Source organism: Kitasatospora sp. NPDC002227 (assembly GCF_040296285.1).
Lineage (GTDB): Bacteria > Actinomycetota > Actinomycetes > Streptomycetales > Streptomycetaceae > Kitasatospora.
Genome location: NZ_JBEOWY010000014.1, coordinates 56354 through 111846, shown reverse-complemented (window position 1 = coordinate 111846; position 55493 = coordinate 56354). Strand labels below are relative to the sequence as shown.

At 70.3% G+C, this 55493-nt stretch carries 61 protein-coding genes (2 of these 61 running past the window's edge); 40 read left to right on the top strand and 21 right to left on the bottom strand.

Annotated features, from left to right (window positions below; all coding sequences use genetic code 11):
* The 16 genes from ABT095_RS15825 to ABT095_RS15750 form a co-directional block, all read left to right on the top strand.
* Window positions 1-77, top strand: the end of a protein-coding gene (locus ABT095_RS15825; protein ID WP_350529971.1) for a peptidoglycan-binding domain-containing protein. Its footprint begins 613 nt before the window's first position; the window shows 77 of its 690 coding nt (coding positions 614-690); the start codon falls outside the window, past its left edge; it ends in the stop codon at window positions 75-77.
* A 111-nt stretch (window positions 78-188) separates the two neighbouring features.
* Entirely contained in the window at window positions 189-437 is a 249-nt protein-coding gene (locus ABT095_RS15820) for a hypothetical protein (RefSeq protein ID WP_350529970.1), read from the top strand.
* Window positions 434-997, top strand: coding sequence for a deoxynucleotide monophosphate kinase family protein (locus ABT095_RS15815; RefSeq protein WP_350529969.1), 564 nt, complete (start codon window positions 434-436; stop codon window positions 995-997). The genes ABT095_RS15820 and ABT095_RS15815 overlap by 4 nt, the downstream gene beginning before the upstream one ends.
* A 78-nt stretch (window positions 998-1075) precedes the next feature.
* Complete coding sequence (locus ABT095_RS15810; RefSeq protein ID WP_350529968.1) at window positions 1076-1288, top strand: hypothetical protein; 213 nt, start codon at window positions 1076-1078, stop codon at window positions 1286-1288.
* 335 nt (window positions 1289-1623) lie between these two features.
* On the top strand, window positions 1624-2364 hold the full coding sequence (locus tag ABT095_RS15805) for a hypothetical protein (protein ID WP_350529967.1): 741 nt from the start codon (window positions 1624-1626) through the stop codon (window positions 2362-2364).
* 119 nt (window positions 2365-2483) lie between these two features.
* A complete protein-coding gene (locus ABT095_RS15800; RefSeq protein WP_350529966.1) occupies window positions 2484-3179 on the top strand; it encodes a recombination directionality factor in 696 nt (231 codons plus the stop codon).
* Complete coding sequence (locus ABT095_RS15795; protein ID WP_350529965.1) at window positions 3160-3738, top strand: DNA cytosine methyltransferase; 579 nt, start codon at window positions 3160-3162, stop codon at window positions 3736-3738. The genes ABT095_RS15800 and ABT095_RS15795 overlap by 20 nt, the downstream gene beginning before the upstream one ends.
* 34 nt (window positions 3739-3772) lie before the next feature.
* Complete coding sequence (locus tag ABT095_RS15790) at window positions 3773-4255, top strand: DNA (cytosine-5-)-methyltransferase (RefSeq protein WP_350529964.1); 483 nt, start codon at window positions 3773-3775, stop codon at window positions 4253-4255.
* Between the two features lie 92 nt (window positions 4256-4347).
* Entirely contained in the window at window positions 4348-4530 is a 183-nt protein-coding gene (locus ABT095_RS15785) for a hypothetical protein (RefSeq protein WP_350529963.1), read from the top strand.
* Between the two features lie 72 nt (window positions 4531-4602).
* The gene (locus tag ABT095_RS15780) at window positions 4603-4731 is read left to right on the top strand and encodes a hypothetical protein (protein WP_350529962.1); all 129 of its coding nucleotides are present in this window, start codon (window positions 4603-4605) and stop codon (window positions 4729-4731) included.
* Window positions 4724-5272, top strand: coding sequence for a hypothetical protein (locus ABT095_RS15775; RefSeq protein ID WP_350529961.1), 549 nt, complete (start codon window positions 4724-4726; stop codon window positions 5270-5272). Before ABT095_RS15780 ends, ABT095_RS15775 begins: the two co-directional genes overlap by 8 nt.
* Before the next feature lie 6 nt (window positions 5273-5278).
* Window positions 5279-7708 carry a phage/plasmid primase, P4 family gene (locus ABT095_RS15770; protein WP_350529960.1) on the top strand — a complete coding sequence of 810 codons (2430 nt, stop codon included), beginning with the start codon at window positions 5279-5281 and terminating at the stop codon, window positions 7706-7708.
* Window positions 7709-7776: 68 nt separating this feature from the next.
* Window positions 7777-9603, top strand: coding sequence for a DNA polymerase (locus ABT095_RS15765; protein WP_350529959.1), 1827 nt, complete (start codon window positions 7777-7779; stop codon window positions 9601-9603).
* Window positions 9604-9863: 260 nt separating this feature from the next.
* Window positions 9864-10685, top strand: a complete 822-nt coding sequence (locus ABT095_RS15760; RefSeq protein WP_350529958.1) for a sigma factor — start codon at window positions 9864-9866, stop codon at window positions 10683-10685.
* A 2-nt stretch (window positions 10686-10687) separates the two neighbouring features.
* Entirely contained in the window at window positions 10688-10852 is a 165-nt protein-coding gene (locus ABT095_RS15755; protein ID WP_350529957.1) for a hypothetical protein, read from the top strand.
* A 457-nt stretch (window positions 10853-11309) separates the two neighbouring features.
* Window positions 11310-11498, top strand: a complete 189-nt coding sequence (locus ABT095_RS15750) for a hypothetical protein (RefSeq protein WP_350529956.1) — start codon at window positions 11310-11312, stop codon at window positions 11496-11498.
* A gap of 58 nt (window positions 11499-11556) precedes the next feature.
* On the opposite strand, the gene ABT095_RS15745 is transcribed toward ABT095_RS15750, so the two are convergent.
* Together ABT095_RS15745 and ABT095_RS15740 are read right to left on the bottom strand one after the other, a co-directional pair.
* The gene (locus ABT095_RS15745) at window positions 11557-11760 is read right to left on the bottom strand and encodes a DUF397 domain-containing protein (RefSeq protein ID WP_350529955.1); all 204 of its coding nucleotides are present in this window, start codon (window positions 11758-11760) and stop codon (window positions 11557-11559) included.
* Window positions 11753-12586: a helix-turn-helix domain-containing protein gene (locus ABT095_RS15740; RefSeq protein WP_350529954.1), complete on the bottom strand. Its 834-nt coding sequence runs from the start codon at window positions 12584-12586 to the stop codon at window positions 11753-11755. The genes ABT095_RS15745 and ABT095_RS15740 overlap by 8 nt, the downstream gene beginning before the upstream one ends.
* A gap of 108 nt (window positions 12587-12694) precedes the next feature.
* Here ABT095_RS15740 and ABT095_RS15735 point away from each other — a divergent pair, with 108 nt between their 5' ends.
* The 7 genes from ABT095_RS15735 (at window position 12695) to ABT095_RS15705 (ending at window position 16994) form a co-directional block, all read left to right on the top strand.
* Entirely contained in the window at window positions 12695-12946 is a 252-nt protein-coding gene (locus ABT095_RS15735) for a hypothetical protein (RefSeq protein WP_350529953.1), read from the top strand.
* A complete protein-coding gene (locus ABT095_RS15730; protein ID WP_350529952.1) occupies window positions 12943-13158 on the top strand; it encodes a hypothetical protein in 216 nt (71 codons plus the stop codon). Before ABT095_RS15735 ends, ABT095_RS15730 begins: the two co-directional genes overlap by 4 nt.
* Window positions 13155-13373, top strand: coding sequence for a hypothetical protein (locus ABT095_RS15725; RefSeq protein WP_350529951.1), 219 nt, complete (start codon window positions 13155-13157; stop codon window positions 13371-13373). Before ABT095_RS15730 ends, ABT095_RS15725 begins: the two co-directional genes overlap by 4 nt.
* A 186-nt stretch (window positions 13374-13559) precedes the next feature.
* The gene (locus ABT095_RS15720; protein ID WP_350529950.1) at window positions 13560-14081 is read left to right on the top strand and encodes an NUDIX hydrolase; all 522 of its coding nucleotides are present in this window, start codon (window positions 13560-13562) and stop codon (window positions 14079-14081) included.
* Window positions 14082-14168: 87 nt separating this feature from the next.
* Window positions 14169-15242, top strand: a complete 1074-nt coding sequence (locus ABT095_RS15715) for a radical SAM protein (RefSeq protein WP_350529949.1) — start codon at window positions 14169-14171, stop codon at window positions 15240-15242.
* A gap of 12 nt (window positions 15243-15254) precedes the next feature.
* Entirely contained in the window at window positions 15255-16385 is a 1131-nt protein-coding gene (locus ABT095_RS15710) for a methyltransferase domain-containing protein (protein ID WP_350529948.1), read from the top strand.
* A 171-nt stretch (window positions 16386-16556) separates the two neighbouring features.
* Window positions 16557-16994: a hypothetical protein gene (locus ABT095_RS15705; protein WP_350529947.1), complete on the top strand. Its 438-nt coding sequence runs from the start codon at window positions 16557-16559 to the stop codon at window positions 16992-16994.
* A 50-nt stretch (window positions 16995-17044) separates the two neighbouring features.
* On the opposite strand, the gene ABT095_RS15700 is transcribed toward ABT095_RS15705, so the two are convergent.
* From ABT095_RS15700 to ABT095_RS15685, 4 genes are all read right to left on the bottom strand, one after another.
* A complete protein-coding gene (locus ABT095_RS15700) occupies window positions 17045-17398 on the bottom strand; it encodes a hypothetical protein (RefSeq protein ID WP_350529946.1) in 354 nt (117 codons plus the stop codon).
* A gap of 75 nt (window positions 17399-17473) precedes the next feature.
* Window positions 17474-17893, bottom strand: a complete 420-nt coding sequence (locus ABT095_RS15695; RefSeq protein ID WP_350529945.1) for a hypothetical protein — start codon at window positions 17891-17893, stop codon at window positions 17474-17476.
* A gap of 106 nt (window positions 17894-17999) precedes the next feature.
* Complete coding sequence (locus ABT095_RS15690; RefSeq protein ID WP_350529944.1) at window positions 18000-18557, bottom strand: hypothetical protein; 558 nt, start codon at window positions 18555-18557, stop codon at window positions 18000-18002.
* Window positions 18558-18679: 122 nt separating this feature from the next.
* Window positions 18680-19117, bottom strand: coding sequence for a DUF3574 domain-containing protein (locus ABT095_RS15685; protein ID WP_350529943.1), 438 nt, complete (start codon window positions 19115-19117; stop codon window positions 18680-18682).
* A 249-nt stretch (window positions 19118-19366) separates the two neighbouring features.
* On the opposite strand from ABT095_RS15685, the gene ABT095_RS15680 reads away from it, so the two are divergent.
* The 3 genes from ABT095_RS15680 to ABT095_RS15670 all read left to right on the top strand — a co-directional run bounded on the left by ABT095_RS15680 (window position 19367) and on the right by ABT095_RS15670 (window position 24669).
* On the top strand, window positions 19367-23107 hold the full coding sequence (locus ABT095_RS15680) for an RHS repeat-associated core domain-containing protein (protein WP_350529942.1): 3741 nt from the start codon (window positions 19367-19369) through the stop codon (window positions 23105-23107).
* A 254-nt stretch (window positions 23108-23361) separates the two neighbouring features.
* Complete coding sequence (locus ABT095_RS15675; protein WP_350529941.1) at window positions 23362-23922, top strand: barstar family protein; 561 nt, start codon at window positions 23362-23364, stop codon at window positions 23920-23922.
* A gap of 504 nt (window positions 23923-24426) precedes the next feature.
* A complete protein-coding gene (locus ABT095_RS15670; protein ID WP_350529940.1) occupies window positions 24427-24669 on the top strand; it encodes a hypothetical protein in 243 nt (80 codons plus the stop codon).
* Window positions 24670-24738: 69 nt separating this feature from the next.
* Here ABT095_RS15670 and ABT095_RS15665 read toward each other — a convergent pair whose 3' ends face one another.
* Together ABT095_RS15665 and ABT095_RS15660 are read right to left on the bottom strand one after the other, a co-directional pair.
* Window positions 24739-25131 carry a type II toxin-antitoxin system VapC family toxin gene (locus ABT095_RS15665; protein WP_350529939.1) on the bottom strand — a complete coding sequence of 131 codons (393 nt, stop codon included), beginning with the start codon at window positions 25129-25131 and terminating at the stop codon, window positions 24739-24741.
* Complete coding sequence (locus ABT095_RS15660) at window positions 25128-25430, bottom strand: hypothetical protein (RefSeq protein WP_350529938.1); 303 nt, start codon at window positions 25428-25430, stop codon at window positions 25128-25130. Before ABT095_RS15660 ends, ABT095_RS15665 begins: the two co-directional genes overlap by 4 nt.
* A 247-nt stretch (window positions 25431-25677) precedes the next feature.
* Between ABT095_RS15660 and ABT095_RS15655 the strand changes: the two genes are divergently transcribed.
* The 3 genes from ABT095_RS15655 (at window position 25678) to ABT095_RS15645 (ending at window position 27741) form a co-directional block, all read left to right on the top strand.
* On the top strand, window positions 25678-26244 hold the full coding sequence (locus ABT095_RS15655) for a hypothetical protein (RefSeq protein WP_350529937.1): 567 nt from the start codon (window positions 25678-25680) through the stop codon (window positions 26242-26244).
* 230 nt (window positions 26245-26474) lie between these two features.
* On the top strand, window positions 26475-27362 hold the full coding sequence (locus ABT095_RS15650; RefSeq protein WP_350529936.1) for an LLM class flavin-dependent oxidoreductase: 888 nt from the start codon (window positions 26475-26477) through the stop codon (window positions 27360-27362).
* Window positions 27363-27384: 22 nt separating this feature from the next.
* Complete coding sequence (locus tag ABT095_RS15645) at window positions 27385-27741, top strand: VOC family protein (RefSeq protein ID WP_350529935.1); 357 nt, start codon at window positions 27385-27387, stop codon at window positions 27739-27741.
* A gap of 19 nt (window positions 27742-27760) precedes the next feature.
* Here ABT095_RS15645 and ABT095_RS15640 read toward each other — a convergent pair whose 3' ends face one another.
* Together ABT095_RS15640 and ABT095_RS15635 are read right to left on the bottom strand one after the other, a co-directional pair.
* Window positions 27761-28690: a LamG domain-containing protein gene (locus ABT095_RS15640; RefSeq protein WP_350529934.1), complete on the bottom strand. Its 930-nt coding sequence runs from the start codon at window positions 28688-28690 to the stop codon at window positions 27761-27763.
* Window positions 28691-28723: 33 nt separating this feature from the next.
* A complete protein-coding gene (locus ABT095_RS15635; RefSeq protein ID WP_350529933.1) occupies window positions 28724-29959 on the bottom strand; it encodes an FAD-dependent oxidoreductase in 1236 nt (411 codons plus the stop codon).
* Between the two features lie 64 nt (window positions 29960-30023).
* Here ABT095_RS15635 and ABT095_RS15630 point away from each other — a divergent pair, with 64 nt between their 5' ends.
* The gene (locus tag ABT095_RS15630) at window positions 30024-30656 is read left to right on the top strand and encodes a PadR family transcriptional regulator (protein ID WP_350529932.1); all 633 of its coding nucleotides are present in this window, start codon (window positions 30024-30026) and stop codon (window positions 30654-30656) included.
* 58 nt (window positions 30657-30714) lie between these two features.
* Here the strand turns inward: ABT095_RS15630 and ABT095_RS15625 are convergent, their stop codons facing one another.
* On the bottom strand, window positions 30715-32181 hold the full coding sequence (locus ABT095_RS15625) for an MFS transporter (protein ID WP_350529931.1): 1467 nt from the start codon (window positions 32179-32181) through the stop codon (window positions 30715-30717).
* A 141-nt stretch (window positions 32182-32322) separates the two neighbouring features.
* Here ABT095_RS15625 and ABT095_RS15620 point away from each other — a divergent pair, with 141 nt between their 5' ends.
* The gene (locus ABT095_RS15620; protein WP_350529930.1) at window positions 32323-33039 is read left to right on the top strand and encodes a TetR/AcrR family transcriptional regulator; all 717 of its coding nucleotides are present in this window, start codon (window positions 32323-32325) and stop codon (window positions 33037-33039) included.
* An 11-nt stretch (window positions 33040-33050) separates the two neighbouring features.
* On the opposite strand, the gene ABT095_RS15615 is transcribed toward ABT095_RS15620, so the two are convergent.
* Both ABT095_RS15615 and ABT095_RS15610 read right to left on the bottom strand, forming a co-directional pair.
* Window positions 33051-33518, bottom strand: coding sequence for a hypothetical protein (locus tag ABT095_RS15615; RefSeq protein WP_350529929.1), 468 nt, complete (start codon window positions 33516-33518; stop codon window positions 33051-33053).
* A 139-nt stretch (window positions 33519-33657) separates the two neighbouring features.
* Entirely contained in the window at window positions 33658-35568 is a 1911-nt protein-coding gene (locus ABT095_RS15610) for a putative Ig domain-containing protein (protein WP_350529928.1), read from the bottom strand.
* Window positions 35569-36228: 660 nt separating this feature from the next.
* Between ABT095_RS15610 and ABT095_RS15605 the strand changes: the two genes are divergently transcribed.
* From ABT095_RS15605 to ABT095_RS15570, 8 genes are all read left to right on the top strand, one after another.
* The gene (locus ABT095_RS15605) at window positions 36229-37035 is read left to right on the top strand and encodes a hypothetical protein (protein ID WP_350529927.1); all 807 of its coding nucleotides are present in this window, start codon (window positions 36229-36231) and stop codon (window positions 37033-37035) included.
* Window positions 37036-37039: 4 nt separating this feature from the next.
* Entirely contained in the window at window positions 37040-37813 is a 774-nt protein-coding gene (locus ABT095_RS15600) for a hypothetical protein (RefSeq protein ID WP_350529926.1), read from the top strand.
* Window positions 37810-38646: a hypothetical protein gene (locus ABT095_RS15595; protein ID WP_350529925.1), complete on the top strand. Its 837-nt coding sequence runs from the start codon at window positions 37810-37812 to the stop codon at window positions 38644-38646. The genes ABT095_RS15600 and ABT095_RS15595 overlap by 4 nt, the downstream gene beginning before the upstream one ends.
* Window positions 38643-39527 carry a hypothetical protein gene (locus tag ABT095_RS15590; protein ID WP_350529924.1) on the top strand — a complete coding sequence of 295 codons (885 nt, stop codon included), beginning with the start codon at window positions 38643-38645 and terminating at the stop codon, window positions 39525-39527. Before ABT095_RS15595 ends, ABT095_RS15590 begins: the two co-directional genes overlap by 4 nt.
* Window positions 39528-39646: 119 nt before the next feature.
* Entirely contained in the window at window positions 39647-40615 is a 969-nt protein-coding gene (locus tag ABT095_RS15585) for an ABC transporter ATP-binding protein (protein WP_502884885.1), read from the top strand.
* Window positions 40599-41507 (top strand): ABC transporter permease subunit, encoded by a 909-nt coding sequence (locus tag ABT095_RS15580; protein WP_350529923.1) that lies wholly within the window; start codon window positions 40599-40601, stop codon window positions 41505-41507. Before ABT095_RS15585 ends, ABT095_RS15580 begins: the two co-directional genes overlap by 17 nt.
* Before the next feature lie 9 nt (window positions 41508-41516).
* On the top strand, window positions 41517-42434 hold the full coding sequence (locus ABT095_RS15575; protein WP_350529922.1) for an ABC transporter ATP-binding protein: 918 nt from the start codon (window positions 41517-41519) through the stop codon (window positions 42432-42434).
* 39 nt (window positions 42435-42473) lie between these two features.
* Window positions 42474-43190: an ABC transporter permease gene (locus ABT095_RS15570; protein WP_350529921.1), complete on the top strand. Its 717-nt coding sequence runs from the start codon at window positions 42474-42476 to the stop codon at window positions 43188-43190.
* Here the strand turns inward: ABT095_RS15570 and ABT095_RS15565 are convergent.
* The 3 genes from ABT095_RS15565 to ABT095_RS15555 all read right to left on the bottom strand — a co-directional run bounded on the left by ABT095_RS15565 (window position 43187) and on the right by ABT095_RS15555 (window position 46459).
* Entirely contained in the window at window positions 43187-44179 is a 993-nt protein-coding gene (locus ABT095_RS15565) for an NAD-dependent epimerase/dehydratase family protein (RefSeq protein ID WP_350529920.1), read from the bottom strand. The genes ABT095_RS15570 and ABT095_RS15565 overlap by 4 nt on opposite strands.
* A gap of 265 nt (window positions 44180-44444) precedes the next feature.
* Window positions 44445-45674, bottom strand: coding sequence for a CynX/NimT family MFS transporter (locus ABT095_RS15560; RefSeq protein WP_350529919.1), 1230 nt, complete (start codon window positions 45672-45674; stop codon window positions 44445-44447).
* Between the two features lie 56 nt (window positions 45675-45730).
* A complete protein-coding gene (locus ABT095_RS15555) occupies window positions 45731-46459 on the bottom strand; it encodes a FadR/GntR family transcriptional regulator (protein WP_350529918.1) in 729 nt (242 codons plus the stop codon).
* 438 nt (window positions 46460-46897) lie between these two features.
* Here ABT095_RS15555 and ABT095_RS15550 point away from each other — a divergent pair, with 438 nt between their 5' ends.
* The gene (locus tag ABT095_RS15550) at window positions 46898-48721 is read left to right on the top strand and encodes an LCP family protein (protein ID WP_350529917.1); all 1824 of its coding nucleotides are present in this window, start codon (window positions 46898-46900) and stop codon (window positions 48719-48721) included.
* 81 nt (window positions 48722-48802) lie between these two features.
* Here ABT095_RS15550 and ABT095_RS15545 read toward each other — a convergent pair whose 3' ends face one another.
* The 5 genes from ABT095_RS15545 to ABT095_RS15525 form a co-directional block, all read right to left on the bottom strand.
* Window positions 48803-49642, bottom strand: coding sequence for an HAD family hydrolase (locus tag ABT095_RS15545; protein WP_350529916.1), 840 nt, complete (start codon window positions 49640-49642; stop codon window positions 48803-48805).
* A 50-nt stretch (window positions 49643-49692) separates the two neighbouring features.
* Window positions 49693-50967 (bottom strand): serine--tRNA ligase, encoded by a 1275-nt coding sequence (gene serS / locus ABT095_RS15540; RefSeq protein ID WP_350529915.1) that lies wholly within the window; start codon window positions 50965-50967, stop codon window positions 49693-49695.
* 434 nt (window positions 50968-51401) lie between these two features.
* Window positions 51402-52337 carry a prephenate dehydratase gene (pheA, locus tag ABT095_RS15535; RefSeq protein ID WP_350529914.1) on the bottom strand — a complete coding sequence of 312 codons (936 nt, stop codon included), beginning with the start codon at window positions 52335-52337 and terminating at the stop codon, window positions 51402-51404.
* Window positions 52338-52419: 82 nt separating this feature from the next.
* Window positions 52420-53631 (bottom strand): iron uptake transporter deferrochelatase/peroxidase subunit, encoded by a 1212-nt coding sequence (efeB, locus tag ABT095_RS15530; protein ID WP_350529913.1) that lies wholly within the window; start codon window positions 53629-53631, stop codon window positions 52420-52422.
* Window positions 53628-55493, bottom strand: the 3' portion of a protein-coding gene (locus tag ABT095_RS15525; RefSeq protein ID WP_350529912.1) for a copper resistance CopC/CopD family protein. The gene runs 186 nt beyond the window's last position; only the last 1866 of its 2052 coding nucleotides appear in the window; the start codon falls outside the window, past its right edge; its stop codon occupies window positions 53628-53630. Before ABT095_RS15525 ends, efeB begins: the two co-directional genes overlap by 4 nt.

Sequence of the window (55493 nt, the reverse complement as noted above, 5' to 3'; positions counted from 1 at the left end):
GCGCCTTCCAGCGAGCCCAGGGGATCGACTCCGACGGCATCGTGGGCCCGGTCACCTGGGGCCGTCTCTTCAGCTGAGCACTACCGAACGTGACCGGCCTACGCCGTAGTTGCCCGGTGCTGGGCCGGTCTGTCCCGGTTCCGTGCAGCTGCTCGGAATCTCACTCACTGTGACAAGAGGAAGATCAAATGCGTTTCGTCTACACCCATCCTGCCCGCATCTACGCCGTGGTTGTCGCGGCTCTCGCCCTGGTGGCGCACTACGTGCCGTCTCTGCCGTCCGCCCTGGTGCTCGCCCTGGTGGCCGCCGTGCTCGGCACCGGTGAGGCTGTCCAGCGCACTGAGAACGCCAAGACCGCCCAGGCGCTCGCCGACCCGGCCCCGGTGCCGGCTGACGCCTTCGACCCGTTCGACGGTGACGCCCAGGCCGCCGAGTGAGCCCGCGCCACGTCGCACTGATCGGCCGGGCGCGTAGCGGCAAGGACACTGCTGCCGCCCGGCTGACCGGAGAGCACCTGTACACCCGCGTCGCCTTCGCCGACCCGCTCAAGGATCTGGCTCTCAGCGTCGACCCGATCGTCTCGGCAGAGCCCGGCCACTTCGGCTACCTGCCGACCCGGCTCAGTGCGGTGGTGAAGCGGGAGGGCTGGGAGCGGGCCAAGAGCCGGCCGGAAGTCCGCCGCACCCTTCAGCATCTCGGGCAGGCGATCCGCGACGTTGACCCGTTCTTCTGGGTGAGCATCGCGCTCAGCAAGCTCGACGTGGCGAGCAGGTGGAACCTGCCCGTGGTCGTCACGGACTGCCGGTACCGAAACGAGGCGGACGAGCTCCGGGCCAGGGGCTTCCTGATCGTCCGGATCGTCCGGCCGGACCTGAGCGAGCAGCCCGGGAGCGAGCACGTCAGCGAGACCGAGCTAGACGACTACCCAGAAGACGCGGTGATCCACAACTCCAGTACACTGCAAGATCTTTGGGCCCAGCTTGACGCCCTGATCTGACCCGTAGCCCCCTGCTGCCTCTCCGGCGGTGGGGGGCTTTCTGTATCCTGCCCACCGTAGCTACCGGAGGGACACACCGTGAAGTACAGCGCGACGGTTGCGCGGGCCGGGGCCGAGCCCAGGGAACCCAAGACGGTCGACACTGCTGAGCACGCTGCCGGTTTGCTCTGGCCCCTGCTCAAGGCCAACGGCTGGGCGGAGAGCGAGGAGAGCGCGCTTGCGGTGCTCGTCTCGTGCGAGCCTCTGACGTTCAAGGGGTTCGTCTACAAGGTCACCGAGATCCCCGCCTGACAGCTCCACCCGAGCCCCTGCCTGGCACCGAGCCGGGCGGGGGCTTTCGCGTTCTCCGGTCCCCGACGCGGGTGGTCGTGACGGATGACAGTTCTTCTCTCTGTTCTGGTATCTCTAAGAAATTCATAGGCATACCGGAAGTTGAAGAAGACCATCAAACCGCCAGGGCGCCCCTGCCGGGAAGTTCTTGCGCTCCCTTCTGTACGACAGATCCACGAGCCCGAAGGGGGCCAACCATGGGTGCAGTAAAGACCGTTCAGCGCGCTGGGTCGCGCTTCTACGTCGACACCAGCCGGCCTGAGATCAAGGTACCGGGCGTCACGTCGATCATCGGTATGTTGCCGAAGCCGTTCCTTCAGCACTGGGCCGCGAAGCTCACGGCCGAACTCGCGGTAGATAGCCTGCCGTTCGTGGAGCAGATGGCCGCGCGGGACCGTCAGGGGGCCGTCGACTACCTCAAGGGTGCGGCCCGTCGGTACACCACGATCAGGGCGGACCTGGGCTCGAAGGCTCACGACCTCTTCGAGCGGCTGATTCGCGGTGAGGACGTGGGCCGGGTGCACCCGGACCTTGAGCCGTACCGCAAGCACTTCGAGGAGTTCCTAGCTGCCGTCCGGCCCGAGCTCGTGGGCGCCGAAGACGTGGCGTGGAGCGACCAGCACGAGTACGCGGGCAGCTTCGACGCCATGCTTCGGGTCTGGCTGGACGACGACAACCGGCCGACCCCGGACCGTTCGGGCCGCTCCGTCCTGTTGATGGTCGACTGGAAGACCTCGAAGGACACTTACGCTGACGTGGCACTCCAGATGAGCGCCTACGCCAACGCTGACCGGATCATCTCGGCGGACGGGTCGAGCCGACCCATGCCCGAGTTCGACGGTGCCGCCGTGCTCCACGTCACCGCCGATCAGTGGGCCTTCAAGCCGGTACGGATCGACCCTGAGGTGTACGGGTACTTCCTGACGCTGCGGAAGGTCTTCACCTGGGACCGTGAGGTTTCAAAGACCGTGATCGGCAAGGCACTTGCGGCGAGCTCGAAGAAGATCGTCACCGGTACCCAGCGCCGAGCCGGCTGACCGGCCGGGAAGTCCTTGCGCTCTAGAGGGGGTAGGACAGCGGGGAACACACCAGAGCCGCCACCTACTTATTAAGTAGGTGCCCGGCAGCCCCGCGCTACCACCTTGGGGGGAAGCGCATGGCGCTACGTATTTTCGAGACCGACCCGGCCGCAATGCCGAAGGCCGCCTTCGCCGATGACACCGTGGGCCGGTTCCACCCCGGCAAGTCGGTGGACGGCCTGCCGGTGGCACTCTCCGAGTGGCGCATCACGACCGGTGACAAGGCGGTGGCTGACGCTGTCGCCCAGCTCTTCGGCGGCTCCGTGGTCGACACCGAGAGCGCATCCGAGCGGCACCTTGAGGTGCAGACCGACCGGGCGAAGGTGCTGGTCGTCCTCGACGGCCCCGAGTCCGTGACTTCGGACCTGAAGCTCTGGAACGGCTCCAACCTGGTCCATCACTGCGACGGGGTGGAGTTCCTGTCTCCGGAGGATCTGGCGGGCCGTCCGTGCGGCTGCCCGACCCTGATGGAAGACCGGAAGGCAGCGCACAAGCGCAAGATGGGCCCCGGTCCGGCAATCAGCATCACCTTCACGCTCGCCGATGACCCGGAGCTCGGCACCTTCCGGTGCCAGACCGGCAGTTGGAAGCTGGCCGAAGTGCTCCACGAGCTCGATAACGCGCTGACCCGGGTGGGTGCTCCGGCGCTCGCCGAGCTGGCCCTTGAGCACGTGGAGTACGACACGAAGGCGGGCCGCCACGTCAGCTACTACAAGCCGACCGTCAAGGTCCTGAAGGCGTACAACGACGCCATTGCGGACCAGAGGGAGTAACGAACGAAGGGGGACACGAATACCGATTCTTGAGCTGTGCGCCGGCTACGGGGGGCTTGGCCGGGCCGTTGAGGCTCTCACGGGCGAGCGGGTGCGGTACGTGGCGGAGAGCGATCCTTACGCCGCTCTGATCACTGCCACACGGTACCCGCGCGCCCCGAATCTCGGCGATATCACGCAAGTTGACTGGTCCACGCTCGTTGGGCAGGTGGACATCATCACGGCAGGGTTTCCCTGCCAGGACATTTCGAATGCGGGGAAGCGCGCTGGCATCACGGGGGAAAGGTCAGGCATCTGGACGAGTGTTCTCGAAGCCGTTCGCGTTCTTCGACCGAGACTCGTCTTCTTGGAAAACGTGGCCGCTATCCGCCGAAGGGGGCTCCCGGACGTTCTCGGGGGACTGGCCGAAGTGGGGTATGACGCGCGATGGACTAGCTACCGAGCTTCCAGCTCTGGAGCCGCCCACGTGCGTGACCGCTGGTTCTGCGTCGCCTCTCCTTCTGCCGACCCCAACCGCATCCGATGCGTCACGTGGACCAGACTTCGCGAAGGCAGCTAGGCCGGGGGCCGGTGGTGACGATCTGGTCACCACCGTGGCAAGGCTGTTCGACAAGCGGCGGACCGAGAGGTTGTTCAAGACGCCCACGGCGAACTTGGGCAGCAACGGAGCACCGCAGCACCCGGACAAGCGGAAGGCCGGCGGACACGGGCCGAACCTCGATGACGAGGTGTCGTTCCTGCTGCCGGTCGACCCGGACCAGGCGGACGAGGTGCTGCCCGGGGTCTACCACTCCCCGCGCGAGTGGTGGGCGGACTACGCGCCCGCCGTGCACCGTTGGGAAGTGATCTCGGGCGCTCCGGCACCGATCCCGGTGGAGTTCGGGCCCCGTGGTGGGCGCCGGTTGGCTGCGTCGTTCGCCGAGTGGTTGATGGGTCTTCCTCGGGGGTGGGTGACCTTCATCCCGGGCCTGAACCGGGCCCGGCAGCTCCGCGCGATCGGCAACGGCGCCATGTCGCAGCAGGCGTACGCGGCGTACCTGCATCTACTCAACTACAAGGACAGGGAGGGGACATAGGCAAGCGGGGGGTAGTCACCGACTACGCGGGGGAAGAGCTGTACCCGGGTGACCTGATCACCTATTCGGCCCGTGTCGGCAACCGGGTGCGGATGACGGACGCGATCATCCGGAAGGCCACGGTGCGGCTGGTCGACGGCCGGCTGAGGCCGATGCTGAAGGTACAGCCGACAGGCATCGAGTCGGGGTTCTCGAAGCGGCGCACTCTGCGTGCGGAGTGGGTTTCGACCGAGCATGCACGGCTCGTGCTGTCCGGCGTGGCCTCGAAGAACTGACTGACGGCAAGGGGCCGGGCAACTCCAACTCTGGGGCTGTCCGGCCCATTTCGCATTTTCTGGGGGGGAACTATGAAGCATGCTCTGACGCTGCCCGCCGAGCCGTTCGGCCTGGCGCTCGTGCTGTCCATGCTCGGGGCGCTGGTGGGGGCGCTCGTCATCGCGGGGGTTCTGGCCTGGGACTGGTGGACCCGTGACTAACCGGAACAAGCGGCAGGGAACCGCGTGGGAGTCCATGGTGCGGGACTACCTGAACAGGGTGCTCGGGCAGATGGACGAGTACGGGCAGTTCCTCGACCCGTTCGATGGGCTCAACGTCCGGCGGCCAGCTCAGGAAGGCGCGCGCGACGTGGGCGACGTGCACGCCGTGCCCTTCGTGATCGAGGCGAAGGACGTGAAGAAGCCAACTGTCCCAAGCTTCCTTCGCCAAGCGGAAGTTGAGGCCAGGCATGCGGGCTTCCCGTACGGCGTCGCGGTGGTCAAGGTCCGCCGGGCCAACGTAGCCCGGGGGCGGGTGCACTTCACCGTCAGGACGTGGACGCGGGTACGGCTCGCGCTCGGGCCCAGCTCCCGCGCCTTCGCCGACCGCTACGGCTTCACCTTCTCGCTTCGTGGGCTCGATACCGGCCGATGGTACGCGACGACCGATCTTGAGCAATTCGCGTGCCTGCTCAGGGACTTGCGCGCGCTGAGGCAGCCGGGAAGGGCTTGCGCTCTAGCTGGGTGTGACCAAGGGAGTTGATCACACATGCAGTTTGCAGCGCTTATCGCCAAGTTCTCCGACGTGACGGAGCTGCCCGACGGATACCTTGCCCGGTGCCCCGCGCACTCCGACTCGCGTCCGTCGCTCCGGATCTGGGTCGGCGAAGACCGGAAGGTGGGCTTCTCGTGCCGGGCCGGCTGCGACAACGACGCGGTACGGCAAGCGGTTGGGCTCGGCTGGGGGGACCTGTTCGACGTAGGCGGAGAGGCGGTCACCGTACCGACCGGGCGTCCCGAGCTGATCGGCCCCGGGCCGACTGCCGCACTGGCCCAGTACGTCGACCACACGGCCGCCATCCTGGGAGGGCAGGGCGACGACTGGGCCGTCTCTGCCGGGCGGTACGCGCTCGACCGGTTCGGGCTCGACCTTGACGCCCTGGTGGAGCTCGGCATCGGTGTGGACGACGGCTCGACCGTCGGCGGCCTTCCGTGGCGCTCCCGGAACTTCCTGGCCTTCCAGCGCCTCACGGTGCCGCTGAAGGACTTCCGGGGTGTGGCCCGTGGCCTTCAGGGACGAGACCTCACCGGGCAGTGCCCCGGCCGGTGGTACTCCCTGGTGAACCCGGAAAACGCTCGCTGGGCGTCCTGGGGCTACTTCCGGGGCCAGGGCGGCTACGGCACCGTGATCATCACCGAAGGGCCGGGCGACGCCCTGACGGCCGTTGCGGTGGGCTACGACGCGGTGGCGATCCGGGGTGCCTCACTGGCCGGCTCGCCCGAGCTGGTGGCCGAGCTCGCCGAAGGGCTCAAGGGTCAGCACGTGATCATCTGCGGGGACAACGACTCGGCGGGGCAGGGCTTCACCCGGCGGCTCGCCGAAGGGCTCGAAGCTCTCGGCGTCTCCGTCTCCGCCCTCACCGTTCCACAGGCTGGGGACGACCTCACGGACTGGCGGGCCCGCGATCCGTTGGCCTTCCCGCTCGCGCTCCACCAGGCCGTCAAGGAAGCCCGACCGCTCCGCGACTCCGCCCAGGCCGAAGCTCTGGCCACGGCACAGGAGTTGACCACCAGGACCGGCACCGACGCCGTAACGCAGCAGCAGGGTTCGGAAGCGGCCCGCATCCTCGCGGGGCTGATCGGCCGGTACGGCGACAGCGACGCCATGAACGCCCACGCGCTCACCACGTGGACCGACGGCCGCATCCGGTACTCCCCGGGGCTCGGCTTCCACGTGTGGAACGGAACCGTCTGGGAGCGCTCAACTGTCAAGGTGCGTCAGGAGATTCACCGAATGGGCGCGGCGCTTGTCCTGGCCGGCGAAGTCCAGAAGGCACGCGGCTTCACGATGACCACCCGGATCGACGCCCTCATGACGGAGCTGCGGAGCGTGCCCAGCGTCCACGTGGACGCCGACGCCTTCGACGCCAAGCCGGACCTGCTCAGCTTCGCGAACGGCACGGTCAACCTGCGGACAGGGGAGCTCCGGCCGCACGACAAGGGGGACCTTCTGACGTACGCGCTCGAAGTCGACTACCGGCCGGAAGCCACCTGCCCCAGGTGGGAGAGCTTCCTTCAGGAAATCTTCCCGAACAACCCCGAGCTGCCCGCTTACATGCAGCGGCTCACCGGGTACGGCATCACTGGCCACACCAGCGAACAGGCATTCGCCGTGCTCTGGGGCTGGGGCGCGAACGGAAAGTCCGTCTTCACAGAGACGCTGACCGCGATCTTCCAGAGCATCACGAAGACCACTCCGTTTGCGACCTTCGAGGAACGGGCGTCCGGCGGCATCCCGAACGATATCGCTGCACTCCGGGCGGCTCGGCTCGTCATGGCGAGCGAGGGCGAGAGCGGAAAGGCCATGTCAGAAGCCGTGCTGAAGCGGATGACAGGCAAGGACAAGATCAGTGCGCGTTTTCTTCGTCAGGAGTTCTTCGAGTTCCGCCCGGCCTTCCTTTTGTTCCTGGCCACCAACCACAAGCCCCGCTTCAAGAGCCAGGACGAAGGGCTCTGGCGTCGCGTGAAACTCGTACCTTTCCGGCGCTGGTTCGCCCCGGACGAACGTGACTTCGATCTTGACCAGAAGCTTCTCGCCGAGTCCGAAGGCATCGCTGCATGGGCCGTCAGGGGGGCTCGGGAGTGGTACAGGACCGGTCTGGTCGACCCCGGGGTGATCCTGCGGGCCAGTGACGAGTACCGAGCGACTTCGGACGCCCTGGCCGGCTTCTTCCCGGGCGTCCTGGAGAAGGGCGCCGAAGAGGACGTGATGAACGGCACCGACGTCTTCAACGTGTATCTCGACTGGGCGGAAGCTGAGAACCTGCCCGTCCGGGAACGGTGGACCCGGCGGACCTTCTACAGCGCGATGGAAGAGCGGGGGGTGGCAAGGAAGAAGACAGTGAAGGGGATTGCGCTCGTGGGCGTCCGTCAGCCCGATACGGCAGCTGTCTCGGCACCGGGCATCTTCACGGCCTGACACCAGGGGGCACCTACTTAATAAGTAGGTGCCCCTCTTGGGGCGGTATGGAGACATACCGGCACAGCGTGGCGGGAGAGACCGTCACTATCCACGTACCCCAAGATGCAGACGACCTAGAGGAGTTCACTGCCTGGCTTCGGCGGGCATCGGCTCGCGGCCCGGTGGCGCTGGACACAGAAACCACCGGTCTGGACGTGTTCTCAGCCGGCTACCGGCTCAGGACGGTGCAGTTCGGGGACCGGTCCGACGCGTGGGTGATCCACTGGGAACGGGGCGGCCCGTTCCGCTCGGCAGCCTGGCGCGCACTGGAGACCGTCCCGCACGTCCTGATTCACAACGCCCCGTTTGACTGGCTCGTCATTGACCGGCATGCAGAGATCTCGATTGAGTCGCTTGCCCCGCGCACCACGGACACCCGGATCAAGGCGGCTCTGCTCGACCCCCGGCAGCCCCAGGAAGGCGGCCTAGGTACGGCGCTCAAGCCCTTGAGCGCGGCCTACGTCGACCCGTCCGCCCCGGACACCCAAGGAGACCTCACGGCCGTCTTCCGGTCGCTGGGCTACACCAAGGAAACCGGCTGGGCAGGGATTGACCTTAGGCACCCAACTTACAATCTCTACGCGGGACTTGACTGCATTCTGACGGCCCGGCTCGACCCGATCCTGACGAGCCGGCTGGAGTACTTCGGCGTCCGTGGAGCGCTCGGGCACTACGAGCACCAACTTGCCCGAATAGCTTCGATCATGCAGCGGCGGGGGCTGCTGCTGGACGAGGAGTACACCCGTGAGCTCGACGCCACGCTTGCCCAGGAAGCGGCCAACTACGCTGACAAGGCAGCTCGTTACGGCGTCGACTCGGTCAACTCGACTCGCCAGATAGCCGAAGCCCTTGCGGGCATGGGCGAGAGCCTGACGGAGCGGACGAGTTCCGGGGCCGTCCGGGTGGACAAGAGCGTCCTGCTCGCCCTGGCCGACCGGGATCTTCAGTGGGCCCGGCTCGGTATCCGCACACCAAACCCGTTGGCGGAAGCTGTACTTCACGCGAAGCGCTCGGGGAAGTGGCGGCAGACCTACGTCCGGACCTTCCTCGACACGGTGGACGCCGACGGTCGCGTGCACCCGTTCACGCACACCATGGCCGCCAGGACGGGCCGCATGAGTGTCACCCGGCCGGCTCTCCAGACGCTCCCGAGCAGTGACCACATGATCCGTCGGTGCATCCTCGCTGAGGCCGGTCACGTGATCCTGTCGACGGACTTTCAGGCTGTGGAGATGCGGGTGTTGGCAGCTCTGGCGGGAGTGAAGCGGATGACCGAAGGCTTCCTTGCCGGAGCGGATATCCACGAGTTCACTGCACGACTGGTCAAGGGCGACGCCTTCACCGCGAAGGATCGGAAGACCTACAAGGGGGCCGGGTTCTCGAAGGTCTACGGGGGCGGAGTCGCGACGGCAGCACGCCAGACCGGTGCCAGCGAAGAGGACATGGCTCGTGCCTTCGCCGAGTACGACCGCTTGTATCCCGAGATCCGGCGTGCGTCCGCCCGGTGGCAGCGTGAGGCCAGGGGCAACGGCATGGTCTTCGTCAACGCGGTGGGGAGGAGGCTTCCGCTCGACCGGGACAGGTCGTACGCCGTGGTCAACTACGCCTGTCAAAGCGCTGCACGGGACCTGCTCGGACAAGCGGTGCTCAACATGGAAGAAGCCGGCTTGCTGGACTCGCTCCGGCTCTTGATCCATGACGAAGCGCTCGCGTCGGTGCCGAAGAAGGACGCGGAGGAGTACGCGCGGGAGTACGAGCGCTGCATGACCATGGACCTGTACGGCGTCCCCATCACCGCTGAAGCGGAGATCGGGGGCCGGTCCTGGGGCAGCCTCTACGGCGCTGCCGCCTGACGATCATGGTCGCGGGAAGGTCACAGTCCCTCTCCTCTCGCTCATCCCCAAGTAGGAGACCGGGGAGGGGCCAGCTACCGAGATGATCACGGCCTTCAGGGAAGCCTCTAGCGGCGACAGCTTGGGACGTATCCAAACTAAAGCTCGAGCGTCCCCCAGGTCCCTAGCTTCGTGATCACGACGAAGCCCGGGGCGGGGAGCTCCGGGAAGTCCTTGCGCTCAAGGGAGGGCAGGACCACTGACGAAGCACTGGGGGCACCGTGATCGACCTGACCGAGCAGCAGATTGCTGACGCGAAGAACAACGAGATCGACGCCGTGACGGCCGTCGTTCAGGCCACTGAGGAACGCGTGATGCAGCTCGCGCGGCACTACAGCGAGACCTCACGCCGCGTGGACGCCGAGCTGATGGAAGACCTCGCCCAGGTGGGCCGCATCGCGGTGTGGGAAGGGCTGTCGCGCTTCCGGGGGGCCACGGTGGCCGAGTTCTTCACGTTCATGGACCGGACCGTCAAGGGAGCCATGAGCGACGCCCGCAAGGAGGAGACCCGGCAAGGGGTGTCCCGCTCCGTTGCGGCCGACTTCGAGCGGGCCCTGAGCCTGGCCGGCGGTGACCCGTACGAAGCCGAGTACCTGGTGACCACCACCGAAGCGATGGGCGCGCGCAGGATGACGGCGGAGACGGCCTACGCGGCGCGGCTCTCGTACATGGGCGTCCAGTACCTCGACGCGCCCCTCAGTGCTTGCCGCACGGGGTACGGGAAGGACACGCCGGACGCCCGATCGGTGGGTGAGTGGCTGTCGGAGCGGCTCGCGGTGCCGGCTGATCTGCTGGAGTCGAGCGACTTCGAGCGGGACCGTCGGGATCGGACCCGGGATCGGGTGCACTGCACCTTGGGGCAGATGGGCGAGCAGCAGCGGCACGTTCTCATGGCGCTGGCCGGTGTTGACCCCGTGCCCTACTACGGCACCGAGCACGACGGGCAGCTTGCGGCGGACATGGGCCTGCCCCAACACCGCATGTCGGTGATCCGCAGCAAGGGCAAGGACCGGTTCGCCCAACTCTGGGAGAAGGCGGCCTGACCGTGAGCTTCTGCACTGCTGACGGCAGCACGGTGGAAGTCCGCCGGTACGGCTGCCGGATCGAGCTGCACCTGAGGGCGGCCGACGGGCGGACCGTGGCCACGGTGGACATGGACTACCTCGACGCCGAGGAACTGATAGACGCCCTGTACATGGCAATAAACTGAATAGCCCCCGCTTCGGCGGGGGCTTTTTGCGTTGGCGCGATCTGTCATGGCACGAACATTTCCGTAGCTGACGAAGCGTCAAAAAAGACTCGGAAATCCAGTGCAACCTTTGGCAAAGCCATGCGTCTTAAAGGGCAAAGCCGCAGCGCTTGACAGTCCATCAGCAACCGGGGTGTCAAGGGCTCTGACCTGCGCATATGACCAACCCATTAACCACGTGGTGGCTGTCGGTGTGGCCGTGTAGGTTCGATGGTTCGGGGCCGGAGTAAGGCAATTTCCCAGTGCGCGAGGGGGTGGCACAGCCATGACTAAAAGGAGGATGCCCACGATTGAGTGGCGGACCGAGGTGCCCAAGACAACACTGCCAGGGCTCATTGCCTGGCGGCCGGCTGGGAGGAACTTTCCCGCTGAGTCGGACTACATCTACACCGGGGACGAGCTGACTAGAGCGCTCGCCGTGTACGGGTCGACCACGGCCCGGTTCATGCCGAAGGCGCCGAAGCGCTTCCGGCTGGTGGCCCGGTCGATCACCACCGGGGATCTGGTCGGGCTCTTCGAGTGGCATGTCTCGGCGGACTCGGGAGAGTGGACACCGAGCGGCCCGCCCTGGGTGCACTGGGACGAGTGGGTGGAGCTCGCCGCGTAACGGAAAGACCCCGGCGGGCAGCTCGTGCTCACCGGGGTCTCGGTTGTGGCGGTGTGCTTCAGACGGTGCCGAACTCGCCCGAGCCGGCGGCCTGGGCGAAGGCGGCCCAGGCGTCAGCCGAGAAGTGCAGCTGAGGGCCCTCAGGGTCCTTGGAGTCCCGCACAGGCACGACGCCCAGGGCGACAAGGTCGGGGGAGATCTCGACGCACTGGCCGCCGTTGCCTGAGTAGCTGCTTTTGCGCCAGCTGAGAGAGTTACGCATGTTCAAAGTCCTTTCGGAGCTTCCGGATCATGGCTAACGACGCAGCTCGGGGCAGCGCCTCAATCTGCAAGTGATCGTAGTCGTTGGCCCACTCCGCCACCGTGGCGCCGTCTCGTTCTAGATACCCGCGCTGCTGCGTCTCGGTGTATCCCAGCATGGACCTGTTCGGCATCGTGAGCAGGGTGAGCGGGTAGTAGAGGGGGTTTGCCTCTCCCAAGGCATCCGGCGCCACCTGCAGTGCGGTCTTAGGGCGCTTGGCCAACTCCTCAAGGTGCTTGAGTTGGCGGGCCATTACCGCTGGCCCTCCGATCGGACGGCGCAAAGCCGCCTCATCCATGATGGCAAACACGGCCACCGGTGGGGTCTTGGCCAGGATGCGCTGTCGCTTCAAAAGGAAGGCGACGCGGGTGTCTGCCTGCTCTTGGGTGGTTTTCCCGCGTACCACGTTGCCGGACTCCAGCGCTGCCGCGTACTCCGCCGTCTGCAACAAGCCGGGCATGACCCGGGTCTCAAAGAGGCGCACGGCGGTGGCGCTGGTCTCCTGGGTTGTGTAGTCGGTGAACCCGGGGATCAGTGCCCCGTTCTTCCAGCTCCACCACAGGAGTTGGAGGGTTCCACCCGTCTCTAGGATCTCGTCCGCCTTCTCTACGAACTTCAGGTCGGGACGCGATTTGGTCGTCTCAACGTTCGAAACGTGCGTCTCGGAGTAGTTCATCAGATCAGCTAGTTGGGCCTGGGTTAGGCCCTTCTGGTCCCGTGAACTGCGCAGATGGACGGCGAACGCAGCTAACGGAGATGACGTTGGGTCAAGCTTCCTGCGATTCAAGATCGTTCCCAACTTGAAGTAGGGCCAACTGCGGAGTTCAAGTCCTATTGATGCTAGCCGCCGTAGCCGATTCTGGTAGTGGGTTCACTACGGAGAGGAGCGGCGGCGGTGAGTACGCGCAGGAAGCCCCCACGGGCGCAGTACAAGCCCACGGTTGGCGAGTTGGTGATCGACGCGGCACACAAGGGCGTTGAGGGCGTGTACATGGGCGTCCACGCCGGCAAGGCACACCTTCGACCGGAAGCGGGCGGGAAGGAGTGGACCACGGACCCGGGTGCCCTCGAATCCCCGTTCGATAAGCCAAAGTTGGTGCTCCGCCTCAAGCCGGACACCCGGTATCCACAGGGCAGTGCCGCGTGATCACCCCCACAGCGCGAGTTGTCGCCTTCGCCAGTGTGCTGGTTTTCGCCTTCGGTGCGATCGGCGGGGGAGCTGTCGCCCTGGCCGTGGTCGGCAACACGCCCTCCAAGGCGTTCGCTGGGCTGCTGGCCGCCGCCGTCCTGGTGATGATCGGCATTGTTGCGTTCGGCGCGCTGGTGACCCCTGACCAGAGCGATCGGGACACGCTGTGACGGTCATAGCCGAACTGCCCGCGATGAACACCAACGAGCCTGCTGAAGAGGTGACTTCGTGTCACGGCGGCCAGTATTTCGACCTGCTGGCCCGGCAGTACCGGCGCAATCCGAAGAAGCTTGCTGGCCTGTTGAAGCTCTGGGTCGAGCACGTTGCCAACGGGGAGTGCAACGACCCTCAGGGGTGTACGCGAGCACAGGCGGACCGGGCGTGACTCGGCGGACCCTCACGGCGGCCAACTACCAGTTCCGACTCGGCGGTTACCTGGCCGCCGTAAGACGCGGACGTGCTGACGCAAGATCTCCCAGCCTGCCGGTGGAACACCCGTGCTCCCAGGGGGAAAGAGGTGCGCTCGGCTTGCGTCAGACCAGCAACATCGATACACAGGAAGGGACTTGAGATGATCCAGGATCAGACGCAGGGCCGTGACCGTACCGACTTCATCAGCCCGCCGGCTCGGGGCATGGCGGCACAGGGCATCCTCTTGCACCCCGACGGAGTACGCCTGCTCATGCTCGACATGGCGCACCGCCCGTGCCCGTGGCTGCCCGGCGGCAGCAGTAAGGGACAGGAAAGCCCCCACGACACCATGACGCGACTTGCCAAGACTCAACTCGGGCTCGACCTGGGGTTCGCCGACCTGGGGTTCGCCTTCGTGGACCACACCATCCCGAAGGCGGGCACGAACTTCAAGGAGCGGTTCAACCACGGGTTCGCGCTGCAGCTCACCGAGCAGCAGGCGAGCAGCGCACGGCCCCTGCTGGACGCCGGCCCCGACCTTCAGGGGTTCGATTGGCTCACCCCCGACGAGATCGGCGAACGCTGCGAGGCGCACCACGTCAACCGTGTGGTGGTCGGGCTCAGGTGGCTGGCGAACCCTGGCTACACGGTGATCATGCGAAACGGCGTCGTCGTCCGCTGACGACCCCCGCGTACTCCCGTTCCGGCGTGGTGCTGACCGTCGGAACGGGTCTCATTCTCAGTGACTCATCAGTGAGAGGAAAGCCCCATGACCGCGATCATGGAACCGCCTGTCTGTGCCAAGTCCGCAGTGCCGCACATGATCGAGTTGGAGATCACCGGGAAGTGCCAGTTGCAGTGCGCACACTGCCTCTCCGACTCGGCGCCGAGTGTTCCGCACGGCGTGATGACGCTCGCCGACTGGTGTGGAGTGGTCGACCAGGCCGCCGAACTCGGCATCACCAAGGTTCAGTTGATCGGTGGCGAGCCGACCACGTTCCCCGGGTGGGCAGACCTGGTGGACCACGCGCTCTCCCGGGGCCGCATGGTCGAGGTGTTCACCAACCTGTTCCACGTCTCGGCCAAGGGCTGGGCCGTGTTCGAGCGCCCCGGTGTCAGCCTCGCCACGTCCTACTACTCGCCGAACCCCGGTGAGCACGACCGCGTGACGCTGGTGTCCGGCAGCCACGAGCGGACCCGGGCCAACATCGCGGAAGCCGTGCGGCGCGGCATTCCGATCCGTGCCGGGGTGGTGGGCGTCCATGACGGACAGCTCGAACAGCTCGCGGTCGAGGAACTGCGCGCCCTCGGCGTCGCACGCGTCACGCTCGACTACGCGCGTGGCGTCGGACGGGCAGCTAAGTCCGCGCCCACAACCGGAGAGCTGTGCGGGAACTGCGGCCGTGGCCGACTCGCGGTCATGCCCGATGGCTCGGTTTCCCCGTGCGTACTCGGACGGTGGATGAAGCCCGGCCACGCGAAGCAGCCCGGGGGAATCCGGGCGGTGCTGGAAAGCCCCGAGTGGGCGGCCGTAGTGGCGAGCATCCCCGAGCGTCGACCGGCGAACCTCGGGGGGTGTCCACCGAACGACAGCAATGACTGTTCCCCGGCTAACAGCCCGGCCTGTAACCCCGCCTACGGGTACGCCCCGGCGACCCTTGGGGGGTGCCCGCCGAACGACTCCAACGATTGCAACCCCGCGAGCACCGAAGCATGCAACCCCGCGTACAGCGTTGCGCCCACTCCCGTGGCACTCGGGGGCTGCCCGCCGAGCGACAGTCAGACTTGCTCTCCGGCAAACCCCGCCCCGTGCAACCCTGTCTTCGGCGTCTCCGAGCAGTAGGAGAGGGAATCCATGAACTGGGAGCACCACGCCGCCACCCTGGCGGAACGTGTCACAGACCCGGACTCACGTTGGCGGGACGCGGTGGCCAGCATTCCCCGGCACACCCTGATCCCGAACTGGTGGGAGCGGAGCCCTGAGGGCTGGACCCTGCACCAGGGCGAAAACGACCCGGAGCGATGGGCGCAGGTCGCCTACGGCGCCGAGTCGGCCGTCACCAGTGTTGGTGGACACCATGCGGACCACGCCATGCCCGACGACCACCCGCTCGGCCTTCCCACGTCGTCCGCCACTCTCGCCGCCCTGGTGGTGAAGATGCTCCGACACGGGCGCATTGGCCCGGAACACGACGTGCTCGACGTGGGCACCGGAGCCGGCGGGCTGACTGCCTACCTGTCCCACCGAATCGGCGACCAGCGCGTCACCAGTGTGGATGTGGACCCGTACCTAGTCGACGCCGCGCGCGATCGGCTCGCCGGCCTCGGGCTGCACCCGTCGATTGACGCCGTGGACGCAACGGGTCCGCTCCCGGGCGACTTCGACCGCATCGTGTCGACCGTGGGTGTCCGGCCCGTTCCGGCGTCGTGGCTCGCTGCTCTCCGGAAGGGGGGCCGTCTGGTCACGACAATCCGGGATACGGCCCTGATCCTCACCGCCTGGGCAACACCGGACGGCGGGGCGGTCGGCCATATCGAGCGGGATTGGGCCGGGTTCATGGGCACCAGGCATGGTGCGAACTACCCGCCCGGACCGGTCGAGGTGTTCAAGGTTGCCCGCGATGCCGAGGGGGAGGAGGTATCGACCGGCCGGTACCCCGTGGCCGATGTGCGGGACGGGTGGGAAGTCTGGTCGTTCCTCTCCGTCTCGGTGCCCGGCATCGAGTACGACTATGAGCAACGAGACGGCCAGCGGACTGCCTACATGGTCCACCCCGATGGGTCGTGGGCCCGCGCCAGTGCTCCCGACTTCGGACCGCCGACTGTGCACCAGAGCGGCCCCCACCGACTCTGGACCGAGTTGGAGCGAATCCGGACCCGAAGCATGGTTGAGGGCGGACTACCGCTGTACGGATGCGACGCCACCGTGACACCGGACGGGGTGATCCACCTGTCCCGGGGCCGGTGGTCGGCCACCATCGGCTGACTGGGTGCACTTTCGTTACGCTCGTCTGTGGGGGCGGGGCATCCACACGATTACGACCCGTGCCGGCTCCGCCCCCAACTCTGCCGATCTGGACAGATCTTGGTCGGCAGCGCTACCGTTCGACCCACAACAAAACAGAGACCCCGGCGAGTGCGCTAACACTCCCGGGGCATGGACGAAGCCGTGGAGGGCTCCGACATGACGAATCCTACTGCCTGGCTTTTTGCCTGGGCTACCTGCCTTGTCCTGGCGTTCGCGCTGGCCTGGTGGATCACGATTGCCCCTGAGCGGGAGCGCGAGCAGCAGCCCATTCGGGTTCAGCTCAGCTGGCAGCGCCCGACTCCTGAACCGCTTGAGTCGTTCACCTTCCCGCCCCGTGAATTCCTCCGTGGGACCGCGCTGGCCGTGAAGGTCCTTGAAGCCCCTTCCGAGCCCGATCCGACTCCGGAACACCCGGAGCTGCCCCTTGGCCGTCTGGTGCCCCTGTGGCTGGACGTGTGGACCGAGCAGCAGCAAGTACACCAGCGGCGCCGTGCTGCTGCGGCAGCTGCCGTCGGGTGGCCGGACCCCGGGTACACCTACCGGGGCGCTCACGCTCTCGCGAGCTAGAAGCACCTAGCCCCGTCCGGGCCGATCCGGGCGGGGCCCTCACAGGCTCGCTATAAGTGCCAGTCCACCGCGTTCGGATGCTCGGTCGCGAAGGCCGCCAGCGCCTTGCCGCCGGGTGCGGTGATCTTGAACTTGAACTCGGCCGGAGCACCGGCGGCGGGGGCCGGGCCGATCAGGTCGAGCCGGTAGCCGCCCTGCTCGGCGGCCAGGCCGTCGCTGTCGCCCTCGGCGCCGGGGTGGCTCATGCCGGGCATGTCGCCCATCCCGGCCATGTCGTGGCTGCCGGAGGCGCTCGGGCTCATGCCGGGCATGGGGTCGGCGCTCGAACCGCAGGCGGTCAGGGCGAGGGCCAGCGCGGTGGCGGCGGCGAGGGTGGTCAGGGTACGGCGGACGGGCTTGCGCACGGTGAAGTCCTCAGGGTGTGCGTGGGTGGACGGGGCGCGTGGCCCGGCTCCGGTCGGAGCCCGGGCGCGGCCCGGTCACGTCCGCGAAACGCAGTTCCTGACTGTCACGTCCCGGCCGCCGGAGGGCGGCGCCCGGGGGCCGTCGGCGGCGGAGCGGGCCGGGCCGTCGACGGCCCGGGCCGCTGCTTCCACCGCGTACGGCGCCGTGCCCGGCTGGGCCAGGGGCTGGCCGTGCTGGGCCGGCGTCGCCAGGCAGACCTCGCCCGGGTGGCCGTGCCCCGGCTCGGCCGGGGCGGCCGTCGGGCCGGGGCCGGGGTCGGGGTCGGCCATGGCGTGGTGTGCGGGCGCGGCGGCGTGATCGGCGGTGGGCTCTTCGGTGGGCGCGGCCGCCGCCGTCCGATGGCAGCCCGAGGCGGCGGAGGCAGGGCTGCCGTGCATCAGGAACAGCCCGGCCAGCACGGCGCACAGCACGTACAGGCGGGTGAGCTTGCCCATGCCCTGCCTCCCGTGCGGTCGCCGTTCCCGTTCCCGTTCCCGTTCCCGTTCCCGTTCCGCCCGACGATACCCCCTGCCCGTATGTGGGCGGTACCGGTACCCGGGGTCAGGAGTGCCACAGCTCCTTGATCGCGGTGATCTCGCCCTTGGTGTTCACCGCGATCTCGTACCCGGGGTAGGTCGAGCAGCTGAGCGGCGGCTGGACGTTTGCGCCGCCGTCCAGGCAGTCGCCGATGTGCGTCCACAGGTCGCCGATCAGCACCGACCGGTACTCGCCGGTGTCCGTCACCAGCTGCGCCTTGGCGTCGGGGGCGAACAGATAGGTCAGCTTCCGGCCGTTCTCCTTGTAGTGGCCGCCGCCCGGGTCGCAGCGGAAGGAGGCCGGCCAGGCGAACATGATCCCCTGGGTCGGCCGGGCCGTCGGGATCACCACGTGGTCGCCCTCGGCGAGGGCGGGGGGCGTGCAGTCCATACCGGGGGCGTCACCCGCCGTCTGGGTCTTCTCCGGCGCGGGCGCCGTCCGGCTCGGAGCGGAGCCGGGTGCCGAGGCCGTCACCGTGCCCGCCGCCGCCGGCCCGGCCGGGTGGCCGCCCCCGGGCTCGCAGGCCGCCAGCCCCAGGACCGACACCGCACCGAGCACCGCCATCATCCGTCGAGCCGTCATCACACGCTCCCCCGTCCACCACTGTCATTGACGGTCCGACAGACTATCGGCTGCCGACGCGGCCACGACGGCCACCTGGGGGCCGTTGGGTGGAGCGCGCACCCCGGGGTGCGTCCGAGCGGCTAGAACGAGGCCCGGACCGCCTCGTCCACCCGGCCCACGGACTCCTGCTGGAACCGCTGGTCGTAGGCACGGCGGATGCCCTCGACGGCGGCGCCCGCCGTCCGGCCGCTGGGCGCCGTGTACAGCAGCGTCACCAGGTACGAGCGTTCGTGCTCGATGACGCCGTGGCGATCCCGGTATTGGCCGCGGGCCTGCTCGACGGTGAGACCGTCGGGGAAGTGCGGGGTGATCTCCGCGTCCACGAAGTCCTGGAACTCCTGGTCGGTGACTGCGGGCCCGCCGTCGGGTCGCTCGGTACCGAAGAACAGCTGGGTACGGATGTACGGATCGCGCGGCGCCGTGGGCGAGTCCGCCGCACCCGCGACGGGGGCGAGCGAGGCACTCGTCAGCAGCACGGCGGCACCGGCGAGCAGCCCGGCCCAGGTCCTGGTCTCCATACCCGGGAGAACGCCCAGCCGGCCCGCCCGGACACGCCGATCATCCCGAACGGGCGAAGAGCGCCGCACGGCCGATGGGCTCCCCGGCGGGCCCGACTGCTGAACGGGCGCTGCCCGCCCAGGAGCGCGTGCTCAGGAGGCCATGCACCGAAACCCGAACATTGTCGGGCAAGTCCGGAACTCGACTCCCCCTGCCGACCACCCGGGCTACGGTCGACCGGACGTGCGATCACGGGGGTTGGGCTTCGAATGAGCAATCAGATCGTCAAGGCACTCGAGCACGCGGCGCAGAAGGTCGGTACCGCGATCGCCAAGGACGCGAGCAAAGCCGTCAAGGACCTGTACCACTCGGCAGGCAAGAACCTGAAGAAGGTCGCGGCCAACGTCCGTGAGGTGGAGGAGAAGCACGCCAAGGACCTGGCGAAGGCCTTCGAGAAGGGCGGCAAGGACGGCGCCCACCACCCACACGCCCCCAGGGGCGGCGGGCCGAAGGGCCACGGGCACCCGAAGGGGCGCGGCCGTGGCCAGGTGAAGGACCCTCGCACCGAGGGCCGTGACCACGGCACCCGCAAGTGCCCCGGCGAGCCCGTCGACATCGCGACGGGGCGGATGTTCATCGACCAGGTGGACGCCTCGCTGCCCGGCTCGCTGCCGCTGCTGTTCACCCGTAACTTCGAATCGGGCCTGCTGACCGGCCGTTGGATGGGCCCGAAGTGGCTCTGCACCTTCGACGAGCGCCTGGAGCTCGACGAGCACGGTGTCGTCCACATCCGCGCCGACCGCATCACCCAGGCCTACCCCCACCCCGAACCGGGCGACCCCGTCCACGCCTCCGCCGGCTCCCGCCACGAACTCGCCGTCGAAGACGGCCTGTTCACCGTCACCGACCCGGCCACCGGCCTGGTGAAGACCTTCACCCCCGACGGCGACGAAGCCCTCCTCACCGAAGTCCGCGACCGCCACGGCCGCCACTACACCCTCACCTACGACCCCGACGGCACCCCCCTCTCCATCACCCACTCCGGCGGCTACCGACTCCTCGTCACCGTCGAACACGCCCGCATCACCGCCCTGCGCCTGACCACCCCCGACGGCGACGTGATGCTCATGCGTTACGGCTACACCGACGGCCACCTCAGCGCGGTCTACAACTCTTCCGGCAAGCCGATGCGCTTCGCCAACGACACCGCCGGCCGCATCCTCTCCTGGACCGACCGCAACAACTCCCAGTACCAGTACACCTACGACCCCTTCGACCGCGTCACCGACGAAGGCGGCACCGACGGCGCCCTCCGCTTCCAGTTCGCCTACGGCGACCTCGACCCCGCCACCGGCCTGCGCGAACACACCGAGACGAACGCCCTCGGCGCCACCACCACCTACACGATCAACCACCACGCCCAAGTTGCCGCCGTCACCGATCCCTTGGGCCACACCACGACCTACGAACGCGACGACTTCGACCGCCTCCTCGCCGAGACCGACCCCCTCGGCCGCACCACCCGCTACGCCTACGACGGCGCCGGAGACCTCACCACCATCACCCGCCCCGATGGGCTGCAGTCCACCGCCACGTACATGGATGGCCTCAGCCTCCCCGTCTCGATCACCACCCCTGGTGGGGTCACCTGGCGGCACACCTATGCCGGGCACGGACTCTGCAGCTCGATCACCGACCCGCTCGGCGCCACCACCACCTACACCTACGACGATCTAGGTCATCTCACCTCTGTCACCGATGCGCTCGGGAACGTCACCCTGGTCCGAAACAACCCCGCCGGGCTGCCCTGCGAAATCATGGACCCGAGCGGCGTGACCACGTCCTACCAGTACGACGCCTTCGGACGCATCGTCGCCGTCGCCGACCCGAGCGGTGGTGTGGTGCGGCTGGCGTGGACCGTTGAGGGCTATCCCGCCAGCCGGACTGCCCCGGACGCCGGAACGGAGGCGTGGACGTACGACGGTGAGGGCAACTGTGTGACCTACACCGATCCATTGGGCCGGACCACAGTCTTTGAGTACACCCACTTCGAGACGTTGGCGGCCCGCACCGGACCGGACGGGGCCCGCATCACCTTCACCCACGATGCCGACATGAAATTGGTCGCAGCCACCAGCGCCCTCGGGCAGCAGTGGACCTACGTCCATGACGCGGCCGGCCGCCTGATCGGCGAAACCGACTTCGACGGCCGCACCGTACGCTACGAGCTTGACGCCACCGGGCGGATCGCCGCGGTCACCAACCCGCTCGGGGAAGTCACCGGCTACACGTACGACATGCTCGGCCGCCCCGTGGCCAAGGACGCGAACGGGCAGGTCACCACGTACGAGTACAACGCCGCCGGATACCTGACCCGGGCAGCCAACCCGGACGCCGACGTGGTCAGGAGCGTTGACGCCGTGGGCAATGTGGTGACGGAGAGCGTGAACGGACGCACCACCAGCCACACCTACGACCTGCTCGGCCGCCGCACCGCCCGCACCACTCCTGCCGGGCACCGCAGCACCTGGACCCACGATCCGGCGGGCCGACCCGTTGTCCTTGACACCGGCAGCGGCCGGAGCATCCGGTTCAGCTACGACGCGGCGGGACGGGAGCGACTGCGGACCATCGGCGAGCGCCTCGCTCTTGCCAGTGCCTGGGACAACGCGCACCGCCTGGCGGCGCGGACCCTGCAGACCGTCGGGCCGGTCGGGCCCGAGGTGCTGGTGGACCACGCGTATCGCTACCGTCTCGACGGCAACCTCAGTGAAATGGACGACCGCTTCTCCGGCCGCCGGGCCTTCGAGCTCGACGCCGCCGGACGGGTCACGTCCGTTCAGGCCGCCACCTGGACCGAGAGGTACGCCTACGACCCGGCCGGCAACCTCACCGACGCCGACTGGCCCGCCACCGACCACACCGAGGCCGCTCTCGGGGGCCGGACCTTCTCGGGTACGCGGCTGGCCACCGCAGGTCGGATCCGTTACGAGTACGACGCTGCCGGACGGACCACACTCCGTCAGGTCACTCGGCTCTCCCGCAAGCCCGACACCTGGCGCTACTCCTGGGATGCCGAGGACCGTCTCGCCCAGGTGACCACACCGGACGGAACACGTTGGCGCTATCTCTACGACCCCTTCAACCGACGCATCGCCAAGCACCGTCTGGTTTCCGGCGGAGACCAGGTCGAGGAGCAGACCGACTTCGTCTGGGACGACGAGACACTCGTGGAGCAGACCACGCACGCCGCCTACCTGCCCGGCCCGCACACTCTCAGCTGGGATCACCAAGGCCTGCACCCGCTCGCCCAGACCGAGACCATCTCCCACCAGGGCCAGGTGGACCGCCGGTTCTTCGCCATCGTCACCGACTTGGTCGGCACCCCCACCGAACTGATCGACACGACTGACGACAGCATCGCCTGGCGGGCCGACTCCGCACTGTGGGGTCACACCACCTGGCCCAGCACCAGCAACACCTACACTCCGCTGCGTTTCCCCGGCCAGTACTTCGACCCTGAGACCCGGCTCCACTACAACCTCAACCGCTACTACGACCCCGAGACCGCTCGCTACACCACTCCCGACCCGCTAGGGCTGTCGGCCGCCCCCAACCCCGACACCTACGTCCACAACCCGCACACCTGGGTGGACCCGCTCGGACTCTCCCCGCACCCCCGGCGGCCCGGCCGCCTGTCCGATCCATTGCCGCAGGGACTTCCGAAGACCCACGTCCGTGCCTACGAGGAGATCCGCGCGGGGCGCGGTGTGCCGCAGACTCCGCCCGGGTCGAACGTCCAGCAGATCTTCAACGGCCGCCGACGCCATGAGCGGCCATGGGCCGGTGCCAAGGAGTGGCGGGTTCCCGGTCAGCGGGACGGGGACACCTGGCGGATCCTGGAGAAGACGCTCCCGGACGGCCGAAAGGTCATGGGGTGGACCACCGATCACTACGACACCATCCACCCCTTCGGTGCCCCGCACTTCCCCGATGCCGGGTGGAGCTAGAGTTGCCTGGGCCAGTACGGACGCCCGGCTTGCCGGGCACGGGGAGGGAAGATCCCGAGGTGACTGCAGACTCTCCCGCGCACCCGCTCTACCGGCTCGTCGAAGACGAAGAGGACTGTGAAATCCTTTCCGCGCGAGACCTCGACGGGTTCTTCGCGGCGGTGCCGCCGGCCGAGTCCGCGCTCGTGAGGTTCATCGGGACCTCCGTCCCTCCGGGGTCTTCGTCACGGTTGATCGAGGACGTGGAGCTCCGCGTGGTGGATGCCGCGGGCGCCCCCCTGGCCTACTACTACGTCGGAAGTGCCGAGATCCGCTCCGTCCTCCCCAGCGAGACCGTCGACGGGACCACCGACGTGCTGACCTCGTTCTTCGGCTACACCCTGCCGTACCCCGGGGCCCGCGAGATCTGGCCCCGCTGGGCCTCCGGCGTACCGATCCAGCGGGGCGAGTGGCGGGCCTATCCACCGGAGCTGTACGGCAGTTGGTTGCATGTGGCACAGCAGGCGTGGTTCTCCTCCGGCCGTCGGGCCCGGCGGTACGGCGACGAACGGGAGTATCTGCTCGACGGCTCCCACATGATCAACATCGCTGGCTTCTACTGCGCCCTCGGAGAGTCGGTGAACGGTCCCGGAGGGTACTGCGGCTCCAACCCCAGTGCCCTGGAGGACTGTCTGATCTCCACTCCTCAGGATGTCGCCCCGCTCCGGCTGGTCTGGCAGAACTTCCGCGTCGCCGAGCAGAGCCTCGACCCGGACGAACTCGGCTACGCCCTGGAAGTTCTTCGGCACAACGGCGTGGATCTCGTCCTCGACTGAGCCATGTCGGCCGAGCGGATGCGGCCTGGACGGCGCCATTCAGACGGTGTGAGCTGGGCGGGCAAGGACCACCCGATGAATCCGCTGGACTCGGTCGGCAGCCACGGTCAGTTGGCCATGCGACTGGTGCCGGAACCACGAATCGGATCCGGCTGCGGGCACGGTGCGGTGCGCGGAGTTCGAGTTAGAGAAGGCCTGGCCGCTCTTCGCCGATCGCCGGCGGCGGTCGACCCCAACTCACGCGGAAGGGTTGAAGTTGACGGCCGAACGGTGGATGACTGTCCGTCTTCGTTCCCCCGGTGCTGAAGGTCTGAGACCTTCAGCAGGGTCGTGTACGACGCCTGGGAGTTCACCGCCAGCGCCTAGGTCGGACCGATCTGCGCCGGAGGAGGCATCACCGCCGTGCTGCACTGCTCCACCTCGCTGGCTGCTGTTGGTGCGGTACCGTCCGGCGCGCAAGCAGGAAGTGGCACCAGCTGCAGCTCCAGGGAGACCATCAGCATCATGGGTGAGTACAGCACCGGTAGCGCCTACAACGGTGTCGGCCCTGCAGACGTTCTCCGTTCCGGGGATGAACGCCCACCTCTTGTCGCACTGTCCTCCTCACAGCGTCTGGCGATCATCCGCTTCGCCTTCTGTCTCGTCCTCGTGGTAGCCCTTCTGGCGGCTCCCGTGGTGACCGTCTCCGTTGTCCAGGAGCGCGGGCACTTCACGTACGAGAGGGTCGACACGCGACTGCACGGGTGACGCGCTGCAGTAGGGGCGGCCGCGTACGCCTATGACCACCTGAGTCGGCAAGAGAGCGAGTGTGGACGGTCAGATTGACTCGACCGCGATGCGCGGATGGCAGAGCCTGCGCAGATCGTCGATGTCGCTCGTGACAACGGTGACGTCACCACGTTCGAGGTGAGCCGTGGCCGCGAGCATCGCATCGATGGCGAACTTGTGGCCGTGCAGCCCTTCGGCCGCAAGCAACTTGCTCGCTGCGCGGGCGATCTCCTCCGTGACGGAGCGCACCTTCGCCAGGGAGACGGCGTGATCGAACGCAGCTTGCGGCACTCTCGGGTCACGGGCTTCCACCAGCGTCGCCGCGCTCGTGACAACCAGCAGATCGAGGTTGCGGGCGACATCCAACCAGACCGTCATGTCGCGGTGCCGACGGGAGAGCTTGGAGAGCGCCTCGCTGTCGAGAACAAGCGTTCCGCTCACGCGGCGTCCGCGGGAGCCGCGGTGTCGCGGTGGGCAGCGTGGTGGGCGCGGATGCGCTCGGCCATGGCCGCCGTCTCAGCCGGATCGACCGGGCCGTGCTCCGCTTCGGCGGCAGCGATGTACTCATCGATGGCCTCGCGTTGAAGCTGTCGCTGAACGGCCTCTTCGATGTAGGAGGAGACGCCCTGCTTCCCGGCGCGTGCGCGAATCGCCTCGAGAGTCTCGGCACGCAAGGAGACGCTGGTGACACGGGTCTTGCCAGGGCGAGGCGTATCCATGGAAAAAGTGTAGTACAACACCTGTGAAGGGTGTCATCGTGCGACCGCCACCCTGCTGCCATGGGCGGTGGCTTCGAACGGTACCGACGCGAGGCCGAGAGTCTGACGAACGGCCCGGCGGGCGACGAGATCGAGGAGGTCGCCCGCGGGTAAGACGATGCGGTCCTGTGGCTGCACCACCCGACCGGCCGGCTCCTGACAGGACAGGGCGGTAAGATCGCGAACTTCCTCCGGCCTGGCAACCCACGGAAGTACCTGGAAGGCGAAGTTGACCGATGACAGGACCGCGTTCGACCGCGAGCTTGCGCGGGCGTTCTCAGCTGAGGGGTGGCGAACGGAGGTCACCGCTTCCCAGGTAGCAGCCCGCTGGCGGCGGTTCGCCGAGGACTGCGAGGCGGGATTCGCCTGGGACTTGGAGGACTATCTCGGTGACCTGACCCTGCGGACGACGCTCGCCGCAGTGCTCCCCGGGGCGGTGGGCACGGGGGCGGACGCGCTGCGGGCACAGGTCGAGGAGGCCGACCTGCGGCTCCGCCAAGTCCTGACCCGGGAGGCGTTCCCTCGGCAGCCGGCCGGCCAGTGGTGGCTGCGGAACTGCCCGGAGTACGCGGCCCGGCGCTTCTGCGCGGAGTTCGAGGAGGCCTACGGCGTCCGGATCGTCGCTCGATCACGCTATGACGAAGACGTGACCGAACTCGCCGGGCTGCTCATCGCTGGTCTCACTCCGGCCGAGGCCTGCCTGGAGTTCCGGGCCTCCGGCCGCTACTCCGCCGGGACGGACGCTCTGTTCCTACGAGCCGCCCGCGAGGCACTCGGCCTCGACCAGCAAGGCTGACCGCACGCTCTGGTCGTGGCTCACCGGAGGAACCACCGACACGGGACTCCGCGCGGCCCTTCCAACGTAGAGCTCCCGGGTGCCCCGGGGCTCCGCGGCCCGTCCGGCCGGTCGAGCACGATCACGTCGAGCCGTGGGAAGACCCGCGGGAGCTCGCCGACGCCGAGCATCGGGGCCGCTCGGAGCCTGCCTCGGTGACCGGGCGGCCAGGGCCGCGTAGGGTCGGCGGTATGCGCTTGAGTACCGTGATCCTCCCCATCCACCGGTGGGCCGAGGGTCAGAAGATCTGGCGGCGGGCCGAGGACCTCGGGTTCCATGCCGCGTACACCTATGACCACCTGAGCTGGCGGAGCTTCCGGGACGAGCCGTGGTTCGGCTCGGTGCCGACGCTGACTGCGGCCGCCACGGCGACGGAGCGGATCCGGCTCGGGACGCTGGTGACCTCGCCGAACTTCCGGCATCCGGTGACGCTGGCGAAGGAGCTGATCACGCTGGACGACGTGTCCGGCGGGCGGCTGACGCTGGGGATCGGGGCCGGCGGGATCGGGTACGACGCGACGGCGATGGGGCAGGAGGCGTGGTCGCCGAAGGAGCGGGCGGAGCGGCTGGGCGAGTTCCTGCCGCTGCTGGACGAGCTGCTGACCACGGACGCGGTGACGCGCGAGGGCACGTACTACTCGGCGGTCGAGGCACGGAACATCCCCGGGTGCGTGCAGACGCCGCGGGTGCCGTTCTACGTGGCGGCGACCGGGCCGCGCGGGCTGCGGCTGGCGGCCGAGCACGGCCAGGGCTGGGTGACGTACGGCGACCCGAAGGGCCCGGCGGACGTGCCGGTGGAGCAGGCGCCGACCGTGATCGCGCAGCAGATCGCGAAGCTGACGGCGGCGTGCGAGGCCAAGGGCCGGGACGTCGCGACGCTGGAGAAGGTGCTGCTGCAGGGCTCGACGGCGGAGAAGCCGCTGCAGTCGGTGGACGCGTTCGTCGACTGGGCGGGCACCTACCGGGAGCTGGGGATCACGGAGCTGGTGATCCACTGGCCGGTGCCGGACTCGATCTTCGAGAACGACCTCGCCGTCTTCGAGCGGATCGCCACCGAGGGTATGGCCCAGCTGGGTTGACGGTCCGTTCTATGCTCGCGGGATGAGTCTGGAATGGGAGCAGGTCATCGTCCACTCGGTGGATCCGGCGGCGCTGGGGCAGTGGTGGGCCGAGGCGCTCGGGTGGGTCGTGGTGTTCAGGTCGGAGGACGAGTTCGAGATCCGGCCCGCGCCGGACCGGATGCCGGGGCTGGACTTCGTCCGGGTCGAGGAGCAGCACAAGGCCAAGAGCCGGCTGCACCTCGACTTCCGGCCCGACGACCAGGAGGCCGAGGTGGCCCGGCTGGTGGCGCACGGTGCGCGCCGGGTCGACATCGGCCAGGGTGAGCAGTCGTGGGTCGTCCTGGCCGATCCCGAGGACAACGAGTTCTGCGTGCTCGGGCAGCGGAAGGCCGGCTGACCGCCGGGGCCCGCGACGGTCAGGGGTGGAGCCAGCTCGCCTGTGGCTTGGGGGCGGTGTTCAGGTGCGCGATCTGGTCGGCCGGCAGGGCGGTGGGCCAGATCGCGACCTCGCTGATCGAGCCGTTCCAGAAGTCCACCCAGTGGGACTTGTAGCGGGCCCGGCCGATCTCGATCGGGCCGCCGGTGGTGAAGATGCCCGGGGCGTGGACGGTCTGGGCCAGGGCCCCGTCGACGTAGAGCGAGACGGTTGCGGCCTTGGCGTCGTACACGCCGGTGAGGGTGGTCCACTTGCCGGTGGTGGCCGGGCCCGGGGACAGGGCCATGACGCTCTTGCCGGTCGCGGCGGCCGTCTGCACCTTGAAGACCCACCGGTTGCGGGTGGTGGCCGAGGAGTCCTCGCGGCCCAGGTAGAGCGAGAAGAAGCCGTCGCTGCCCTGGGAGACGGCGGCCTTCGTGTCGCCTCCGGCGTTGTTGAGGACCACGGCCGAGACGGTGAAGCTCGCGGCGGTGTTGATGACGGCGTTCTTGACCTCGGCGTAGCCCTCGTGGTCGGCGGCGACGGTCAGCGCCGGGCCGGTGCGGCCGTTCACCGGCCCGACCTGGACGGCGTTGCCGAGGTGCAGCCCGGCGGCGTGGGGCGCGGCTGAGCCGGAGGCGGAGGGGGAGCCGGAGGGGGACGGGGACGCCGCCGTGGCGGAGGGCGCGGTGGCAGGTGCGGCGGCAGGTGCGGCCGCCGTGGCAGCCGGCTTCGCCGTGCCGGAGTGCTGCGCGACCACCGCCGCCGCCAGGATGCCGCCCAGCGCCAGTGCGCCCGCCGCGCCGCCGCCGATCCGCAGCAGCCGCTTGCGGCGGCCCTCCCGCTCGTTCGCCTCGGCCATCGCCGCCCAGTCCGGCTCGCCGCCGGGTATCCCTGACGGGCTCCCGGGCCCACCCCAGCCGCCGCTCATGCTGCTCACTCCCCTTCGACCGATCCCCGCACTCTAGGCTGCCGTGCTCACGTCGCGGGTGACCGGGGCGTCGAAGTCGATGGGGTAGCGGTACTGCCAGGCGCTCTTCTCCGGCTTCATCAGCTTGAACATCGGGGGCAGCAGAGCGTCGCGCAGCACCCGGGCGACGGGGCCGGCCGCCTTGCGGGCGTTGGTGCGGGCGGTGGCCTTGATGATGCGCTCGACCCGGGGGCGGCGCAGGGCTTCGTAGTGGGCGAGGGCCTGCGGGAGGGGCAGGTCCCGCAGGCAGCGGGCGAGTTGGACGGCGCTCTCGGCGGCGAGCGAGGCGCCCTGGCCGGAGCTGGACGAGGGGGCGTGGGCGGCGTCGCCGGTGATCACCAGGCGGCCGCGGCTCCAGCGGTCGAGGCAGGGCATGTTCTCGGTGGAGCCGGCGAAGAGCAGGGTGGCCGGGTCGGTCGCGGCGAGCATCTGCTCGGCCGGGGTGGCGTCGCCGGCGCAGGCCTCGCGCAGCCGCGCCAGCCAGTGCTCGGCGCCGCCGGCCCGCTGCTCGGCGACCGGGAGCGGCCCCGGGACGGGCAGGTTGACGAACCAGACGCCGGTGCCGTCGTCGAAGACCTGCCAGCCGAAGAAGCAGCGCTTGCCGAAGGCCATGTGCATCACGCCCTCGGTCGGCGCCAGACCGGTGGGCCCGACCAGGCCGCCGAACCCGGCCGTCCCGGCGAACCGGGGCTCGGGGGCGGCCGGGTCGATCAGGCGGCGCACGGTGGAGCGGATGCCGTCGGCGCCGATCAGCACGTCGGCCGTCGCGGTGGTGCCGTCGGCGAATTCGGCGGTGACGCCGTCCGGGCCCTCGGCGGCGCCGGTGAGCCGCTTGCCGTACACGGTGGTGAGGCCGCGCTCCTCGGTGGCCCGGCGCAGCGCGCCGAACAGCTCGGCGCGGAGCACGAAGCGCTGCGGTGGCAGCCCGGGCAGGGTGGCGAACTCGGCCAGCCGCTTGCCGTTCCAGCTCTGCAGGACGATCGCGTGCATCGGCGTGCTGGCGGCGCGGATCGCCTCGCCGGTGCCGATCGCGTCGAAGGCCTGGAGGCCGTTGGGCGCGATGCCCATGCCGCCGCCGACGGCCTCGGCCGGGCCTTCGTACGCCTCGAAGATCGTCGCCTCGATGCCCGCCCGCTGCAGCGCCATCGCGGCGACCGGGCCGGCGATCCCGCCGCCGATGACCAGTGCGGAGCGGACGGTGCCGCCCTTGGTGCCAGTCGTTGTCTCCATGACTCGATAGTTGCACTGAATCTAGTCTCAATGCAACTAGTTTGGCGGTGGGTACGATGCGGGCATGAGTGCTGCGCCCCGGAGCTCCCCGCTGGCCCTGACCGTGCTGGCCCTGCTGCACTACAAGCCGCTGCACCCGTACGGGGTGCAGCGGCTGCTGAAGGAGTGGGGCAAGGACCAGGTGGTGAACGTCGGCCAGCGGGCGGGGCTCTACCGGACGATGGGCCGGCTGCTGGAGGCCGGGCTGATCACCGTGCGGGAGACCGGGCGGGACGCGCTGTACCCGGAGCGCACCGTCTACGAGCTGACCGGGCTGGGCAGCGCGACCGCCCACCGCTGGCTGGACGAGATGCTGGCCGGCCCGAAGCAGGAGTATCCGGAGTTCCCGGCCGCACTCTCGCTGGTGATGCTGCTGACCCCGGAGGCGGCGGCGGACGCGCTGGGCCGCCGGGCCGCCGCGCTGGAGGCCGCGCTGGCGGCGCATGAGGGCGATCTGGCCCGATCGGCCGAGCTCGGGCTGCCGCGCGTCGTACTGCTGGAGTCCGAGTACCTGCGGGCGGTCACTGCCGCGGAGCTCGGCTGGGTGCGTGAGGTGCTGGCCGACCAGGCGGCGGGCCGGCTGGACTGGTCGCCGGAGGAACTGCTGGCCCTGGCGGGTGCGACGGACGACTCCGAGGAGGAGGTCCGGGGCGGCTGAGGGTACGCCGGAGGGGGCCGCCCCTGGCGGGACGGCCCCCTCCGGGCCGGGGCCGGGCTCAGGCGGTGAGCTCGACGTCCTTGGCCGGGGCGGGTTCCCCGGCGGCCTCGGGGCGGGCGTGCTGCGGGAGCAGGAAGACGGCCAGGAAGACCACGACCAGCATGGCGAGCTCCACGCCGAGGGTGAGCTGCTCGGCCCGGACGAAGCTGGTGGTCTTGATCTGCTCGAAGAAGACCGTGCCCAGGATCGCGGTGCCCAGGGCGGCGCCCAGCTGCTGCACCGAGGTGAGGGTGCCGGAGGCGGAGCCGGTCTCGTGCGGCTCGACCGAGGCGAGCACGGTGTCGAAGAACGGCGCCATCACGAAGCCCATGCCGAGGCCGGTGACGGCCAGGGCGGGCACCAGCTGCCAGGGGGTGACGGCCGCGCCGGCCAGCCCGAGGGTGAGGACCACCCCGCCGACGCCGAGCGCCATCACGATCAGGCCGCCGTGCATGACCTTGCGGCCGTACTTGGTCAGCGCCTGCGAGGTGACGAACGCGATGACCATGCCGATCGAGGACGGGATGCCGGCCAGGCCCGCCTTGAGCGGCGAGTAGTGCAGGCCGATCTGGGTGTAGAGGCTGAAGGTCAGCCAGAAGCCGGTCATCGCGGAGAAGAAGACCAGGCCGAGCACCATGCCGCCGCTGAAGCCGCGCTTGCGGAACAGGCTGGGCTCCACCAGCGGGTCCTGGCCGCGGGCGCTCTTGCGGTTCTCGTACCAGGCGAAGACGGCGAAGACGGCGATCGAGGCGGCGATCAGGGCGAAGGCCCAGGCCGGCCAGCCGTGCTCACGGCCCTGGACCAGCGGGAAGACGATCAGCGCGGCGCCGGCCGCGGCGAGCACGGCGCCGAGCAGGTCGAGCCGGACCACCCGGGTGCTGCGGTGCTCGGGCAGGAAGACGAGGCCGCCGGCGATGGCGAACAGGCCGAGCGGGATGTTGATCAGGAAGATCATCCGCCAGCCGGAGCCCCAGAGGTCGGCGTCCACGAGCCAGCCGGCCAGGATCGGGCCGCCGACCGTGGACAGGCCCATGACCGGGCCGAACATGCCGAAGGCCGCGCCCTGCTCCTCGTCGGAGAACATCTCCTTGAGCATGCCCAGGCTCTGCGGCAGCATGATCGCGCCGAGCAGGCCCTGGAACACCCGGGCGGCGATCAGCTGGCCCGGCTCCTGGGCCAGGCCGCAGGCGATCGAGCCGAGGGTGAAGCCGACGGCGCCGACCAGGTACATCCGCTTGCGGCCGAAGATGTCGCCGAGGCGGCCGCCGGTGATCAGGCCGATCGCCATGGCGAGGGTGTAGGCCGCGCCGAGCCACTGGATCAGGCTCTCGCCGCCGCCGATGTCGGTGCGGATCGAGGGCCCGGCGATGTTGGTGACCAGGGAGTCGAGCAGGTCCATCACCTCGGCGGCGAGGATGACGAACAGCGCGACCCAGCGCCAGCGGTACGGGGTTGCGGGGCTCGGCCCCGCGGGGTTGAGAGTCATCGTGGCTCCAGGAACGTCGTTCATCGTAACGAACACTGTTCTACAGCCCGATCGGCGTTCGGTCAACAGCGTTCGTCTTAACGAACGGTGTTCGCCGGGGGTACGATGTTCGTGACGACAGCGCGCGGAAGCAGGTGGCCCATGGACTCTTCGAGCCCCGAGACGATGCCGGAGGTCCCGTGGCGCAAGGCACGCAAGACCGAGGTGCGGCAGCCGCTGACCCAGGCGGCGATCGTCGAGGCCGGCATCCGCATCCTGGACGCGGAGGGGCTCGCGGGTGTCACCATGCGGCGGGTCGCCCAGGAGCTCGGCACGGGCCCGGCCTCGCTCTACGCGCACGTCTCCAACAAGGACGAGCTGTGCGAGCTGATGCTGGAGCAGATCGCCGGTGAGATCCGGCTGCCCGAGCAGCACGAGCCGGAGCGCTGGAAGGAGCAGGTCATCCAGATCTGCCGCGAGGCCCAGCAGGTGTACTCGAGCCACCGGGACATCACCGTGGTCTCGCTGGGCAGCATCCCGGTGGGCGCCAACCAGCTGCGGATCGCCGAGTTCCTGTTCGGCCTGCTGCTCAAGGTCGGCATCCCGGACCAGGTCGCCGCGTGGGCCCTCGACGGGCTCGGCCAGCTGATCGACGCGGACGCCTACGAGGGAGCGCTCTACGCCAGCAGGCTCGCCCCGGGGGCGGACGAGAACTCCTACCAGAAGCAGATCAAGGAGTACTTCAGCCAGCTCCCCGCCGACCGCTTCCCGCTGCTCAGCAGCATGGCCGAGACGATGGTCGAGGGCGGCGGGGACGACCGCTTCGCGTTCAAGCTGGAGGTCTTCCTGCGCGGCCTCGAGACGTACATCAAGGCGTAGCTCCAGCGGGCCTACGGCTTGGCGATGACCACCGTCACGGTGAAGTTCTGCTGGTCGGGGGCGCAGGGCTTGGCCTCGCCGCAGCTGGTGCGGTGGGCGGTGAGCTGTGCGGTGCCGGGGGTGTGGGCGTAGTAGGTGGCGCTGACGGTGCCGCAGCCGCCGCCGGGGTGGCAGGTCGGCGTGGCGGTGGCGGTCGGCGTGGCCGTCATGGGGCCTCCGACGCGGGCCGTCGGGATGAGCAGCTTCAGGTCGGAGCTGGCGGGCGGCGACCAGTAGGTGCTGTGCAGCGTCACGGTGACCGGGGTGCCGACGGTGACGTGCACGGTGGTGCCCTCCGCGTGCTCGTCCAGGGCGACCGGTGCGGGCGCGGTGGTGGGAGCGGTGGCCGAGGGGGCGGCCGGGGCGGGCGTTTGCCGCGAGCCGCAGGCGGTCAGGGTGGCGGCGGTGAGCAGGGCCAGGGCGAGCGGGGCGGTTCTCAACGGGGGCTCCTAGGGGTCTCGGGGGCCGGTGCGGATGAGACGCAGCCGGGGGCGGATCGGCTCCCGTCCCGGAGGAAACAAGACCGGGGTAGGCCTGGATCAGGCCTACCCCGGTGCTCGTACTGTCAGGCGTGGTGCGTCAGGAGACGGTCACGTCGTCGAAGTAGGTGTAGGTGGCGTCGCCGGGGTAGTTGTCGTCGACGTTGGTGAGGGTCAGCGTGTAGCTGTGGCCCGGGGTCAGGGTGCCGCTCGCGGTCTTCCAGCCACCGTTCAGGGTGCAGGTCTTGGCGAGGACGGTCACCGTGGTGTTGGTGGTGTTGTCCTTGAGGGTGGCGGTCGCCCAGTCGTACGTCACGGTGTCGTTGCAGGTGACGTTGTAGCCGAAGCTGACCTTGGAGCTGCCGGTGGGGGCGGTGAAGGTCTGGGCGACGGAGGACGAGGCGGTCGGGTTGGTGGAGCCGAGGAGCGCGCCGTAGCTGCCGGTGTGGGCGGCGGAGGAGCTCGCGGCCGCGGTGCCGGTGGTGGTCCAGCCGCTCAGGCTGCCGGTCTCGAAGCCGCCGTTGGTGACGCCGCCGGTGACGACCGCGCCGACCGTCCAGGTGAAGGTGGTCGAGCCGGTGGCGCCGGTGCCGTCGGTGGCGGTGACGGTCACCGAGGAGGTGCCGGCGGTGGTGGCGGTGCCGGAGACCAGGCCGGTCGAGGAGATCGACAGACCCGCCGGGAGACCGGTGGCCGAGTAGGTCAGGGTCTGGCCGGAGGCCGAGTCACTGGCGTTGACCTGCAGCGAGGCGGCGGTGTTGACCGTGGTGGTCTGGGCGCCCGGGTTGGTCACCGTCACGACGTTGCCGTGGTTGAGGATCGCGTGCGAGATGGCGCAGGAGTTGGTGTCGTTCGACCAGCTGGCCTGCTCGGCGAAGGTGCCGTAGGAGCCGAAGCTGACGTTGGCCGCACCGCCGGTGGTGCCGGGCTTGAGCCAGGCGCACTCGTCGGAGTTCTCCTGGCCGTTGTAGGAGCTGCCCGAGACGTGGTTGGTCCAGCCGCCCGCCGGGTTCTGGTCCGACATCATCTCGTGCCACTCGTGGCCGAGGGTCATCGTCCAACCGTCCAGCGTGCCGGGCGAGTTGACGAAGCCGACGCCGCAGCCGGCGCCCATGTCGATGTTGTACGGCTGGTTGCTGAACGCGATGTCGCCGTAGGGGGAGGCCGCCGCACCGCCGGTCAGGGTGGTGTCGCCGTTCCAGTCGTGCCAGGCGCAGTACCCGGTGTTCGGGTCCTGGTAGTTGTCCGGGTTGGTGCCGTGGGGCGACAGGATGACGTAGTACGCGTCGCGGTTGGCGGCGGCCGTGGTGTTGCCGAAGTGGGCGGCCGCGTTGACGGCCTCCACCCCGAGCTGGTGGCCGGTCGCCGAGGCCGGGGAGGCCGCCGCGTTGTCGTACCAGACGCCGGAGAGCACGCCACCGGCCTGGTACGGGATGAAGTTGGCGTTCGCGGGGCAGCTGGTCGCGCCGTTGGCCACGCCGGCGCCGTCGCACCACTGGGTCAGGTCGGCGGACCAGGTCTCGCCGTTGGTGCCGATGCCCTTGAACATCTGCTGGGTGGCGCCCGCCGCGCCGGCCGAGTCGCCGGAGAACTTGGCGTTGCCGTTGGCGTCGGTGGTCTGGGTGCCCCACTGGCTGCCGTAGAAGACCAGGTAGACCTTGGAGTGGCCGCTCTGGACGCCGATGCCGTCGACACCGCCGCCGTAGGAGAGGGTCTGCTGGCCGGTGGCGGCCGCGTGCGGCTGGGCCGCGATCTGGGCGCGCTTCTTGGCGGCGTACTGCTGCATGCCCGGCAGCTTGCTCTTGGTCATCTGCGGGCTGAACGGGTTGAACTCGTTGTGGATGCCGGAGTCGGTGGCCGACACACCGTGGTGCGCGACGCCGGAGACCAGCGGGTGTGCGGCGGCCATGGCCGGGGACGCGACGGCGGTCAGGCCGGCGGCGGCGAGGGTCAGCGAGGCGAGGCCGGTGAAGGTCACCAGCCGCTTGCGGGTCGTGGGGGAACCACCCATGGGTGAGGGAGCCTCTCTCGATGGAACAGGTGGCACGGGCGGCGTGGGGGTGCCCGCGCTCGGAGGTGCGCGCAATTCTCGAAGCGAATTCCGCGCCGACCAGGGTGAGGAATGGTGACCTCAGGATGCTGGTCGACCACTGCGGGCTGAAGCAAAGCAGAGCGCTTGATCGGCGGTCAATGGGTCGTCGTAAGGAAATTCTCAGAAACGCCGAAGTCGCAGGTCAGGCGCCATTGACAGGGTGCTCGGTGACGCGCGTAGCAATAAACTGTATAGATGTGGCCCACACTGTTGAATTGAATCAAGGGGGTGATTGCGGGCGATTCTTTGCCCAATTTTGAAATTCTGGGGGCAGGGCCCGGGGGCAGGGGAGGGGGAGGCCGGCACGGGCAAGGCGCAGGGCGCCGCACTGAAGCCGTACACCACGCTGCCGGGGCGGTACTGAACGTGACGGTGACCAAGCCGACCGGCTACAGCTACCTGACGGTCTACCCGACCGGCCGGACGCCGGGGGCGGGCTCCGTTGCGGTTCGGTTACGGAGGTGCCCGGTTTGCTGGGCATTGTGGGGTGTGTCATGGATAAGTGCGTTGTTGGCCCGGGTGGGCGGCTCTCATAATTCGGTCGGCCGTAGTGGGCGGCCGGTTCGGTGGGGGAGTCAGGTGTCCGAGGAAGTGGACGGGGCGGCGGCGGACGCCGTCGAGGTCCGCAGGCGGCCGCGCGCGGTGACGGTGGCGCTGGCCACGGCCGGGCTGCTGGCGGTCACTGCGGCGAGTGCGGCGGTCACCGTGGCGGTGGGCCGGCCGGACGGGCGGACCACGGTGGCGGCCAGGCCGCCGGTGGCGCAGCAGAGCAAGAGCGCGAGTGCGAGCCCCAGTGCGAGTCCGACGCCGAGCGCCACGCCCAGTGCGGCGCCGGTGACGCCGACGCCCACGCCGGCGCCGAGCTCCACCGTGCACGGCACGGTGGACGGCCAGACGCACGGCGGGGACATCCGGTACTTCCTGCTGCCGCTGCCCGAGGGCGCCGAGGTGTACGGCTCGGCCGACGGCAACAGCCTGAGCAGCAAGGAGGTGGCCGCCGAGTTCGGCAGCACCGACGACATAGCCGGGGTGCTCGACAGTTACGGCTACCAGGACGACGCGGCCGACCGCCACTACCGCACGCTCGACGGCAAGCAGGACGTGATGACCAGGCTGCTGCGCTTCAAGTCGCGGCAGATGGCCAAGGAGTTCGCGCGCGGCACCACCTTCAAGTCGGGGGACACCTTCGACATCGACGGGGACGACGAGGCCCACGGGGTCATCCTGAAGCCCGAACAGCAGGCGTGGACCGGTGAGTTGATCGGTGTCGGGTCGGTCGGCGACATCGAGTACGAGGTCAAGGTGCTGGTGAAGGGCACCCCCGACAAGGCGTTGCTGATGGACGCGATGAAGCGTCAGCGGGAGAGGCTGGCCACCGGTGGATGAGCAGGTGACGGAGGAGCTCGAGCAGACTCCCGAGGTCGAGGAGACCGCGGAGCAGGAGCAGGAGCAGGAGCAGGAGCAGCCGAAGCCGCAGCGGGGCCGCACGGCCCGGCTGCTGGTGGCCGCGCTGCTGCTCGGCCCGCTGGCCGGGGCGGGTGTGGGCTACGCCGTGCAGGCCGCCCGGCCCGCGACCGCGCTGCCGCCGCTGGCCGTTGCGGCCCCGGCGTACCCGAGTGCGGCGCTGGACGCCAAGGCGGCGGCCGAGGCCGCGCCCAAGGCGCTGAACATCGACGGTGACCTGCGAAAGCTGCTGATCGCCAAGCCCGCCGACGCGGAGAGCTGGGACGACTTCGGCCGCGGCGAGCTCAACGGCTGGCTCAGCGTGGGCGAGAAGGCGATGAACTACGGCGGCGCCGACCGCGAGTTCGGCCGGCTGCTGTCCGGCGGATTCCGCCGGGACGCGCTGGTGGTCTGGAAGAAGGGCGACACCAAGTACGAGGTCGAGCTGATCCAGTACGCGGCCGGGCACGCGAGCAGCGCGGTCGACGCCGTCGACAGCCGCCCCTCGGACGTGCACCCGATCGAGGGCACCAGCACCGGCTTCTACTCGGCGGCCAAGACCCCGAAGACCTACGCGGAGAGCACCGAGCAGTACTACGCGGGCACGGCCGTGGCGCACCGGGGTGACGTCGTCATGCGGATCTCGGTCTTCTCGCCGAACCCGGTGGACGAGAACGAGTTGAAGGACCTCGCCAAGCGGCAGTGGGAGCGGCTGGTATGACCGAGAACAGCACCCCCGAGGTCGCGGACAGCACCCTCGAGGCCGTGGAGAGCACTCCCGAGAGCCTGGTCCCCGAGAGCCAGGCGCCCGCGCGCCGCACCGGCGGGCTCGCCCTGCGGGCCGGCGCGGCCGTGGTCGTCGCCGCGCTGCTCGGCGTCGGCATCGGCGTCGGCATCCTGAAGGTGAAGTACCCCGACACCGCGACGACGGCCGCGCCGCAGCCGAGCGCCAGCGCGCCCAGCGGCAGCCCCAAGCCGTCCTTCGGTGCCAACTCCAGCGGCTACCACTTCGGTTCGATGCGCGACCTGCTGGTGCCGGTGCCGAACGGCTACCAGCTCGGGCCGGACTCCGGCGCGTACGGGAACGACACCGAGCTGACGGCGGACCAGCGCACCTCCTGGGTCGAGGACGCCGTGCTCGGCCTGCCCGCGAAGATGCAGCAGGGCGTCCGGGACAGGTGGAAGGAGCTGCACCTGCGCGGCGCCGGCGTGCGGACCTTCCGCAGCGGCCAGGACGACCTGGTCGTCACCATGTGGCTGGTGCAGTACCAGCAGGACGCGGTCAAGGCGGACAACGCCCTGGTCGAGGCGCTCGGTTCGGACTCCGGGCTGTTCCGCACCGGTCCGGACGTACCGGGGCACCCCGAGGCGCACTGCTACCTGCCGTTCGCGGCGCCGGGTGACGCGATCGACAGCCTGATCTGCTCGGCCGCCGAGGGCGACCTGCGGGTCGAGATGCGGGTGGAGGGCATCGCCCCCCTGCCCAAGGACAAGGCCGTCACCCTCTTCACCCAGCAGCTGGCCCGACTGGCCTCCCCAGGAGCTTCCGCATGAGCGACGACCAGAGCAAGGACATGGGGAACCACCAGAGCGAGGCCATGGGGAACCACCGGAGCGAGGACCGGAGCGACGCCCTGACACTCGTCGAGGTGCTCGAGGCCGGTGAGCCCGAGCAGCCCAAGGCGCCGAAGTCCCGCCGCGGCCTGGTCCGCCTGGCCGCTGCCGCGCTGGTGTTCGCGCTGACCGGTACGGCCGCCGCGCTCGCGGTGGCGGCGCCCGAGCGCACCGCGCTGCCCGGGCTGCGCACCCCGAACGACGGGCGGTACAGCTTCGCGCCGCTCACCCTGCCCGCGCTGCCCTCCGGCAAGCCGAAGCCGGACGGTGTCGCGTCGGTCAGCCGGCACTACGCGGACCTGCGGGGGCTCCTGCTGCCCGAGCCCAAGGGCGCGACCCGCGAGCCGGTGGCACACGCCACCCCGCAGACCACGGACGCCGCCTTCGTGCGCTGCACCGACTACGCGGCCCGCGACCTGCACCCGGCGCTCTACACCACCCTGCTCACCGAGTCGGCCTGCCGTGCCGCCGCCGAGCGGGTCTGGACGGGGCCGGACGGCACCCGGACCGAGCTGTGGCTGCTGGGCTTCGGCTCGGCCGCGGAGGCCGGCCCGTTCTACCTCAAGGCCGCCTCGGACAACCCGATCGACCTGCCGGGCCTGCAGGACCTGGACAGCGGGTTCGTCCCGGTCGGCTCGCAGACGGTCTCGGCCTACCGGGCCACCCAGAAGACCGCCGGCGACCACCGGGAGCCGATCGGCCGGGTCGGCTACCTGCAGGCGGGCGACGTGCTGGCGGTGGTGGTGATGACCAACCCGAAGGGTGTGCCCGCGCAGGCCTTCCGGCAGGTGGTCACGCTGCAGGACCAGCTGCTGCAGTGAACCCCCGCGACCCCTAGGGGTCATGGGGGCCGGCGTCATCCGCAAGGAGCAGATGGCTTCGTCATCGCAGCTCATATGCAGGCGAGTTGGCGCCGGTTAGGTTGGTGGACGTGTCCACTGTGTCCACTGTCATCAAGACGGACGGCCTCACCAAGAGGTTCCCGAAGGTCACCGCGCTCGACCAGCTCACCGTAGAGGTGCAGCCGGGCGTGGTCGGCCTGGTGGGGGCGAACGGGGCGGGCAAGTCCACTCTCATCAAGATCCTGCTCGGGCTGGCCCCGGCGACCTCCGGCACGGGCCAGGTGCTCGGTCTTGACATCGCCACCGAGGGCGCCGCGATCCGCGAACGGGTCGGCTACATGCCCGAGCACGACTGCCTGCCGCCGGACGTGTCGGCGACGGAGTTCGTCGTCCACATGGCCCGGATGGCCGGGCTCCCGGCGGCGGCCGCCCGCGAGCGGACGGCCGACACGCTGCGGCACGTCGGCCTGTACGAGGAGCGGTACCGCCCGATGGGCGGGTACTCCACCGGCATGAAGCAGCGGGTCAAGCTGGCCCAGGCGCTGGTGCACGACCCGCAGTTGGTGCTGCTGGACGAGCCGACCAACGGCCTCGACCCGGTCGGCCGGGACGACATGCTGGCGCTGATCCGCCGGGTGTACACCGAGTTCGGCATCTCGGTCCTCGTCACCACGCACCTGCTCGGCGAGTTGGAGCGCACCTGCGACCACCTGGTGGTGATCGACGGCGGCCGGCTGCTGCGATCCTCCTCGACCGCCTCCTTCACCGAGGTCACCCAGCTGCTCGCCGTGGAGGTCACCGACCACCCGCAGGACGAGACGCTGGACGCGGACGCCGCCGTGCGCGAGCGGCTGGCCGCCGCCGGGCTGAGCGTCACGGCGGACGGCTCCCGGGTGCTGCTGGTCGAGATCGCGGGCGACGACACCTACGACACCGTCCGGGACACCGTGGCCGACCTGGGCCTGGGCCTGGTGCGGCTCGAACAGCGCCGCCACCGGGTGGCCGAGATCTTCACGGCCGACCACGACGAGCAGACAGGAGGCCTCCAGGATGTCGCTGCCTCCTGAGAGCACCGCCGCCCGCCCCGACTCCGGGGTGATCCACAACATCGGGTACCGCAGCTACGACGGCCCGCGGCTGGGCCGCTCGTACGCGACGCGCTCGCTGTACGTGCAGAGCCTGCGGGCCGCGTACGGGCTGGGCCGATCGGGCAAGTCCAAGGTGGTGCCGATGCTGATGCTCGGTCTGCCGACCATGGTGGCCGTGCTGCTGGTCGCCATCGCGATCATGACCAACTCGGCCGAGCTCAAGTCGGACTACCCGCAGTTCCTGGACACGGTGGGTCTGATGGTGGAGATCTTCGTGGCCGCGCAGGCGCCCGTGCTGCTCTCGCGCGACCTGCGCCACCACACCATGCCGCTGTACTTCTCCCGCCCGATCACCCGGGGCGACTACGTGCGGGCCAAGTTCGCCGCGATGGTCAGCGCCATGATGATCCTGATGGGCGTGCCGCTGCTGGTGCTCCTCGTCGGTTCGCTGCTCGGCGGGATGAGCTTCGGGCACAACCTCGGGCACTTCCTGATCGGACTGTTCGCCGCGCTGCTGTACGCGCTGCTCTACTCCGCCGTCAGCCTGCTGATCGCGGCGAGCACGCCGCGCCGGGGCTTCGGGGTGGCCGCGATCATGGGTGCGCTGGTGGTCAGCAACATCGTGGCCTCCATCGTCTACGGCCTGGGCGGCGGTTTCGACCTGCACTCCAGCGACTCCGCCAACTGGGCCGCGCTGCTCTCCCCCGGGATGCTGGTGGACGGTCTGGTGAACCAGGTGTTCGGCCTGGTCGGGGACGCCCGCACGGTGCACGCCCCCGGCGCGCTCGGTGTGGCGGTGTTCGCCGTCGAGGCGCTCGTCCTGATCGCGGGCTCGTACTGGCTCGTCGACCGCCGCTACCGGAAGATCTGAGAGGCCGCCATGGCTGTCATCACCATCGACAAGGTCTCCCGCTGGTTCGGCAACGTGGTCGCCGTCAACGACGTCTCGATGACGATCGGCCCGGGAGTGACCGGTCTGCTCGGGCCCAACGGCGCGGGCAAGTCCACCCTGATCCACATGATGAGCGGCTTCCTCGCCCCCTCGGCGGGAGCCGTCACCCTGGACGGCGCGCCGATCTGGCGCAACCAGGAGGTCTACCGCTCGATCGGGCTGGTGCCCGAGCGCGAGTCGATGTACGACTACCTGACCGGCTGGGAGTTCGTGCTCGCCAACGCCGAACTGCACGGCCTGGCCAACCCGGGCGCGGCGGCGAAGGAGGCGCTCGCGCTGGTCGAGATGGAGCACGCCCAGGACCGGAAGACCGGCACCTACTCCAAGGGCATGAAGCAGCGGGTCAAGATGGCCTCCGCCCTGGTGCACGGCCCCTCGGTGCTGCTGCTCGACGAGCCGTTCAACGGGATGGACCCGCGCCAGCGGCTCCAGCTGATGGAGCTGATGCGGCAGTTCGGCGCCGAGGGCCGCACCGTGCTGTTCTCCTCGCACATCCTGGAGGAGGTCGAGCAGCTGGCCCGGCACATCGAGGTGATCGTCGCGGGCCGGCACGCCGCCTCGGGCGACTTCCGCCGGATCCGCCGTCTGATGACCGACCGGCCGCACCGGTACCTGGTCCGCTCCAGCGACGACCGCAAGCTGGCCGCCGCACTGATCGCCGACGGCTCCACGGCCGGGATCGAACTGGACATGTCCGAGCGGGCGCTGCGCATCCAGGCGATCAACTTCCAGGGCTTCACCACCCTGCTGCCGAAGGTCGCCAAGGAGGCGGGCATCCGGCTCTACACCGTCTCCCCGGCCGACGAGTCGCTGGAGAGCGTCTTCTCCTACCTCGTCACCTCCTGAAGCCGACTCCTGAACTCCTCCCCGGAAGGGACCGGATCCGTGAACCTGACCGTCGCCCGGCTGACCGCGCGCGGCCTGCTGGGGAGCCGACGCGGCGTCCTGCTGCTGATCGTCCCCGTCGTCCTGCTGCTGATCTCGGTGATCGGGCGCAGCACCAGTGCCGACAAGCACGACCTCGCCGTCAGCGTGCTCGGCCAGCTGGGGCTCGGCACCCTGGTGCCGATCCTCGGCCTGGTGGTGGGCACCGGCGTGATCGCCACCGAGATCGACGACGGCTCGATCGTCTACCTGCTGGCCAAGCCGCTGCCGCGCTGGCAGATCATCACCACCAAGCTGACCGTGGCCATCGGCGTCACCTGGGCGGTGGCGGCGGTGCCGATGCTGGCCGGTGGCCTGATCCTCTACGGCACCCAGGACGGGCTGGCCGCCGGGTACTTCCTCGGCACGCTGGTCGCCGGGGCGGCGTACAGCGCGGTCTTCCTGCTGCTCGGGGTGGTGACCAGGCACGCCGTGGTGGCGGGCCTGGCCTACGCCCTGGTGTGGGAGAGCCTGGTGGGCAACTACGTCAGCGGCGCCAAGACGCTGAGCATCCAGCAGTGGGGCCTGTCGGTGGCCAAGGCCACCGCGAACGCGGGCGCGCTGGACGCCAAGGTCGCGCTCGGGGTGGCCGTGCCGCTGCTGATCGTGGTCACGGTGGCCGCCACCGCACTGGCCACGGTGAAGCTGGCCGGCCTCACCCTGGCCTCGGACGACTAGCTTTCGCTCAGCAGCTTCTCCTCGCGCGCCCGGTCCAGGCCGACGGCCGGCCGGTCCGGGCGCTGCGGGGCGACGCCGCCGATCGACCGCAGCCAGGCCCAGGTGTCGGCCACCGTCTCGCCGACCGGGCGGCACGCCAGCCCGGCGGCGACGGCCTTCTCGACCACGGTCGAGTAGAGGAAGTCGTGGTACTCGCCGGGCGAGGCCCAGATCGGCAGCTCGGTCCACGGCTTGATCCCGGCGGCGGCGATCGTCTCCGGGTCGGTCCAGCGCAGCTCGGCGTCCGAACCGGTGACGGCCTTGGCGGCGTCCAGCAGCTCGCTCATGGTGGCGTGGCCGGTCCGGCTCGCCAGGTTGTACGGACCGCTCAGGCCGGCCGCCGCCGCGTCCAGCGTCCAGACGGCGAGGTCGCGGACGTCCACGTACTGCAGGGGCAGGTCCGCCGGGCCCGGGGCCAGCACCGGGCCGCCGGCCGCGATCCGGGTGAGCCACCAGGGCAGCCGCCCGATGTCCTCCCCCGGGCCGAGGATCAGCCCGCAGCGCACCAGCAGCGAGTGCTCCTCGCCGAAGGCGGCCAGGGTGGCCAGCTCGCCGCCGCGCTTGGCGGCCGCGTAGTCCGCCTCGTCCCCCAGGTCGGCGGTGGCCTCCACCACCTGGCCGGCCTCGGCCGCCGCGTGCACCACCGGCTCGGCGTACACCGAGCAGCTGGAGATGTAGACGTACCGGCCGACCCGCCCGGCCAGCAGGTTCGCCGAGTCGCGGACGGCGCTGGGGCGGGCGCTCCAGGTGTCCACCACCAGATCCCACTCGCCCTCGGCCAGCGCGGCCAGCCCACCGGGCGCCAGCCGGTCCCCGTGCAGGACGGTGGCCCCCTCAGGAGTCGCCTTGGTCCCGCGGTGCAGCACGGTCACGTCCCACCCCCGGGCCACCGCCTCCTCGACGACGGCCCGCCCCACAAACCCTGTCCCACCGAGCATCAGAAGTCGCATGGACCTAACCTCGCGCAGTTCGGGTGGATAGGACAGCCCCCTTAGCCCACAGCCGAAACCGTTCAGGGGCGTGGGTCGGTTGCAGCACCCAGGGGCGAGGGGAAGTCGCAACACCCAGGGGCGCGAGGAACCGCGCGAGGTCGGAGGACACCGGCCTGTCGCCTGCCGCTGCGCGCAGTTCCTCGCGCCCCTGGATAGTGCAACTGGCTCAGAGCGCAGCTGGTACGGCGAGTCGCCGGGTCGGCCGCGCCCCTGAACGGCGCAGCTAGAGCGTGTGGTTGCGCCCGGCGCCCCAGCCCGCGACGGCGGCGACGCCGGCGAGGGCGAGCATCAGGACCAGGGTGACGTTCCAGCCTCCGGTGAGCTGGTGCAGGGCGCCCGCGCCGACCGGGCCGGCGGCCGCGACCAGGTAGCCGACGGCCTGGCTCATGCCGCCGAGCTGGGCGGCCCCGGCCGCGCTGGAGGTACGGAGCACGATGAAGGCGAGGGCCAGGCCGAGCGAACCGCCCTGGGCCAGGCCCAGGACCGCCGCGTTGACCCAGGCCCCGGAGACCGGGGCGATCAGCAGTCCGGCGATGCCCGCCGCGTTGAGGGCGGCCATGCCGACCGCGAGGCCGCGCTGGCGGGTCATCCGCCCGGCGGCCAGCGGCACCAGGAAGGCCCCGGCGACCTGCATCAGGTTGCTGAACGCGAAGACCAGACCGGCCTGGCCGCGGCTCATGCCGTGGTCGGCCAGCATGGTCGGCATCCAGGCGACCATGATGTAGACCAGCAGCGAGGAGATGCCCATGAAGAGGCTGATCTGCCACGCCAGCCGGGAGCGCCAGATGCCCTCGATCGGGCGCGCGGCAGGTGCGGCCATGGCCGGGGCGGGCACGGCGCGGCCGCGCAGCACCTGCGGCAGCCAGGCCGCGGCCGCGACCACCGCGAGCAGCGACCAGGCCCCGAGCGAGGCCTCCCAGCCTCCGCCGAGCGCATTCTCCAGCGGCACCGAGACCCCGGCGGCCAGCGTGGCGCCGACCAGCATGGTGGTCGAGTAGACCCCGGTCATCGCCGCCGCCTTGTGCGGGAACTCGCGCTTGACCAGGCCGGGCATCGAGACGTTCAGCACCGCGATCGCCACGCCGATCACCATGCAGCCGAGGTACAGCGCCACCACTGAAGGCAGCACCCGAAGGAGCACGCCCGCGCCGAGTACCAGCACGGCGCCGAGCACCACGCGCTCGGTGCCGAAGCGGCGGGTCAGCTGGGGGGTGAGCGGCGCGCCCAGGCCCTGGAACAGCACCGGGATGGTGGTGATCAGGCCGCTCGCGGTGGCGGAGAGCCCGAAGCTGCGCTGGATCTCGCCGACCATCGGCGAGATCGCCGCCAGGCAGGCGCGCATGTTGAGCGCGACCAGCACGATGCCCGTGAGCAGCAGGGCGGGGTGCGCGAGCGTGGTGCGGGTACGGACGACTGGGGCGACAACCGGCTGGTGGACGCGGGTGACCGACATCGGTGCAGGGCTCCGGGCAGAGTGGGGCTGGGGAAAGGGGGGAGGTGCGGCGCGCGTTACTTGCGCGCGGCGATGGTGGCGAGCAGCTGCTCCACGGCGGCCGTCGGCTCCGCGAGCAGCTCGCGACACGCGGCCTCGGCACGCTCGGGGTCGCCGCTCTCGATCGCGTCGACCAGGCGCTCGTGGGTGGCGATGACGACATCGGGCAGTTCGTGGTCGCCGAAGGCCGTCCGCATCGACTCGCGGACGGAGGCGCCGAAGTACCGGTAGACCTCGGTCAGGGCCGGGTTGTGGGCGGCCTCGACCACGGCGGTGTGGAACTCCAGGTCGTGCTCCACGGTCGCCTCGCGGCCGGCCCGCTCGGGCTGGGCGGAGATGACCTCGGCCTCGCGGGCCAGGGCGGCGCGCATCCGCGCGATGTCCTCGGGGGTGTGCCGGACGGCGGCCAGCCTGGCGGCCTCCGCCTCCAGCGCCGCGCGGACCTCGAGCACGTCCCGGACGCCGGAGCGCTGGACCCCGCGCAGTACGGCCGCCGGGTCGCTGGTGCTGCGCACGAAGGTGCCCTCACCCTGCCGGGAGACCAGCATCCCCGCGTGCACCAGCACCCGGATCGCCTCCCGCACGGTGTTGCGCCCCACCTGCAGCCGCTCGGCCAGCTCGTGCTCGGTCGGGATCTTCGTCCCCACCGGCCACGCGCCCGCGCTCAGCTGCTCCCGCAGCTGCTCGATCGCCGCATCGACCAGGGACTTCCGCCCGGGGGCCTGCAGCCCGTCGTTCCCGCTCACGCCGCACTCCCTTCCATGGCGGTGGCCTTGTCCGGTCATCCTACAACTGCTTGCCCGGTCATCCTACAACCGGGTGGGGCCTGGTGGCCGTACGAACGGGCCGGGGGAGGGACGGGGGTGCCGAGCGCGGCCCTGGCGGTGTCCGCCTTCGCCGCCGCGGCCCGCCGCCGGCGCGGGTGATGCGGCTGACCAGCGTCAACCCGGTGCACGGAGTACCCGTGCACCCCCGCCGTGCTGGATGATTGGCCAATCAGGAGCCCAGGCAGTGACTCCGCAATGTTGCCTTTATATGCTCCGCTGAAGCTCTACGCGTCCGCACGGTACGGCGCCCGGCCCGAAAGGGCCGGAGCGGCGGGTTCGGTCGGCCGGGGGCGCCCACCCCCGGGCACCACGTGGTGACGGAGGTGCTGTACCTGTCGGCCGGTGAAGGGTGTACGTATGTCAGGCCAGAGGACGGGGTCGTCCGACCACGACGCCGGTTGGTGGCGGGACGACGCGCCGTACCAGGACGACGCACCGCTGCGCGACGACGCCCCGTACGGCTCCACCCCCCGGTCCTCCTACGCCGCCGTACCCCGGCAGGGCGGCGCCCGGCGCGGTGAGCAGCAGGACGGCCCGCGCCCGGGCGGCCGGGCAGAGGCCCGGCGGGCCCAGCAGGGCGGGCGCTCGGGCAACGGGCAGGGGCCCGGCGGCCCCGAGGCCGGTGGCCGGGCCGCGGCCCGCGCGGCGGCCGGGCGGGGCAAGAAGAAGAACCGCCGGAAGGTCGTCGTCTGGGTGGCCGTCTCCTCGCTGGCGCTGGTCGCCGTGGCGGGTGGGGCGATCTACTGGAAGCTCAACGGCAACATCAGCACCTTCGGCCAGGACGGCGTCAGCTCCGACCGCCCGGCCGCCGCGGCGCCGGACGCCGACGGCCACACCCCGCTCAACATCCTGCTGATCGGCTCCGACTCGCGCGGCGGCGACAACAAGGACTTCGGCGGCGGCGGCGACGGCGGGGCCCGCTCGGACACCACGATCCTGCTGCACGTCTACGCCGACCACAAGCACGCCGTGGGCATCTCCTTCCCCCGTGACTCGCTGGTCACCATCCCCAAGTGCAAGCTGCCGAACGGGAAGTGGACCAACGAGCAGCACAACGTGATGTTCAACGCCGCCTTCTCGGTCGGCGACACCGACCAGGGCAACCCGGCCTGCACCCAGAACACCGTGGAGAAGCTGACCAACCTGCGGGTCGACCACACGATGGTGGTCAACTTCGAGGGCTTCGCCAACATGACCGCCGCCGTCGGCGGCGTCGAGGTCTGCATGCCCAACGCCATCTACGAAGGCGACCTCAACCCGAACCTCGGGCACAAGGGCAAGCAGATCTTCGCCAAGGGCCCGCAGACCGTCCAGGGCCAGCAGGCGCTGGACTACGTCCGGCTGCGCCACGGCGTCGGCGACGGCTCCGACATCGGCCGCATGAAGCGCCAGCAGGCCTTCATGTCCGCGCTGATCAAGGACGTCAAGACCAAGGGCATGAGCCCGACCACGCTGCTCCCGCTGGCCGACGCGGCCACCAAGTCGCTCATCGTGGACGAAGGCCTCGGCTCGGCGGTCAAGCTGATGAACTTCGCGATGACGATGAAGGACATAGACCTGCACAACATCAAGTTCGTCACCACGCCGTGGAAGTACGAAGGCGCCCGGGTGGCGCTGGTGGAGCCGGACACCGACCAGCTCTTCGCCGCGCTGAAGGCCGACCGCACCCTGGACGGGCAGGACGCCAGCGCGGGCAGCTCGAGCCCCACGCCGGCCGCCGAGACCTCCTCCTCGGCCCCGGCCGCTCCCTCCTCGGCCCCGGCGGCCGAGGCCGGTACGGTCAAGGGCTCCGGCATCCGGGTGGGCGTCTACAACGGCACCACCACGGCCGGTCTGACCAGCAAGGCGGTGACCACGCTCAAGGCGTCCAAGTTCACCGTCACGACGGTGGCCAACGCCTCCACGCAGAACCACGCCACCACCGTGGTCCAGTACGGCCCGGGTGAGAAGGCCGCGGCGCAGAGCGTGGCCGCGCTCTTCCCCGGGGCGGCGCTGGAGACCAGCACCCGGGCGGGCGTCAGCCTGGTGCTCGGCAAGGACTACGCGGCCGGGAACGGCGGCGGCTCCGGGAGCGGTGGCGGCGGCGCGGCGAGCGCGGCGCCCGGCCCGCTGCCGACCACCATCAGCGCCCAGGCCCGCTCGGCGGACGACGACCCCTGCTCGAACGTCTCGTACGGGTAGTCCGGCAGGCAGGCAGCGGAGAGGGGGCGCGGAATCCCGCGCCCCCTTTCGCCTGCCCGGGGCGGAGCCCGGACCGGCTGATCAGCCGAAGAGGCGCTCCAGGACCACCGCGACGCCGTCCTCGTCGTTGGAGAGGGTCACTTCGTCGGCGACGGCGAGCAGGGTGGGGTGGGCATTGGCCATCGCGACGCCGTGCGCGGCCCAGCCGAACATCGGTATGTCGTTGGGCATGTCGCCGAAGGCGATGGTCCGGGCCGCCTTGACGCCCAGGCGGTGGGCGGCGACGGCCAGGCCGGTCGCCTTGCTCAGGCCCAGCGGCAGCAGCTCGACCACGCCGGGGCCGGCCATCACGACGCCGACCAGGTCGCCCGCGACCTGCTGGGCCGCGGCGGCGAGCTGGTCGTCGCTCAGCTCGGGGTGCTGGATGTAGAGCTTGCTGACCGGGGTGTCGAGCAGCTGCTCGACCGCGACGGGGGTGACGGGCAGCTTGGAGCCGATCTGCAGCTCGTAGCCCGGCCCGGCGAGCACCCGGCCGCCCAGGCCGTCCTCGCTGGCGGCCACGGCCAGCGGGCCGGTCTCGGCCTCGATCTTGGCCAGCGCGGTGGCGGCGAGGCGGCGGTCCAGGGTGAGTGAGGTGAGCAGCTTGTGCGCGCCCGCGTCGTACACCTGGGAGCCCTGGCCGCAGACGGCCAGGCCGGTGTAGCCGATCTCGTCGAAGACCGGGCGGGCCCAGGTGGCGCCCCGGCCGGTGACGACGATGTGCAGCGCCCCGGCCGCCTCGGCGGCGGCCAGGGCGGCCCGGGTGCGCTCGGAGACCGTCTCGGCGGTCGTGAGCAGGGTGCCGTCCAGATCGGTGGCGACCAGCTGATAGGGCAGGTCGCCACCTGGGGAGACATTCTCGTGCTGGCTGGTGCTGCTCATCTGCCGAAGGTCTCCCATGCTGCTGGACCGGCGGTCTCCCGCCGGGGTGGCTACTTGACGGGCTCCAGGACGGTGCGGCCGCCCAGGAAGGGGCGCAGCGCCTCGGGCACCAGGACGGAGCCGTCGGCCTGCTGGTGGTTCTCCAGGATCGCGACGATCACGCGCGGGACGGCGACGAGCGTGCCGTTCAGCGTGGCGAGCGGGCGCACGCCGTTCTCGTCGCGCATCCGGATGGAGAGCCGGCGGGACTGGTACTCGGTGGTGTTCGACGTGGAGGTGACCTCGCGGTACTTGCCCTGGGTCGGGATCCAGGCCTCGATGTCGAACTTGCGGGCGGCCGAGGCGCCGAGGTCGCCGGAGGCGACGTCGATCACCCGGTACGGCAGCTCGAGCGCGGAGAGGAAGTCCTTCTCCCACTGGAGCAGGCGGCGGTGCTCCGCCTCGGCCTCCTCCGGCGTGGTGTAGACGAACATCTCCACCTTCTCGAACTGGTGCACCCGGATGATGCCCCGGGTGTCCTTGCCGTAGGTGCCCGCCTCGCGGCGGAAGCAGGAGGAGTAGCCGGCGTAGCGCAGCGGGAGCTTGTCCGCGTCGATGATCTCGTCCATGTGGTACGCGGCGAGGGGGACCTCGCTGGTACCGACCAGGTAGCGCTCTTCCTCCTCGAGGAAGTACACGTTCTCCGCGGCCTGGCCGAGGAAGCCGGTGCCGTCCATCGCGGCGGGGCGGACCAGGGCGGGGGTGATCATCGGGATGAAGCCCGCGGCGGTCGCCTGGGAGATCGCCATGTTGACCAGGGCGAGCTCGAGCAGCGCGCCGACGCCGGTCAGGTAGTAGGAGCGCGAGCCGGCCACCTTGGCGCCGCGCTCGGTGTCGATGGCGCCCAGGATCTGGCCCAGCTCGACGTGGTCCTTGGGCTCGAAGCCCTCGGCCGCGAAGTCGCGCGGGGTGCCGATCTCCTCGAGGGTGAGGAAGTCCTCCTCACCGCCGACGGGGGCGGCCGGGTCGATCAGGTTGGCCAGCGAGCGGAGCAGGCGGTCGGCCTCGTCCTTCGCCGCCGACTGCTCGGCGTCGGCGGCCTTGACCTCGGCGGCCAAGTCCTTGGTGCGCTGGAGCAGGGCGGTCTTCTCCTCGCCCTGGGCCTTGGCGACCTGCTTGCCGAGCGTCTTCTGCTCGTTGCGCAGCTCGTCGAAGCGGCTGCCCGACGACCGGCGCCGTTCGTCGGCAGAGAGGAGGGCGTCGACGAGGTCGACGTCCTCACCACGGACGCGCTGCGAGGCGCGCACTCGGTCTGGGTCCTCACGGAGCAGGCGAAGGTCAATCACGGGGCCCAGCCTACCGGGGCGGGGGCCTCGGACAGGAACAGGTTTGTCAGCTGTGGATAACACCCTCCGGCCTGTGGATAACCGCTGTGGGAAACGGCGCCGGGCCCGGTTGTCCACAGGCTGTGGGGGCGGCCTGTGGAGTTCCGCGGGATCGAGGGAGCAGATGGCTTCCTGCCAAGGAAATGAGGTTTGAAACCTCGATACACCTTCTCAGGTGAGGGAATTCGCTCACTCGGAGGGATGAAATGCCGGATCTTGGCTGACGCCAGTCCGATTAGTCTGTTCTACGCCGCTGTCGGTTGATCTGACCGGGTCTTCCAATGGATATGCCGGTTTGTCGATTCATCCCCAGGCCTGTGGACAACTGTGGATAACTCACGGTCCCACCGGCCTGTGGACAGGCCGGTGGACAACAGCTGCCGCCCGGGCCGGCCTCAGAGCTCGCCGCGGCCGTCCAGGCAGCGGGAGAGCCAGTCGGCCGCCGCGCTGAAATCCTCGTCCGAGGTGCCCGGTCGGCGCGGCCGGACCGCTCCCTCGTCGGCCCGGGGGTAGGAGCCGAGGAAGCGCACCTGCGGGCAGATCCGCTTGAGGCCCATCAGCGCGTCGCTCACCCGGCGCTCGCTGAGGTGCCCCTCGCAGTCGATCAGGAAGCAGTACTGGCCGATTCCCTCACCGGTCGGGCGGGATTCGATCCGCATCAGGTTGATGCCGCGCACCGCGAACTCCTGCAGCAGTTCGAGCAGCGCCCCCGGGTGGTCGTCCGGCAGCCAGACCACCATCGAGGTCTTGTCCCGGCCGGTCGGCGAGGAGACCCGGCCCGGGCGGCCCACCAGTACGAAACGGGTGGTCGCGTTGGCCGCGTCGTGGATGTCGGCCTCGAGCACCTCGAGACCGTACAGCGGGGCGGCGAACTCGCCCGCGAAGGCGCCGTCGAAGCGGCCCTCCTGCACCAGCCGGGCGCCGTCCGCGTTGGAGGCTGCCGACTCCCAGCGGGAGTCCGGCAGGTTGGCCGAGATCCACTTGCGCACCTGCGGCTGGGCCACCGGGTGGCTGGTCACCGTCTTGACGTCCGCCAGGGTGGTGCCCGGCCGCACCAGCAGCGCGAAGGCGATCGGCAGCAGCACCTCGCGGTAGATCATCAGCGGCGCGCCCGCGGCCAGCTCGTCGCTGGTCGCCGTCACGGCGCCCTCGACCGAGTTCTCCACCGGGACGAACGCCCCGCTGGCCTCCCCGGCCCGGACTGCGTCCAGCGCCGCCGGGACGGAGGCCAGCGGCACCAGCTCCCGGGTGGCTGCCTCGGGCAGGGTCCGCAGAGCGGCCTCGGTGAAGGTGCCCGCAGGCCCGAGGTAGGTGTAGCGGGTGGCCGACATACCGCCTCCGAATCGCTGATCAGACTGGCCAAGCCAGCTTAGTGAGGCGCCCGGTGGCCCTGTGGCGGTGTCCGAGGGCCGGTCACCCTTCGAGCAGTTGTTGCCCGACGTACCCGCCCTCGGGGGCGCCCGGCGGCACCGCGTACAGGCCGCTCGCCTCGTGCCGCAGGAAGCGGGAGAGGCTGTCGCCGCGGGCCAGGCGCCGCTGCACGGGGACGAAGCCGTGCGCCGGGTCGGCCTGGAAGGCGAGGAAGAGCAGCCCGGCGTCCGGCCGGCCGTCCGGGCCGGTGCCGTCCGCGTAGCTGAAGCCGCGCCGCAGCATCGCCGCCCCGCCGTTGGCGGCCGGGGCGGCGATCCGGATGTGGGCGTCCGCGGGGATGGCCAGGGTGCCGTCCGGGTGCTGGGCCGTCAGGTCGGCCGGGGTGTGCTCGGTGCCGCCGGAGAGCGGGGCGCCGTCCTGCTTGCGGCGGCCGATCACCCGCTCCTGGCGGTCGGTGGGCAGGTTGTCCCAGTTGTCGAGCAGCATCCGGATCCGGCGCTGCACCAGGTAGCTGCCGCCCGCGAACCAGTCCGGGCCGGTGGCGAAGACCTTGCCGTCGAAGTCCTTCGCGCCGGGCCGCGGGTTGTTGGTGCCGTCCAGCTGGCCCATCAGGTTACGGGTCGTCAGCGGCTTGGCGGTGGCGCCGGGGCTCCGGCTGAAACCGCTCATCTGCCAGCGCTGGGTGGCCAGCCCGGCGGCGGCGCGCAGCAGCGCGCGGTGGGCGTGGAAGACCACCAGGGCGTCGTCGGCACCGATCTGCACCCAGAGGTCGCCGTCCGAGCGGGCCGGGTCGAGGGCGTCCTCGGGGAAGGCGGGCAGCGGGGTGAGGGCGGCCGGGCGGCTCGCGGTGAGCCCGGTCCTGTCGAAGAGGCTCGCGCCGAAGCCGAAGGTGACGGTGAGCGCGCAGGGGCCGGCGTCGGCGGCGACGAAGTCCTCGGAGCCCGGGATCGCCTCGCCCCGGGTGAGCCGCTCGGCGGCCGCGGACCAGTGCCGCATCAGCTCGCGCAGCCCCTGGCGCCCGGCGGTGGGGGCCAGGTCGAAGGCCGCCAGCTGCACCTTGGCCTGCTGGGGCTCCACGATGCCCGCCTGGTGCGGGCCGTGGAAGGCGTACTGCTGTGTGCCGAGAGCCGGGGCGGCGCCGTCCACCGCCAGGGCCCGGCCGCCGGTCAGCCCGGCACCGAGGCCGGCCGCCACCCCGGCGGCGGCGGTGCCGAGCACCGCCCGCCGGGAGAACTGCTGCTGCGGTGCGGTCATCCGACGGTCACCGGCTTCACCTCGGTGGTCTGGTCGAAGTCGGAGGAGCGGACCTGCACCGAGACCACCCACTGGCCCGCGAGCGGCAGCTGGACGGTGCCGCTCCACCGGCCGGTGCCGGCCGGGTTGAGGGTGACCGGGAGCGGGCCGAGGTCGCGGTCCGGCAGGGTGAAGGCGACCTGCACCTCCGGCACGCTCACCGGCTTGCCGCTCTCGTCCGTCAGGGTCAGCACCACGGCGTTCTGGCCGGTGGCGGCGGGGCCGAGGGCGACCGTCGCGGTGCCCTTCGACCCGGGGGTCTTGCCACCGGTGTTGTACGGCAGCTTGAGCTCCAGGCTCTTGCCCGGCGCCACACCGGGCACGTTCGGCGCGCTGGTCGCCTTGGCCGGCGCGGGCCCGGTGGCGGCGATCGCCTCCGCCACCCGCCCGGGCGGCGAGTTGGTCAGCATCGTGGTCACCACCAGCACCGCGACCCCGACCCCGGCCTCCACCAGCACCGCCCGCCGCAGTCCGGCCCGAGGCCCCGACCCCCCACGCGCCTTCCGCTCCCCGGCCGCCGCCACCGCCGCCCGCTGCCGCGCGAGCTGAGTGGCCCGCACGGGATCGGTCTCCACCTCGTCGGAGCCGGAGCCGGAGCCGGAGCCGGAGCCGGAGCCGGCGTCCGGAGCCTGGCCGCTGACCGCGGCGTCCGCGGGAGAGGCGGGGCCGGAGGCGGTGGTGGGCCGCGCGGCGTCGGCCGGCTCCTCGCCGGAGTCGGTGCGCAGGCGGGCCAGCCAGCCGCGGGAGAACCAGGCGACGCCGACCATCGCGACCACGCAGCCGGTCTTGATCAGCAGCAGGCGGCCGTACTCGGTGCCGGTGAGGGCGCTCCAGGAGCCGAGGCCGCGCCAGGACTGGTAGACGCCGGTGACGACCAGGACCGCCACCGACCAGAAGGCGATCTTGGAGAACCGCTCCACGGCCTCGGTCGGCAGACCGCTCCGCAGGCCGACCAGCAGGGTGACCAGCCCGCCGAGCCAGCCGGCCATCGCCAGCAGGTGCAGTGCGCCGAGCGGCAGGGCGAGGGCGACCTGGATGCCCACCGAGGCGTGGTCGGCCCCGACCCAGGTCGCCGAGAGCGCGACCGCGAGCACCGTGCCCGCCACCCCGAGCCCCAGCCGGGCCTCGCGGAGCGGCCGTTCGGCGGCCCGCTGCTCCAGCGCCCGCAGCTCGGCCTCCTCCGCGTCCTCACCCGGTACCGTCGCCGGCTCGGCGGCGGCCCGCTGCTGCCCGAGCTGGCTGACCAGGAGCGAGAGGAAGACGCCCGCGGCGGCGAGCAGCAGCAGCCGGGCCGAGAGCGCGGTGCCGATCCGCTCCTCGAGCGTGGTCCGGACCAGGCTCAGGTCCAGCGCCTGCCCGATCCCGCTGCCGCGCTCGTACGGCGCCCGCAGCAGCAGAACCGCCACGGTGGAGACCAGCAGCGCGACCCAGCCGCCCATCAGCAGCCGCTGCACCTTCGCCACCCCCGCCCCGCGCGGCCAGCAGACCAGCACGAAGGCGGCCGAGCCGGCGAGCAGCGCGAAGGCCGCGTACGCGACCACCCGGCCGGTGCCGTAGGCGGCGGCGACCACGGTGTCCGCCTTGCCGCCGGAGCTGACGGCGGTGGCGCTCACCGAGGTGGCGGAGGGGGCGCCGATGGAGAAGGTGAAGGCGCCGCCGACGGGGTGCGAGTCCTCCGAGACGGCCCGCCAGGCCACCGTGTAGGTGCCGTTGCCGAGGCCGGGGTTCAGCTGGACGCGGGCGGTGTCGGCCTTGCCGTCCGCGTGGCTCGGGTTGCCCTGGTCGACCGCCTGGCCGGTGGGGCCGAGGACCCGCACCGAGTC

Excerpts from the sequence above, each read along its gene's own strand:
- ABT095_RS15820 (WP_350529970.1), top strand. The coding sequence starts at position 189 with ATGCGTTTCGTCTACACCCATCCTGCCCGCATCTACGCCGTGGTTGTC.
- ABT095_RS15805 (WP_350529967.1), top strand. The coding sequence starts at position 1,624 with ATGTTGCCGAAGCCGTTCCTTCAGCACTGGGCCGCGAAGCTCACGGCC.
- ABT095_RS15800 (WP_350529966.1), top strand. The coding sequence starts at position 2,484 with ATGGCGCTACGTATTTTCGAGACCGACCCGGCCGCAATGCCGAAGGCC.
- ABT095_RS15785 (WP_350529963.1), top strand. The coding sequence starts at position 4,348 with ATGACGGACGCGATCATCCGGAAGGCCACGGTGCGGCTGGTCGACGGC.
- ABT095_RS15780 (WP_350529962.1), top strand. The coding sequence starts at position 4,603 with ATGAAGCATGCTCTGACGCTGCCCGCCGAGCCGTTCGGCCTGGCGCTC.
- ABT095_RS15770 (WP_350529960.1), top strand. The coding sequence starts at position 5,279 with ATGCAGTTTGCAGCGCTTATCGCCAAGTTCTCCGACGTGACGGAGCTG.
- ABT095_RS15745 (WP_350529955.1), bottom strand. The coding sequence starts at position 11,760 with ATGCGTAACTCTCTCAGCTGGCGCAAAAGCAGCTACTCAGGCAACGGC.
- ABT095_RS15720 (WP_350529950.1), top strand. The coding sequence starts at position 13,560 with ATGATCCAGGATCAGACGCAGGGCCGTGACCGTACCGACTTCATCAGC.
- ABT095_RS15715 (WP_350529949.1), top strand. The coding sequence starts at position 14,169 with ATGACCGCGATCATGGAACCGCCTGTCTGTGCCAAGTCCGCAGTGCCG.
- ABT095_RS15710 (WP_350529948.1), top strand. The coding sequence starts at position 15,255 with ATGAACTGGGAGCACCACGCCGCCACCCTGGCGGAACGTGTCACAGAC.
- ABT095_RS15705 (WP_350529947.1), top strand. The coding sequence starts at position 16,557 with ATGGACGAAGCCGTGGAGGGCTCCGACATGACGAATCCTACTGCCTGG.
- ABT095_RS15695 (WP_350529945.1), bottom strand. The coding sequence starts at position 17,893 with ATGGGCAAGCTCACCCGCCTGTACGTGCTGTGCGCCGTGCTGGCCGGG.
- ABT095_RS15690 (WP_350529944.1), bottom strand. The coding sequence starts at position 18,557 with ATGACGGCTCGACGGATGATGGCGGTGCTCGGTGCGGTGTCGGTCCTG.
- ABT095_RS15685 (WP_350529943.1), bottom strand. The coding sequence starts at position 19,117 with ATGGAGACCAGGACCTGGGCCGGGCTGCTCGCCGGTGCCGCCGTGCTG.
- ABT095_RS15680 (WP_350529942.1), top strand. The coding sequence starts at position 19,367 with ATGAGCAATCAGATCGTCAAGGCACTCGAGCACGCGGCGCAGAAGGTC.
- ABT095_RS15670 (WP_350529940.1), top strand. The coding sequence starts at position 24,427 with ATGGGTGAGTACAGCACCGGTAGCGCCTACAACGGTGTCGGCCCTGCA.
- ABT095_RS15650 (WP_350529936.1), top strand. The coding sequence starts at position 26,475 with ATGCGCTTGAGTACCGTGATCCTCCCCATCCACCGGTGGGCCGAGGGT.
- ABT095_RS15645 (WP_350529935.1), top strand. The coding sequence starts at position 27,385 with ATGAGTCTGGAATGGGAGCAGGTCATCGTCCACTCGGTGGATCCGGCG.
- ABT095_RS15640 (WP_350529934.1), bottom strand. The coding sequence starts at position 28,690 with ATGAGCGGCGGCTGGGGTGGGCCCGGGAGCCCGTCAGGGATACCCGGC.
- ABT095_RS15635 (WP_350529933.1), bottom strand. The coding sequence starts at position 29,959 with ATGGAGACAACGACTGGCACCAAGGGCGGCACCGTCCGCTCCGCACTG.
- ABT095_RS15630 (WP_350529932.1), top strand. The coding sequence starts at position 30,024 with ATGAGTGCTGCGCCCCGGAGCTCCCCGCTGGCCCTGACCGTGCTGGCC.
- ABT095_RS15625 (WP_350529931.1), bottom strand. The coding sequence starts at position 32,181 with ATGACTCTCAACCCCGCGGGGCCGAGCCCCGCAACCCCGTACCGCTGG.
- ABT095_RS15620 (WP_350529930.1), top strand. The coding sequence starts at position 32,323 with ATGGACTCTTCGAGCCCCGAGACGATGCCGGAGGTCCCGTGGCGCAAG.
- ABT095_RS15610 (WP_350529928.1), bottom strand. The coding sequence starts at position 35,568 with ATGGGTGGTTCCCCCACGACCCGCAAGCGGCTGGTGACCTTCACCGGC.
- ABT095_RS15595 (WP_350529925.1), top strand. The coding sequence starts at position 37,810 with ATGACCGAGAACAGCACCCCCGAGGTCGCGGACAGCACCCTCGAGGCC.
- ABT095_RS15590 (WP_350529924.1), top strand. The coding sequence starts at position 38,643 with ATGAGCGACGACCAGAGCAAGGACATGGGGAACCACCAGAGCGAGGCC.
- ABT095_RS15580 (WP_350529923.1), top strand. The coding sequence starts at position 40,599 with ATGTCGCTGCCTCCTGAGAGCACCGCCGCCCGCCCCGACTCCGGGGTG.
- ABT095_RS15575 (WP_350529922.1), top strand. The coding sequence starts at position 41,517 with ATGGCTGTCATCACCATCGACAAGGTCTCCCGCTGGTTCGGCAACGTG.
- ABT095_RS15565 (WP_350529920.1), bottom strand. The coding sequence starts at position 44,179 with ATGCGACTTCTGATGCTCGGTGGGACAGGGTTTGTGGGGCGGGCCGTC.
- ABT095_RS15560 (WP_350529919.1), bottom strand. The coding sequence starts at position 45,674 with ATGTCGGTCACCCGCGTCCACCAGCCGGTTGTCGCCCCAGTCGTCCGT.
- ABT095_RS15550 (WP_350529917.1), top strand. The coding sequence starts at position 46,898 with ATGTCAGGCCAGAGGACGGGGTCGTCCGACCACGACGCCGGTTGGTGG.
- ABT095_RS15545 (WP_350529916.1), bottom strand. The coding sequence starts at position 49,642 with ATGAGCAGCACCAGCCAGCACGAGAATGTCTCCCCAGGTGGCGACCTG.
- pheA (WP_350529914.1), bottom strand. The coding sequence starts at position 52,337 with ATGTCGGCCACCCGCTACACCTACCTCGGGCCTGCGGGCACCTTCACC.
- efeB (WP_350529913.1), bottom strand. The coding sequence starts at position 53,631 with ATGACCGCACCGCAGCAGCAGTTCTCCCGGCGGGCGGTGCTCGGCACC.